We start from the raw sequence: 57,671 nt of genomic DNA on the forward strand, positions 1-57,671 counted from the left end.
GTCATTTACTTCATTACCATTAGGGGCAAAACCTTTAACAGAAGCTTGATTGGTTATTTTTCCATTATCAATATCGGTTTGAGTTACGGTATATGTTGCTTTATAAATCCAGATTTCAGTAATTTCTAATATACTATTATTATTACTGTCGCCGCTTTGTAGAGCAATTGGAGCCAAGCCAATATGAGGGTCTAGAACAGTTACATCATTTAAACTTTCATTACCAAGATTGGTCACGGTAAAGGTATAGGTTACCACATCACCTACTTTTAGGGTGGCGCATCCATTTTCCCCAACTACAATGTCATTGGTTTTTACAATAGCAATTACACATTCTTTTATTGTTAAGGTAACTGGAGTACGAGTTAAACTTATGCAGGAAGTTTCATCGTTAACAGCCTGGGCATAGTAAGTAACACTTCCAACGGTATTAAGTGTAGGGGTTTCTACAATATTACCATTCGTTGCGGCATTATACCAAATAATATGTTGACCAGCTGGGACAGTTGCCGTAGCCGTTAGGGTTTGTGTTGAAAGGTTCTTGCACTCAGTTATATCTCCTCCGGAAATTGGAGCGGCAGGACTTAGATTAACAATTAAAGTTACAGTATCCTCAGTGTTGCAAGTCCCATTTATGATTTCCCATTTCAGTACAGCCGTGCTACCTGCCGGTACGCTTGTAACAACTGATGTTTCTAAATGAATATCCGCAATTGTTGCTATTCCGCTGACTACAGTCCATGTTCCTTCACCTACAGATGCAGCATTAGCTGCAAGAGTAAAGCTCCCGTTGTTACATTTTGTCTGGTCTGTTCCGGCATTAGCAGTTGTTGGAGTTTTGTATCTTGTAATGGTCATTTCATCGGTTGAAGATGTGCATGTTCCATTACTAATTGTCCAACGGAATATATTGGCTTCATAACCAAGAGCCGTTACACCAGATGTTGGAGAAGTTGGTGTTGTGATTGTTCCAGCTCCGCTAACTAATGTCCAAGTCCCTGTCCCTACAGTTGGAGTATTACCCGCAAGAGTTGCAGTTGTTGCCTCACATTGTTCTTGATTTGTTCCTGCATTAGCCACTGTTGGAGTTAGGTATCTTGTAACAGTCACCACATCGGTTGAAGCTGTACATGTTCCATTACTGATAGTCCAACGGAATATATTGGCTCCATAACCAAGTGCTGTTACTTCCGTTGTTGGAGAAGTTGGCGTGGTGATTGTACCTGCACCGCTAACCAATGTCCAGTTTCCTGTCCCCACAGTTGGTGTATTACCCGCAAGAGTTGCAGTTGTTGTCTCACATTTTGTCTGGTCTGTCCCTGCATTAGCGGTTGTTGGAGTTTGGTATCTTGTAATGGTCACTTCATCGGTTGAAGCGGTACATGCTCCATTGCTAATTGTCCAACGAAATACATTGGCTCCATAACCCAGGGCCGATACACCAGATGTTGGAGAAGTTGGTGTTGTGATTGCGCCAGCTCCGCTAACCAATGTCCAAGTTCCAGTACCGACAGTTGGAGTATTCCCAGCAAGAGTTGCAGTTGTTGTTTCACATTTGTTCTGGTCAGGTCCTGCATTAGCCGTTGTTGGAGTTTGGTATCTTGTAATGGTCATTTCATCGGTTGAAGCTGTACATGTTCCATTGCTAATTGTCCAACGGAATACATTGGCTCCATAACCAAGAGCTGTTACTTCTGTTGTTGGAGAAGTTGGTGTGGTGATTGCACCTGCACCGCTAACCAATGTCCAGTTTCCTGTCCCCATAGTTGGAGTATTACCAGAAAGTGTTGCAGTTGTTACCTCACACTGTGACTGATTTGTCCCTGCATTAGCAGTTGTTGGAGTTTGATATCTTGTAATAGTCACCTCATCGGTTGAAGCTGTGCATGGACCATTGCTAATTGTCCAACGGAATACATTGGCTCCATAACCCAAAGCAGTTACTCCTGATGTAGCTAAATGGATATTGGATATTGTTCCAGCTCCGCTAACCAATGTCCAAGTTCCTGTTCCTACAGTTGGAGTATTACCCGCAAGAGTTGCAGTTGTTGTTTCACATTTTGTCTGGTCTGGTCCTGCATTAGCCATTGTTGGAGTTTGGTATCTTGTAATAGTCACAACATCGGTCGAAGCTGTACATGTTCCATTGCTAATTGTCCAACGGAATACATTGGCTCCATAACCCAAAGCGGTTACTCCTGTTGTTGGAGAAGTTGGTGTTGTGATTGCACCTGCACCGCTAACCAATGTCCAGTTTCCTGTTCCCACAGTTGGAGTATTACCCGAAAGTGTTGCAGTTGTTGTCTCACATTGTTCCTGATCTGTTCCTGCATTAGCAGTTGAGGGAGTTTGATATCTTGTAATGGTTATTTCATCAGTTGAAGATGTGCATGTTCCATTACTAATCGTCCAACGGAATATATTGGCTCCATAACCAAGAGCCGTTACTCCAGATGTTGGAGAAGTTGGTGTTGTGATTGCGCCAGCTCCGCTAACCAAGGTCCAGTTTCCTGTCCCTACAGTTGGAGTATTACCCGCAAGAGTTGCGAATGTTGTCTCACATTTTGTCTGGTCAGGTCCTGCATTAGCCGTTGTTGGAGTTCGATGTCTTGTAATAGTCACATTAGCTGTTGAAGCTGTACATGTTCCATTGCTAATTGTCCAACGAAATACATTGGCTCCATAACCAAGGGCTGTTACTTCTGTTGTTGGAGAAGTTGGCGTGGTAATTGCACCTGCGCCGCTAACCAAGGTCCAGTTTCCTGTCCCCACAGTTGGAGTATTACCCGTAATTGTTGCTGTTGCAGTTTCACATTGTTCCTGATTGGTTCCTACATTAGCCGTTGTTGGAGTTTGATACCTAGTAATAGTCACATCCGCGGTTGAAGGGGTACATATTGTCCCATTACTAATTGTCCAACGGAATACATTGGCTCCATAACCAAGAGCTGTTACTTCAGTTGTTGGAGAAGTTGGCGTGGTGATTGCACCTGCACCGCTAGCCAAGGTCCAGTTTCCCGTCCCTACAGTTGGAGTATTTCCCGAAAGATTTGCAGTTGTTGTCTCACATTTTGTCTGGTCTGTTCCAGCGTTAGCTGTTGTTGGCAATGGATTTACCGTTATTGTTGCTGCACTTGTGGGGATTGGATTTATACACAAACCAGTATACATAATTAATGCCCTGAATAGGGTCGTTTCCGTTAAATTGATGGCAGTATGGTAAAGTGTTGTATTAGTAATATCATACCATACAGTCCCCCCGTCTGTACTGTATTGCCATTTGGTAACACTATAACTGCCTGTTAGGCCAGTTATACTTAAATCGGTACTATTGTTTACTTCGCATACAGTTGCATCTGGACCAACTGATCCTTTGAGTGGAATTACAAATGTAAGAGGTATGTCAGTACATCTAGATGAAGTTGGAGAACCACCACTTACCGACGCCAATTTGGTTATAGTAATAACACCAGGTTCATCGGGGTCGCAAATATCAATATTAAGGCTTTTAAAAGGAATATTAAACTCAAGAAACTGTCCATCACCAGCAGAGCATCCATTAGAATCTCCATTGGTTGCACTAGAACCGTTAGGTAATATTACAGTTTTTGTTGTATGATCATTTACATCTGAAAAATACAATGTGAAGGTAGAATTGTTTTGGGCATCAAGCTCCAAAATATAATCTGCTCCTGCTACAATCAAAGGACCACCAAATTGATCTAGAGTTAAGCCTGATGTTGGGTCTTTGTCGGTATCTAAATATAACCTAAAAAGGGATGATCCCGAATTACCAATTTTTAATCCTATTTTTAATACTTTCTCCCCAGTCCCATCGGTATATATTTTTGCCCATATCTTGTAAATTTCGCATGTTGATGATGCGTTGGGGTCTACAAGCTGGCTAAAAACAGTTCCAGTAGCATATTCATCACCATTAGGTCCAGGAGTTCCAGGAGCAGGGCAATAATCTCCATCGATACCTGATTCTTGGGCATACCCATTTGTAAAAGTGACTAATATAATCAAAAAGAAAAATAAAAATGTTTTTGTCGAATGAGTAAAAATTGTTTTCATATTGATTTGTTTTAAATCGTTAGAAAGTATTATGAGTATATCTAATAAAATTCACCTATAATTATGTGTGAATTGTTAAATCAATAATTTTATAAAACTATAAAGCTTTATAAAAAAAAATAAATAATAGTTATAGTGTTGCTCCATATTGGAGCTATAAAAGGCAAATTATAAAATTGGTTTTATGCCTTTAAACTATGCTAGCAAATGGAGGCAAAACATTGCTAACGAGCATTTATGAAGTCAGAAAAAAAAGTATTTTTGTTCCCATTCAATTAAATTTAAGTTCACGATTGGAGCTAACTGATTTTCTTTAATTGCTTACTTTGAATTTTTATTTTTTAATTCAATCGTTTTAAATTCGTTTTAGAATAAACCGAATTAAGATCATAACTTATTTGTAACGTTCTAATTTTGATTTTGGGGGATATCAAAATTATTTTTCTTTCTATTTATAAAAACTATAGACTTTATTAATAGGTTTTTATATTCCATTTTGGATTTTTATTTGGGAATGAAATCAAAATGGATGCTAAAAATTAGAACTTGTTTATAGCTTAAAATTAAGCATAATCTTAAAAATATATTCTCATTATCTTTTAATAACCTAAATACTCGTTGAAAAGTTCAAAATATAGTACAAACCATATAGATGTTTCTTTAATTTATTAAAAAAGAGGTGTTTACTGGGTGTTGTTTGTTAAAAAAAACACAACAGTTTTAATTAGTTTAAGTTTTAGGTGTTTTTGTGTATTTTATAAACAGGGAATGATACTGAATTGGTTGATTTCTAAAATAACCAAAATGAAAAATCAAAATAGACAATTCTAATTTATTTTTTGTAAATTGTTACTCCCTTAAAGAATGTGATTTTATTTCTTAATCATTTATAGTATTGTCGTAGGAGCATATTTATAATCTGAAATCTTATTTTAAAAACTAGCATTCGATATAGTTGTCAATTTTTATAAATTTAATAGTTGTGTTTTATGAAAAATTTAATATTAGTACGGCATGCAAAGTCAAGTTGGGAAGCTCCATTACATGACAAAGATCGACCATTAACAGCACAAGGGATGAAAAGCGCGCATTTGGTCTCTTCCCATATAAATAAATTTCTTCCTAAAACCTATAGTGTTTGGAGTAGCACGGCAGAAAGGGCATTAGAAACTGCCATGATTTTTGCCCAAAATATAGCATTCCCCTTAGAAAGTATTCTATATAAGGAAGAGCTTTATACATTTGATGAAAGAAAATTAGAAAAAGTCATTAAATCCTGCAATAATGATTACGACAATATCATTATTTTCGGGCATAACGAGGCTATTACAAATTTTGTTAATAAATTTGGAAATGTTTTTATAGATAATGTCCCTACGGCAGGATTTGTTCAGATTGAATTCGATTCAGATAATTGGGACACAATCGAGAAAGGACATACAAAGAAAGTACTATTCCCCAGAGATTTAAAATAATAAAGAGTGTTGGAACAAAGATATATAGATAGAGAAAAAAGTTGGTTAGCCTTTAATGCAAGAGTACTTCAAGAAGCAGGGGACGATAGCGTTCCATTATTGGATCGCATGCGTTTTCTAGGAATTTTCTCTAATAATTTAGACGAATTTTTTAGGGTTCGTTTTGCCGCTATACGAAGATTGAGTTTAAGCGGAATCTCAGGCGAGAAATATTTTGGAGGAGTTTCTGCTCAACAATTGATTAAAGATATTACAGAAATCGTAATTCAACAACAGTCAGAAAGCTTGAGAATATTAAGCAATATTGAATCCCAATTAGTGACTGAAAATATTTTTATCATCAATGAAAAGGACATTAATGATGAGCAAGAAATTTTTTTGAAAGATTTTTTTATTCAAACATTAAGCCCGGAATTGGTTACCATTATATTAAATGACTTAGCAGAATTTCCAATATTAAAAGATTCGTCAGGTTACTTAGCGGTAAAGTTAGTGATGAAAAAAGATCTGGAAGTACGATATGCTATAGTTGAGATTCCAAAAATGATCAATCGTTTTGTGGTATTGCCAAGCAATAATGAAAAGCAATATGTCATTTTAACAGATGATGTTATTCGACATAATTTGAGCAGTATTTTTAATATTTTTGATTATGAAAGTGTTTCGGCGCACATGATAAAAATCACAAGAGATGCCCAATTGGATATTGATAGTGACTTGAGTAAAAGTATGTTAGAGAAAATAGCTTCTAGTGTAAAAGACAGAAGAATAGGGGAGCCGGTACGTTTTATTTATGATCAAGAAATAGACAAAGATACGCTTCAATTTTTCTTAGACAAAATGAATATTGATGCCACAGATAGTATCATTCCGGGAGGGAGGTATCATAATCGTAGGGATTATATGGATTTTCCCAATTTAGGCAGGTATGATTTATTGTATAAAAAGAATGATCCATTGCCAATTCCGGGACTCAGTTTGGAAGGAAGTATTTTGGAAAAAATCAGCAAAAGAGATTATTTGTTAAATGCACCCTATCAATCCTTTTCCTATTTAATAAAATTTTTACGCGAAGCAGCTTTAGATCCCAAGGTTGTATCCATAAAAATTACTTTATATCGATTAGCCAAAAATTCGCAAATTATTAGTTCTCTAATCAATGCAGCCAAAAACGGAAAGAAAGTTACGGTTCAAATTGAATTGCAAGCCAGATTTGATGAAGCTTCCAATATTTCCTATTCAGAGCAAATGCAAACCGAAGGTATTGAGCTTATTTTTGGGATAAAAGGATTAAAGGTTCATAGCAAAGTTTGTGTTATTGAAAGATTTGAAAAGGATAAAATAAAAAGATATGGTTTTATTTCAACTGGTAATTTTAACGAATCAACTGCAAAAATATACACCGACGTAACTTTATTTACGTGTCATTCACAAATCTTAAAAGACGTCTCAAAAATATTTGAGTTTTTTGACATTAATTATAAAGTACAACGCTATAAACATCTCATTGTTTCTCCTCAATACACGAGGCATCGTTTTGTAAAATTGATTGACAGAGAAATTATTCATGCCATTGCAGGGAGAAAAACTTATATGAAGTTAAAAATGAATAGTTTGTCGGATTTATTGATGATTGATAAATTATATGAAGCCAGTAAAGCGGGGGTCAAAATTCAGCTGGAGGTCAGAGGGATTTGCTCTTTAATCCCTGGGGTAAAAGGATTAAGCGAAAACATTGAGGCCATTAGTATTGTAGATAATTATCTGGAACATTCCAGAATTTATATTTTTGGGAATGCAGGATTACCTGAGGTTTATATCTCTTCGGCCGATTTTATGACCAGAAATATAGATGCGAGAGTAGAAGTAACCTGTCCTATCTACGACCAAGCGATAAAAAATGAATTGATTGATAATTTTGACTTAGGATGGAAAGGAAATGTAAAAGCAAGATATCATTCTTATAAATTAGACAATAAATACAGAGTTCGAGGAAATAACCCAATATTTAGGGCACAATTAGAAACGTATAAATATTATCAAAATAAAGTAGCTGTATTTGAAGAGTCAATTTAATTTCTGTAATTATTCAGGACTCTAATTTAGATGTTAAGTGATTAATTTGATGGTGTTTAAAGTTTAAGTTTATTCTTTTTTGAAAAAAATATGCTTGAATCTTAAGAACTCAGAATCTTAGTAACTATTGGATAGTTACAAATTTTAAAATACCAAATAGATAACCCAATAGTACAATAAACTATTAATCGTATCCATAGAAAATGATTAAACTAAGAAAATATGCCGCTATAGATATTGGATCGAATGCCATGCGTTTATTAATTACCAACATTGTAGAGGAGGATGGTAAAGAACCTCAATTTAATAAAAGCTCCTTAGTAAGGGTTCCTATTCGTTTAGGGCAAGATGCTTTTACAGTTGGAGAAATATCTCCAGAAAATATAGAACGCATGTGTGACGCCATGAAAGCTTTTAATCTATTGATGAAAGTGCATAAAGTAGAGCGTTATATGGCATTTGCAACATCTGCAATGCGAGAGGCTTACAACGCAAAAGAAGTTGTAATGTTGATCAAAAAGAAAGCAGATATAAAAATTGAAATTATAGATGGCAAAAAAGAAGCTGCCATAATAGCTTCTACAGATTTACATCATTTATTGAAAACAGATGAAACTTATCTTTTTGTAGATGTAGGTGGTGGTAGTACTGAATTTACCTTGTTTTCAAATGGAAAAATGGTTAATTCAAGATCCTTCAAAGCGGGAACAGTTCGATTATTGAACGAAATGGTTTGTGATGTAGTCTGGGATGAAATTGAAAAATGGATTAAAACCAACACCGAAGACTACGAGGAAATTACTTTAATTGGATCAGGTGGGAATATCAATAAATTATTTAAAATGTCTGGTAAACTACAGGAAAAACCATTGTCCTATATTTATGTAAACTCCCAATATGCCTATTTGAATTCATTAACATATGAGCAAAGAATTTCACAATTGGGCTTAAACCCCGATCGTGCGGACGTAATTGTCCCTGCCACTCGAATTTATCTAAATGCCATGAAATGGAGCGGAGCCAGACAAATTTATGTTCCGAAAATAGGTCTTTCAGACGGTATTGTTAAAGCAATGTTTTATGGAAAAATTTAAAGATTTAATATTTTAAAATAACGATTTTTGATTTCGATGTTTACATATATTTGAGATCAAAAATCGTTAATCATCATTCAAAAAAAAACATTAAGCATCCAAATCCAAACCAAATGTACTTCTTAAAAGCTCGATGTTTGGATTTAGCTGTAAAAGTCTATTGTAGCGATCTTGGTCTGTGAAGTTTCTTTTCAGTTCAATTGTTTCGTTCACATTTACCTCTATGGTAATGTCATGATTGTGTAAATGACCTCTTAAGTGGCCTAAGAGCCCGATCATTTCACTTTCGAAATCTAGTTTTGAACCTTCATTTGGCAATTCAAAAGAGATAGTCGTTCCGTTTAATACAGGATCATTTATCAATAACAGGGATTCCATAATTTTATATCCCTTTTCTCCAAGACGTTGTGCATATTTTGTCCATTGCAAAAACATTTCTGTTTCTGTAAAAGGCTCAGTTGGCAAAATCGAGGTTTCTTTTACAAATCCTTTCAAACTTTGTTCTAAAGCTTTCTTGGCTCGAATGCTAGAAAGTGATAAAGCTGAAACTTTAGGTTCGTTGCTTGATGGATTCGGAGTTGCAACAGTAGCTGCTTGTGGCTTTTCCTGAGGAATAGCAATCGGGTTTGAAATTTCAGTTTTTAAATTGAAATTTTCATTGTTATTGATATTGCCATTGTTTTTTGTATTCGGAACATCCGCAATCGAATAATCAGGGGTTTTTCTAAAATAAGTAGGCGGAATTATATATTGCTCAACTTTTTTTTTTCTCCATCAAAAGTGATAGAGGCCAATTGCATCAAGCAAAGTTCAACAAGCAGTCGTTGATTCTGGCTTGCTTTGTATTTTAAATCGCAATCATTGGCAATTTCGATTCCTTTTAGCAGAAAATTTTGACTGCATTTTTGCGCTTGAATGCCGTACATTTTTTGAGCCTGTTCACCCACTTCCAATAAAACAAGGGTAGAAGGTGTTTTGCTTACCAATAAATCTCTAAAATGAGAAGCCAATCCTGAAACAAAATGATGACTGTCAAATCCTTTGGCTAGAATATCATTGAAGGCTATTAACAAATCAGGAATTTTATTTTCAAGAATTAAATCGGTAACTGTAACGTAGGTTTCGTAATCTAAAACGTTTAGGTTTTCTGTAACGGCTTGACGGGTTAAGTTGCTTCCGCAAAAGGAAACGACTCTGTCAAAAATTGATAAAGCATCACGCATAGCGCCATCTGCTTTTTGGGCAATAATATGTAAAGCATCATCTTCAAAAACAACGCCTTGACTTGTAGCCACATCGGCAAGATGTTCTTTGGCATCTTTTACGGTAATTCTTTTGAAATCAAAAATTTGACAACGCGATAAAATCGTTGGAATGATTTTGTGTTTTTCGGTTGTTGCCAAAATAAAAATAGCATGTTTTGGCGGTTCTTCCAATGTTTTCAGGAAAGCATTAAAAGCGGCTGAAGACAACATGTGCACCTCGTCAATAATATAGACTTTGTACTGACCCGTTTGTGGCGGGATACGAACTTGGTCAATCAGATTCCGAATATCATCTACTGAATTGTTGGAAGCAGCATCGAGTTCGAATACATTGAAGGCAAAATCTTCGTTGGGATCATCATAACCTGGCTGATTGATTTTGCGTGCCAATATACGGGCACAAGTAGTTTTTCCTACACCACGGGGTCCTGTAAACAATAGGGCAGAAGCCAAGTGGTTGCTTTCTATGGCATTAAGCAAAGTATTGGTAATGGCTTTTTGTCCCACCACATCTTTAAATGTTTGTGGACGGTATTTACGAGCCGATACTACAAATTGTTCCATAGGTTTTTTTATTCGAAAGCAAATATAGTTTTAAAAAAATCAAATCCAAAATAAACAAAATTCAAATTTTAAAAAACAACCTAAAAACGATTTAGCGACAAATTTTGAGCTGAATTTATAAATTTTAGACCAGATAATGGATAGTCAGATACTCCTTTCCGTTGAATCAAGACTTTGAATTTTGTCCCTAAATCCATCAATAATCTGTAATTTATAATTGATTCTTGTAGAGCCAATTGCACATTTGATTGTTTGTCTTTTACTAATCTATCTTGATATTCCTTAAAGCCAAGACCCAATAGAAAATTGGCTTGATTTACCAAACCACAGTATTTTAATCCATATTTAGCTCCCCAATCTTTTAAGGCCGAAAAATTGGTGTGAGTTGTGATGTCTTGCTCGCCAATGAACTGATAGGGATTGTCATTGATACGATGCTTGTTAAAACATAAAAGTGTCCCTAAATGCCTTTGAATTTCATACAATTCCGAAGATAAAGCGCCATAATCGATAGTGATTACGTATCCCTTTTTTAGCCATTGTGCCACTTCTTTTATCCAAGTGATGGCTTCAAGGTTGACTTCGGTTCGGAATCCTTCTGGCAATGTTACGTTCAAATCTTCAAAATAGGTAATAAGGGCTGCATTTGCAGGTTGTAGAACTTCTTTAAATCCATGCTCGTAATCGACAAAGATTTCCATTAATTGATCTTCCATGACGACTTGATGGACAGCAAAATTATCAACTAATTCATTTGATAAAATACAGGCATTCATTTGGGGGATTTCTTGAATCGAAGAATGCCAGCTTACTTTTTCAGTCAAGTGTGTCTTTTCAATTTCACGCATGCTGGTGCTTTTTTCGATAATGGAATAGGTGAGACTTTTATATAAGTCGGCATTGGTTTTTAAATAATCTAAAATATCATGGCATAATAACCCGGTTCCGGCTCCGTATTCAATGATTTTAAACGTTTTTTTATCTAAAGCTTGCCACATTTCTTCTATTTGGCGACCCAACATGGCTCCGAATGAAGCAGAAAGACTGGAATTGGTGTAAAAATCACCTTCGGCTCCGATTTTGTCTTGTTTAGAGTTGTAATAGCCCAAGTCAGAATAATATAAGGCCATTTCCATAAAATCCTGAAAGGATATAGGTCCTTCATTTTTGATTTTTTCGATTATTATTTCTGGAAGTAACATAGGGTAAAAAAAATCAATTTCAATGGCAATTTCAAGATCAAAAAAAAAAGAATATTTCATCATTTAAATAATGTTCTTGTTTTACGTGGATCTTACGTGAAGGATAGAAGGAAGCTACCGAAGTAGCCCGGATAGCCTGACAGCAGTAGGAAAGGGGCCGAATAAGCGGTTTGTATATTTGGCCTCTTTTCTACTGGTGGCACGCCCTAATGCAATTTCAATAGCAATGGAAATATCAATAGCAATGAGTAAAATGGTTTTATTTACCTTTTGATACTCAATTGAATCAATACTTGTGTAGCTTCATTGACAGAATTTGCGGAGAATCCTGCCACATAAACGCCTTTTTTACCCGAACTTGATTTTATTCCGTAAACAATGGCTTCATCGTCTGAACTTGAATCTCCCTCGTAACGGTAGACATGTACGATCTCGTATTTGTCTGGATTTTTCACAATATCGGCTTCGTGAATATTGAAATCATAGGTAAAACCTTTTTCATTCAAATCATCCAATGCTTCGGAAACAGTGGCATAATGATACATTTTTGTCATGATATAAAGGAGATTAGTTTTAAAGACTAAAGTTAACTATTTTATAATTAAGATGTTGTAAAAGTATGGTTAAAGTAAACATGTTGAAATAGTAAACCACCAATAAATAGTGTAAATTTGCACCGCAGACCGCCTTATCGTCGTTTTGCTCCCGATAGCTATCGGGACAAGAGGGAGGAAAGTCCGGACACCAAAGAGAAGCATAGCGGGTAACACCCGTCGGTTCCGATTTATCGGGATTAGGACAAGTGCAACAGAAAGTATGTACAGGTAATGCTGTAGTGAAACCAGGTAAACTCTATGCGGTGAAATATCAAGTATATCAGCATTTAAGGGCTTCTCGCTCGTTGCTGAAGGGTAGATAGCTTGAGTCTTGCAGTAATGCAAGATCTAGATAAATGATAAGGTATCGTTAGTGATAACGAGAACAGAATCCGGCTTACAGGTCTGCATTTTTTTATTGTCTCTCCAATTTTTTTACTATTTTAGTAAAAAAACATGAAAAATTTTCCTTTTTTATCTTCATCACAAACACTTCTACTTTTTAGAATCATACTTCCATTGTTTTTTGTAGCTCATGCGGTTACAAGAATTGCGAATGAAACAATAGAACGATTTGCTGGATTTTTATCCAATAAAGGCTTTTTTGTAACTACTGTAATGGTATGGGGAATTACTCTTTATGAAATTATAGGAGATATAGCACTGGCCTTTGGTTATTATACTAAATATTTATCTCTCGGATTTATTTTGATGCTAATAATGGGTAATGTCATCATTCATTATGAAAATGGTTGGTGGGTTGGCGAGCATGGTGCTGGAGGAATGGAATACAGTTGTGCTTTAATTTTGGGGTTGGTCGTTATTGCGGCTACTAAAAACGAAAAGAGAATCTTGATAAATAATCAATAATAATGAAAATACGAATAGGAATTTTGGGATTGGGTGGAGTAGGTGGTTATTTCGGAGGGCTATTGGCCAAAGCGTATGTTAAATCTGATAAAATTGAAATTGTATTTATTGCTCGTGGTGAAACTCTAAAAGTTGTTTCGGAATCGGGATTGAAAATTATATCTGATAATGAGGAAAGCATTGTTTTTCCAGATTTGGTTTCAGATAATCCTGAAGCAATTGGTAAACTGGATTATCTTATTTGTGCCACAAAAACGTATGATATAGAAGATAGTTTACTTTCTATAAAAAAAGCGATTACAAAAAACACCGTTATTCTTCCTTTATATAATGGTGTAGATGCTCCGGAACGTATCAGTACCCTTTTTCCGGATAATGAAGTTTTGCAAGGTTGCGTTTATATTGTTTCGATGATTGCTGCTCCCGGCGTGATTAAAAAAGTTGGCCCTTACGAAAAACTATTTTTTGGATCAGAAACGGCTTCTATTTATAAAATGAATGCGTTGCAAACCATTTTTGAAAACGCTTCCATTGAAAGCTATTTGGTTGATGCTATTGAAGAAACGGTTTGGGAAAAGTTTATCTTTATTTCGGCTTTAGCCTCAGCTACTTCGTATTTGAATCAGAATATAGGAGAGTTGTTAAGTACGGAATCGAGCAGAAAGTTTTATGTTTCTTTATTGAATGAAATAACAATGATTGCGGCTGTTAAAGGATTAGATTTACCGAATGACATTGTTCTTCAAACCATTTTGAAACTCGAAAAAACCCCTCATGATGCAACATCATCCATGCATCGGGATTTGATGGCGGGACGAAAAATAGAACTGGCCTCTTTGACTGAGTTCGTGGTAAATGAAGGTTTAAAATATGAAATTGATACGCCGATCTATAAAATGGTGTTTGAGAAACTAAAGTGATAATAAACTAAAACAACTACAAAGACTTGATAAATATAATAATTATATTACATTTGGCGCATTTTAATTTTAGCACAATCCTAAATGAAATTGTTCCATTCGTTTGTTTGCTTTTTGCTTTTTTGTCCTTTAATTAAAACTACTGCTCAAGAAACTACTGTTGTTGAGAAAAATCAATTCAAGATCAATTTAATATTACCCGGTGTTGTTTACGAGCATGGCTTTAGTGCTAAAAACACCCTTTATTCAGAATTGAGTTTTGGAGTTGGTTATCGTAATAGTGATTTTGGAGGCTCAAATTGGTCCTATTATCCAACTATAGATGAACAGTTTCGTCATTATTATAACATAGAAAAAAGAGCAGGCAAAGGAAAGAGAACTTTAGGTAATTCGGGTAATTTTTACGGATTTAATGCGATTTATCGTTTTGAGTCTATTAATTCTAATTCGAATTATTCATCATCAACTCCATCCATTACAGTTGCTCCAGTTTGGGGTTTTCAAAGAACTTATAAACACAATTTAAATTTGAATTTAAACGGAGGTGTTGGGTATAATTTTGACAAATATGGCAGTCAAGTAGTCCCAGTGATAAACTTTACAATAGGTTGGGTAATTGGAAAATAGTTTGTAATGAAAAAAATAATTTTATTTATCCTGCTGATTATCTCCATGAATGCAAACGCTCAAACCGTTAGAGGTTTTGGCGGTTTTTCGAGTTATTTGCAATGGGATTTTTATAAATCATCTTATTTTGGAGTAAATACAGGAACTGAGTTTAAAATTAGTTCTTATTTTATGCCAGAATTAGAATTCAGTTATTTTTATGGCACACTTGAACAAGCATCTCGATATAATAATCAGCTTCTTCAAACTTCATCCTATACTCGGTCTGTTTCTTCTCTAAATTTTAGTTTTTGCCCCAAAATAGCTCTTGGCAACAAAAAGGATGGAGCAGGCTATCTTGTTATTTTACCCAGATATACCTTTTCTCAAATAGAAGCAAAAGGGGATTTTATTGTAGTAAATGAAAGTAAGACGTTAATCGAGAATCGTGATTTTCAAAAAGGCTCGCAACATTCTTTAGGTCTGGGTATTGGATATGATATTGATACATCGGATGATAATTCCAATTCATTGTGCCTTATTTTATACTATAGTGGAGTTAATTTAGGTAAAGTAATCAATGAGATGGAGCACAGTAGTGGCTACAAGATCAATGACAAAGGAGTTTTGGGTGCAGGTCTAAACTATTATTTTAGTTTTAAAAAGGAACCTAGACCAAAACCAAGACCTATTAAAATACCAGAGCCCTTGCAATAACAAGGGCTCTCTTTTTGGGTATGTAATTTTCTATAAATTAATCTTCGTCGTCTTCGGTGCTTTTTCGATTGGACTCATCATCAATTTCTTCCTCTTCGGTTGAATCCAATTCGAAGAAACTGAAAATAGAACCACCATACGTTTTATGAAAAGAGAAATTAATCATGTGATCCAGTTTGGTGTATTTAGAATGCTCAATAACCATCATACCTTCTTCATTGAGTAATTCTTTTTCGAAAATCAATAAAACGATTTTTTCAAAGGTCTTTTGGTCTAAAGCATACGGTGGATCGGCAAAAATAATGTCATAAGAGGTTTTGCATTTTTCTAAAAAAGCAAAAACATCACTTTTTGTAGCCGCAATATTAAAATCATATTCGGCTGCCACTTGTTTGATGAATTTTACGCAACCAAAATCACCGTCAACAGATGTAATAGGCATACTCCCGCGGGAAGCAAACTCATAACTGATGTTTCCAGTTCCAGCAAACAAATCCAATACCTTCAAGTTTTCAAAACTGAAATGGTTATTCAAAACATTAAATAGTGCTTCTTTACTCATGTCTGTCGTTGGGCGAACAGGTAAGCCTTTTGGCGGGGAAATGCGTCTTCCTTTGTATTTTCCGGATATGATTCTCATGAGTTAAAAAGTATAAAATGTTGCTGATTTTGAGCTGTTGAAAAAGGGTTGTTTTTTTGTAAATCAGTTACATCAAAGAAGGATACATTTCGAATGTATTTTAAAGCGATTTTATAAAAATCATCTTCTTCGGAAATGGCTCCTAATAATTCCAATTTAAAACTTTCAGGATTCATATTTAATTGTTCGGCGGTAAAGAGCAAATAATAAATAAAATCTTCGGGAGTTTTATATTCGAATGAATTGAATAAAAGTAATTTTTGGTTTTGAATGACAATAATTTCAAAATGACCTGGATTAAAATGGACCATCATTTTCTTTTCTTCATTGTTTTTGGAAGCATCCAAAAGTTTTGAAACTAGAATACTGTTGGCGTGTCTATAATCAAATGAACCAAATTGGTCTATAAAGAAATTATTGATGTTAACGTACGGAATATAAACTGCATTCATTTGATAATTTGGAATTTCATCAAATGCAAAAAAATCGGTTTCAAAAACCTTTGTATTGTATTGCAAATAACTCCCCAGAAAATGTTCATCAAACAGAGCAGTAGGAACAAATGTTGAAAGGTTATTATTGTGTATTACTTGAATTTCGTCATAAGACTCTTTTAATTCCGGGTAATCCCGAAAAGCATCCGAAAACAATTCTTCTATTTTGGTTGCTTTATGAAAAGTATCAAACTGAATTTCATTCAGTGCCGTTATCTTATTGTTCAAAGTGTCAAAACAACAAAAAGAAAGCCCTGTCAAGGAAACTTGAATAGAAAGTTTTTTGTATTTTTTATCTGTTATAATGGTGTTCATAGATTTGTTTTCAACAATGCAAACTTACAAATTAAAAAGGCAATGGCAATATCAAGGGCAATATCAATTTCAATGCCAATGGCAATAAAAAAAAGCAAGCAAATGCAATAAGTAAACGGAACAATTTGTTGTCGTATGATGTAATTTCGATGGAACGCGGATGACACGGGTTCGCTAAAGCGAAGACACTGATAAAAACAGATTTTAATTTTGCGTTGAAAAGAAACTCGGATTTAACCGCCCTTGGCGGATTATACGGATTTTTATTGACTGTAAAAAACAATCCTCATTTTCAGTAGCGAAAAAACAAAATGCATCATTAAATTATTCGCATTACTTAGAATGATTTTTTCAATTTTAAAATTGGAATTCTAATTGTTATTGATTTTTACAATTGTCTTTGAGTTTTGCCATTAAATATTAAAATTAGTGTTCCAATTGTTTTTGAAATTGCCCTTGAAATTGATTTTTGAAATTGAAATTGATATTGCCATTGATATTGCTTTACTTTGTCATCAAATTACACTTCATGAATTCCTCCCTATTTTATAGTCTTCTACAGAAAAAATTTCCTTTTCAACCGACCTACAAGCAGGACATATTTTTTCAAAAAATAGCCATTTTTTTGACCGAAAAGGAGAATGACACCATTTTTGTACTAAAAGGATATGCGGGAACGGGAAAAACAACTGTTATTTCTACGATTGTAAACAGTTTATTGGAAATTAATAAAAAATATGTTTTGCTGGCTCCAACAGGACGCGCAGCCAAAGTAATTGCCAATTATTCTGAAAAACCAGCTTTTACGATTCATAAAAAAATCTATTTTCCCAAGAAATCTTCCGGTGGCGGTGTTTCATTTACTTTACAGCAAAACAAACACAAAAACACCATTTTTATAGTCGATGAAGCCTCGATGATTTCAGACACGAATTCGGATTCTAAATTGTATGAAAACGGTTCTTTGCTCGATGATTTGATTTCGTATGTATATTCGGGAACCAATTGCAAAATGATTTTATTGGGAGATACGGCTCAATTGCCTCCTGTAAATCTAGATGTCAGCCCCGCATTAGACATTCAAACATTAAGTTTAAATTACAATAAAGAAGTCGATTATATCGAACTTGATGAAGTGATGCGTCAGGAAGAAAGTTCTGGAATTTTACATAATGCCACCGAATTACGGGAATTATTGAAAGATTCTTTTATAACCGAATTCAAATTTGATGTTCGAAAATTCAAGGATATTGTACGTTTGACCGATGGATATGACATTCAGGATGCTATCAATTCGGCTTACAGTAATTACAGTATTGAAGACACGGCTTTTATCGTTCGGTCGAATAAAAGAGCCAACCAATATAATGAGCAAATCCGAACCAAAATTCTCGACAAAGAAAGCGAACTGTCAACAGGCGATTTTTTGATGGTCGTGAAGAACAATTATTTTTGGTTAAAAGATTCGGATGAAGCTGGATTTATTGCCAATGGTGATATTATTGAAGTCTTGGAAATATTCAATATCAAAGAATTATACGGTTTTAAATTTGCCAATGTAAAAATTCGAATGATTGATTATCCCGATCAGAAACCCTTTGAAACCGTACTTTTAATGGATACTATAAAAAGTGAATCGCCATCGCTAACGTATGAGGAATCCAACAGATTGTATCAGGAAGTATTGAAAGATTATGAAGGGGAAACCAAGTTCAAACAATTCCAGAAAGTAAAAGCCAACGAGTATTTTAATGGCTTGCAAGTTAAATTCTCCTATGCAATAACTTGTCATAAATCACAAGGAGGGCAGTGGAATACGGTTTTTATAGAACAACCGTATCTGCCAAATGGAATCGACAGAGATTACATTAGATGGTTATACACTGCTATGACACGTGCCAAAAATAAATTATATTTGATAGGTTTTAAGGATGAAAGTTTTGTGGAATGATTTTTTAGCCATGAATTTAGCACCCTTTTTTTAATTATTTTTTTTTAAAAAATATCCTAAATTAGAAACAAAATTAAATCGACTCACAGCAACAGCGCTGCGAAATTCGAAAATTAATACCTTTAGAAAAATAACAATAAAAAATGAAAATAATAGCAGTCATTCCAGCCCGTTACGCTTCTACACGATTTCCAGCAAAACTCATGCAAGATTTAGGAGGTAAAACCGTTATTTTAAGAACCTATGAAGCCGCCATAAATACGCAATTATTTGATGATGTTTTTGTGGTAACAGATTCCGATTTAATTTATAATGAAATTGTTTCTAATGGAGGAAAAGCCATTCGAAGCATCAAGGAACACGAATCGGGGAGTGACCGTATTGCTGAAGCGGTAGAAAATCTGGATGTGGATATTGTGATCAATGTGCAGGGAGACGAACCCTTTATAGACAAGGAACCTTTGGCAAAAGTTATTGAAGTTTTTAAGAACGACTTGACTCAACAGGTCGATTTGGCTTCTTTGATGCGTGAAATAACAAACGAAGAGGAAATCAATAATCCTAATAATGTAAAAGTGGTGGTCGATCAAAACGGGTTTGCCTTATATTTTTCACGTTCAGTGATTCCGTATCCTAGAGAGAAAAATGTAGGAGTTCGATACATGCAGCATATTGGTATTTACGCCTTTAGAAAACAAGCCTTACTGGATTTTTATAATTTACCCATGAAATCTTTGGAAGCATCCGAAAAACTAGAGCAATTGCGCTACCTGGAATTTGGGAAACGCATCAAAATGGTTGAAACCACTCATGTTGGTATCGGAATTGATACTATTGAGGATCTAGAAAAAGCGAGGAAAATGTTGTAATTAATCTTGATTTTTATGATCAAAATAACCTTTTGATTTTATTTTGGTAGAGAAGAAATTTAAAAACAAGACAATAAAAAATAAGAAAAGTAAAGCTTGGGTGCTAACTAAAAATTTTCCAATTGTGGTAACAGGGAAATAATCGCCGTAACCAATAGAAGAAGAGGTTATTATGCTAAAATACACAGCGTCAAACCAATGGGTAAAAGGTTTGTTTAAATAACTATCACAGGAATAAAAGACCGCATACGTAAAGGAAATTTCTAAATAATTAAAGAAAAGCAAAAGCATAGATCGTTTATATGACCGAGGTTTAGAGAATGAATCAGAAGCAAAAATTAATGTTGGGATATACAAAACAGTTTCTAAAAACACATAAAAAAGAACCCAAACGAGCCAAGTATTGTTTTGCCAATGGTTCATTAAAATAAGTGTTGGAAATGCCACTTTGAGTAAAACATAAAAGTCTAAAGCTAAATCTTCATATTCAACTCCCTTTTTATTAGCTAGAAATTTGAGATAGATTCCCGGAAAAAGCAATTGTGAAGAAGAAAGAAATAAACGAATAATTTTCTCAATACCATTGTCATCTTGGTGATCATTATTCCAAATCGATCTAATATTTTGAATCCTTTTTTGTATAGGATTGTATTTAGGTCTTTCTAGATTAGAAATTTTACCTAACAATAATTTCTTTAGAATTGATTTCATTGATATGCTTTCTTTTTTGATTTAAATTTTTTTATGCTTTTTTTTTAATAACAATCAATTCATTATGCATTTCAATTCGAGGAATTGATTGAATTTGGTATTGATTGTCATTAAATTCTTCAATATATTTTTTGTTCCGGAAATTATGGGCAGCTGTTAAACACATTGTATTAAAAAGTACAATTCCTTTACTTTTTAATAAAAAACAAATACGACTTACAAAAAACTGTTCAAATAGAAAATTGGGCATTGTTGTATCTTGAAAAATATCTATAATTATTAAGTCGTATCGATCTTTTGTTTTCAAAACGAATTCAAAAGCGTCGTCAATTACGATTTCCAAATTTTGAATTTCATTGAGTTTAAAATATTCATTTGCAATTGTTATAATTTCAGAATCAATTTCTACTCCCGTAATTTTACCTTTAAAATTAATCTCCTCAACCAAAGTTTTAATCACGCTTCCTCCAGCAACTCCCAAGACTAAGACATTTTCCATCTTTGCTATTATTTCAAATCCAATATATTTTAATCCTTTTCTTAAAATACGTTGCAAACTGCCGTAGGAATAATTGGTGTTTTCTGAATCTAAAACCAACTCTCCATTTGCCCAAGTTACTTCTATGGTTTTACTTAAGGATGAATTTACTTTAAATATTTTTATAGGGATAAGATAACTAAACAGTTTTTTTAACATTAGTTTGAGTTTTTATCAAAAATAAGATATAAATTATTTATTTTGCGCAAAATTGAAAGTTAATGAAGAAACAAATCTACAAATGGATATTTTTTAACCTTATGGGGTGGAAAATAGAAGGAGATTTTGATGAGAAAATTAAAAAATGTGTTTTAATAGTGATGCCGCACACCAGCTGGCATGATTTTTATATCGCCATAATTTGCAGAGGAGCAACGGGTATTGATATCAATTGGGTTGGAAAAAAAGAATTGTTTGGTTTCCCATTCGGATGGTTTTTCAAATATTTGGGAGGGGCTCCACTGGATCGTACAGGAGGCTTAAATAAAGTAGATTCTATTGCCGCAATTTTTGATTCAAAAGAAACATTCCGTTTGGGATTAGCACCGGAGGGAACCCGTAAAAAAGTAGAAGAACTCAAAACTGGATTTTATTATATAGCTCTTAAAGCTAAAGTGCCTATAATTACGGTTGCCTTAGACTTTGGAAAAAAAACGATTGGTTTTGGAAAGCCGGTAATTCCGTCAGGAAATATAGATTCCGACTTAGCTCTTTTGATGACTCATTTTATTGGAGTAACAGGGAAATTTCCTGAAAAGGGATTCCAAATAAAATAAAATTTTAGTTTGCTATTACCATCCTGAGAATTGGATAAAACAAAAAGAATAACATAAAGTCCCGAATTTTTAAAATTCAAGAAACAAGTACTTCAATATTAATTTGGGGAATAAACCTTAAAAGTTCCATTTTTATATAAAAACACAATTTTTTCTAAATCATCAGAATGAGATGTATTAGAAAGATTTGTGTTTTCTGCTTTTTGAGTTTCAACAGAATTAGTTACTATTGGGTTTTTAATTTCTGAAAATAAATCCAATGGTAAAGTTTCCGAATTGGATGGGGTAGCGGTACTACTTTTCAAATCTTCAGAAATAAAATCTTTTTTTGAAAGGGGGACTTCGTTTATTTTAGGAAACGAACCAACACCTTTTAATATCCAGTATAAATCTACCTCTGGAAAAATGTCAATTATTTTAAGAATAAAATCTAAACTAGGTTTATTTCTACCCGAAAGGAGGTGGGACATGCTAGATCGTTGTACTCCAATTTTATCGGAAAAAGAAGAAGCATTTAGACTAAAATAGTCTAAGATAATCTCAAGTCTTTTTATAAATTCATCCGTGTTTACCATTGTGAATTATGATTTAAATCGGGTTATTTACAAATGTAATCAAAACGAAATACATGACCTAATTTACAATGGTAAAACATTAAAAACATCCTTATTTACATCTACTAACACATTAGGTTGGCTATTGTAATCTATTTATTTAATGATATTTACGATGTGTCTTGACAAGATTATATTTTGTTTTAAATTTTGTTTTTCTTTGTAATTTAAAGGACTAAAGGAGTGTTTACAAACTTAAATAAAAGCAAATTTAAAATATTTACAATTGTAAATATAAAGATGTTTACTTTTGTAAATTAAACATTGTAATATGAATTTGGAACAATTATTTATTCAGAACAAAGAAAATTTAATCAATGGACGCTATCTTACTTTAGATTCAATAAGCCCTTTATTGGAAAGAAATAATATAAAAAAGGATGTCAAAGTTATTGGAGAATCCGTTTTGGGAGCACCTATTTATAGCTATCAAGTTGGAACCGGAAAGACTAAAATTTTTCTTTGGTCTCAAATGCACGGGAATGAAAGTACAACTACGAAAGCGCTTTTTGACTTTATAAATCTATTGAATAGTGAAACGGATCTAGCGAAGCAATTATTAGGTGCTTTTACCTTTTATTGTATTCCTATGTTAAATCCTGATGGGGCAAAATTGTATACACGCGCCAATGCTAACGATGTTGATTTGAATCGTGATTCTCAAAACCTAACTCAACCAGAAAGCAAAGTGTTAAGAGCCACTTTTGAGGAATTTAAGCCTCATTATTGTTTTAATCTGCATGATCAGCGTACTATTTTTGGAGTTTCAGATACTGGAAAACCTGCAACCATATCTTTTTTGGCACCATCCTATAATGAAGAAAGGGAGGTAAATGCATCTAGATTGCAAGCTATTAATTTAATTGCGGGAATAAATGACATTTTGCAACAATACCTACCGGGTCAAGTAGGTCGATTTGACGATTCATTTAATATTAATTGTATTGGAGATACTTTTCAATATCTTGGAGTCCCAACATTATTATTTGAAGCTGGGCATTTTCAAGATGATTATTTGAGAGAGGAAACAAGAAAATTCACATTTATGGCTTTGGTTTCGAGTTTTATGATACTCAGCGAAAACGATGTAGTTAGCAATGGAATTGATAAATATTTAAATATTCCGCAGAATAAAGTCGTTTTTTATGATTTTATATATAAAAATGTCAAAATAAATTATGATGGTATTGAAATAATCACGAATTTTGCTGCTCAATATAGAGAAGAATTAATAGAAGGTCAAATTTGTTTTAATGCTTACATAATTGAAGTAGGTGATTTAGAAAATTATTTTGGTCATTATGAGTACGATGCTAAAGAAGCATTTTATAAAGATGATGCTACCAATTTACCTAAGATAAATCAAAAAGCAAACTTTTATTTAAATGACAATTTGCGTTTTGTTAATGGGTTATTAAAAAAGTAATTTTTTTAGCATTTATTTGATTTTTATGCATAAATTTAGTCTTTCTATTAGAAAATAACCGTATAATTAAAGAATTATGAGTAAGTTCCGTTTAGATGAAGTAGATCACCAGATATTAGATATGTTGATTGACAACACAAGAGTTCCGTTTACCGACATTGCCAAAAAATTATTGATTTCTGCTGGAACTGTCCATGTTAGGGTGAAAAAAATGGAAGATGCTGGTATAATCATGGGATCTTCATTGGTTCTTGATTATGATAAATTGGGCTATTCTTTTATCGCTTATGTAGGAGTTTTTCTTAATAATACCTCTCAAACGAAGTTTGTTTTGGAGCGCATAAATGAAATTCCTTATGTAACTGTAGCTTCAGTAACTACAGGTAAATTTAATATTTTTTGCAAGATTAGAGCAAAAGATACGAAGCACGCTAAAGATGTAATCTTTATGATTGATGACATTGAAGGAGTGTACAGAACGGAAACTATGATTTCGTTAGAAGAAAGCATCAATGATAAAAAGCGTTTGATGCACACAATTTTTAAAGAAATGTAACAAATTCTTGAATGCTATATTATAAATATAACCTCAAGTCTATTCTTGGGGTTTTTTTATGCCAAATTAACCAATTTTAACCGATATTATTTTATGTACACGCTTCCTAAAATCGAACGTTTTAACCAAGACGTTCTCTCAAAATACCACATTTACAACAGTGTATTTATTACTTTACCTTTTGACTCCATTGATAATACTGGTGTATTGTTGCCTATATTTACAGATGTTTGTGATAATGGTTTTAAGAAACAAGAGACTCCGAAAGAAATAGTTGATTTCTTTTCTAAAAAATATATGCACAGCACTTCCGAAAAGGATAAAATCACTTTAATGTTTCATTTTATCCAATATATCGAGCGTCAAATTGTTTTGTTTGATGCTATCGAAGACGCTGCTTTTCCAATTGTGAATAATATGGAGGGAAGAGGTTCTCTTCGTGATATCAAAGAAAAATCAGACGCCAGGGATAATAAAGAAGAGTTAATTGATTTTTTAGAAAACTTTAATGTTCGTACGGTTCTTACGGCACACCCAACACAATTTTATCCTGGAGCTGTTTTGGGTATTATTAATGATTTGACTGAGGCAATTCGAAAAAATAACCTTTTGGATATTAAACAATCCTTAGCACAGTTAGGAAAAACTCCATTTATCCAAAATGAGAAACCGAATCCTTTTGATGAAGCAGTAAGTTTGATATGGTACTTGGAAAATGTGTTTTATAACACTTCTGGAGAAATGGTACATTATCTTCAAAAGAATATTTTTGAGGGAAATTCAATCAAAAACCCTTTAATTAAACTTGGTTTTTGGCCAGGTGGAGATCGTGATGGAAACCCTTTTGTTACAACGGAAATTACTTTAAAAGTAGCAGAACGTCTTCGAACTTCAATTTTAAAGTGTTATTATATTGAAATTAGAAATTTAAAAAGAAAGCTAACATTTTCTGGAGTAGATGTTTTGGTTGCTGAATTGGAACAAAAGCTTTACCGTTCTGTTTTTTATTCTCGAGGTGAAATCTATATTACATTGGAAGAATTTAAATTGCAATTAACTAAAATAAAAACAATTATAATTGAACAACATCAATCTTTGTATTTAGATAAAATTGATGCCTTACTTATTCGATTGAATTTATTTGGTTTTCATTTTGCCTCTCTAGACATTCGTCAAAACAGCAAAATTCATGATGCCGTTTTTAGTGATATTGTAGACTATCATTTAAAATCAGGCTCAAATGCTTTTCCTGCAAACTATTTTCAATTAACAGAAGCAGAAAAATTTGAAGTTCTGTCTAATGTAAAAGGGGATTTAGATTTAAATGATTTTGATAACGAAATGACAAAATCTACTTTAGGATCGATACAAGCCATTAAAACCATACAAGAGAAAAACGGGGAATTTGGAGCCAATCGTTATATCATCAGTAATAATGAAAGTGCCTTGAATGTGATGGAAACTTTTGCATTATTTCGTTTGAGTAATTGGGAGCATGCAACGGTGGATATAATCCCGCTTTTTGAATCTGTAGATGATTTGCAAAATGCCCACATAATCATGGAGAAATTGTACACCAATCCAGAATATGCCAAACATTTGGAAAGCAGAAATAAAAAGCAAACTATTATGCTTGGTTTTTCTGACGGTACAAAAGATGGAGGTTATTTGATGGCGAATTGGAGTATTTACAAAGCAAAAGAAGAATTGACTTCCATGTCAAGAAAATACGGTATTAACGCTATTTTCTTTGACGGACGTGGTGGGCCTCCTGCTCGTGGTGGTGGAAAAACACATAAATTTTACGCATCATTAGGTCCAAATATTGAAAACAATGAAATTCAAATTACCGTTCAAGGGCAAACTATTAGTTCTAATTTCGGGACATTAGATTCTTGTCGTTATAATTTAGAGAATCTTTTGAGCGCAGGTGTGGCGAATCAGGTTTTTAATAAAGGCCAAAATGAATTGTCTACCAATGAAAAAGAAATTCTGGATCAACTGGCAGGTTTAGGGTATGACAAATATTTGAGTTTTAAGAATCATCCTAAATTCATTCCGTACTTAGAGCAAATGAGTACTTTGAAATATTATGCTAAAACGAATATTGGAAGTCGTCCTTCAAAAAGAAGCAAATCTGAAACTTTAGATTTTGCAGATTTGCGTGCGATTCCTTTTGTGGGCTCTTGGAGTCAGCTTAAACAAAATGTACCAGGATTTTTTGGAGTAGGTTCAGCCTTGAAGCATTTTGAAGATACCGATCAATGGGATAAAGTTCAAGATCTATATAATGGATCCTTATTTTTTAAAACGCTTTTAGAAAACAGTATGATGTCATTGGCTAAATCATTTTTCCCTTTGACAGCCTATATGAGTAAGGATCCAGAATTTGGTGCTTTTTGGCAAATTATCTATGATGAATTTTTGGAAACCAAAAGATTATTATTAAAAATTGCGGGACATACTGAATTAATGGAAAACTATCCTGATGGTAAAGCATCTATTCAAATTAGAGAGCGTATTGTATTGCCTTTGTTAACGATACAACAATATGCTTTATTGAAGATTAATGAATTAAACAAGGAGAAAAATCCTGATTTAGAATTAATAAAAGTATATGAAAAAATCGTAACTCGTTCTCTTTTTGGAAATACAAATGCCAGCAGAAATTCGGCATAAAGTAGACATCGAAAATATCAATTCAATTTTATAAACCATTAAGAAATTAAGTTTCATTTAGACTCAATGCTTAAATTCCTTAATATCTTAATGGTTAAATTTTTGAATTTACAATTTGTTCTGTTGGAGGTTTTAAAAATTAAACAATTCAATTTTAAAAAATAAATTTATGAACTCAAACCAATTACCCGTTAATGAATATGCGAGTTTTTATGCTACTTATATAAAAGCTATTGAGAATGTTGAATTGATTGAAGAATTAGAAATTTGTTTGCATGACTTTATAAAATTTGTGCAAAACATTCCAATGGATAAATTTGATTTTCGTTATGCCGAAGGAAAATGGACGATCAAAGATATTATTCAGCATCTTATTGATGCCGAACGTGTTTTTAGTTATCGTGCTTTGCGCATATCAAGAAATGATAAAACGCCATTACCTGGTTTTGAAGAAAATGATTATGTGGATAATACAAATGCTAACGGTAGAAGTATTCAGGATTTATTAACTGAATTTTCTGCGGTAAGACATTCTAGTTTGTTGCTTTTTAAAAGTTTTTCTGATGAACAATTGACAAGAATTGGAATTGCTTCTGGACAAGAAGTTTCTGTTCGTGCCATTGGGTTCATTATTATCGGACACCAAAAGCATCATCAAAAAGTTTTTCAAGAAAGATATTTGTAGATCATTTGAAGCATGTTGACCAAATTTTCAACTTGTTCAAAAGCATTGTATTGGCGAAATTCGTAAAAGGCATCACTTATTAGGTGATGCCTTTTATTATTAAATTGCCACATTCTCTTTTTCTATCAAAGCCAAACCAATTCTTATTTTGTCATAAGGAATCTGCTCCTCAAAGAATTCAAAATAGGGCTTAAGCGCATTTGGAGATTCTAATTTAATTTTGGCTTCTGCAATTTTTGAAATTTCTGCTTCAGTGATATAAACACTCAAATCGATCGGATGTCCATCTAGATATAGTTTTGCCAAATGTGAAGTTATGGTAGTTACTCCCAATTTTCTTTTTAACGAAATTTCTTCAACGGTCAGTCCGCTTTGAAATAATTCCAACGTTTCTTTATAAGTGCTTCCTTCTTTTTTCTTCCGAACTACTTTGTTCTTTTGAAATTCAATGATTGTTTTAATAAAAGAATCGCCATATTTTTCAAGCTTGGCTTTACCAACTCCATCAATTGCTAGGAATTCATCGTCACTCATGGGTCTTTGGATTTCCATTTGTTTCAGAGTGGCATCATTAAAAATGATATAAGCTGGAACTTCTTCTTCTTTAGCGATTTCGGAACGTAGTTTTCTGAGTGTTTCAAAAAGTGAATTGGCACTACTTTTAGTTTTAGCTTGACTGATTTCAGATTTTTCAGCATTAAATTTGAGTACAGTTGTCAATTGAACTTTTTCGCCCTCGAACAACACTTTTTTGGCGAAAGCGGTTAATTTAATTTTATTTTGCTGATGAAAAGCAATTTCGCAATAACCCAAATTAATAAGTTGAATGATATACTGATTCCAATCGTGCCAAGAAATATCCGCTCCAACACTATAGGTTTTTAAATTTTGATAGCCTTTATCATAAATAGAAGCACTTTTTGAACCTCTCAAAAAATCAACAATTACGGGCAAAGCTTCCGATTCTTGCAAACGCATTACAGCTGATAATGCTTTTTGGGCAATGATGGTACCGTCAAAAAAAGCGGGTGGGTTTTTACAAATATCACAATTTCCACAATTCTCGGTAACCAATTCTCCAAAATAGGAGAGTAATATTTTTCTGCGACAGCTTAAGGCATCTGCATACTGTTTCATTCTTTCTAGTTTGGCCAATTGTACCTCGGCATTCAAACCTTCGGATGCGAATTTTTGCAATTGAATTACATCACCATAACTTTCGAACAAAACGGTTTCTGACGGTAAACCATCTCGACCGGCACGACCAATTTCTTGGTAATAGCCTTCTATGTTTTTGGGTAGATTATAGTGAATTACCCAACGCACATTCGATTTGTCGATTCCCATACCAAAAGCAATCGTGGCGCAAACCACCTGACAATCATCATTTATAAATTCATCTTGTGTTTTAGATCTAATTTTATTGTCTAAGCCTGCGTGATAGGCTTTCGCTTTGATTCCAATTTTTTGTAATTTTTCAGCCAGTTCTTCCGTAGTTTTACGACTTAGACAATAGACAATTCCGCATTCATTGGGCTTGTCTTTGATGAAATCTATAATTTGCTTCACTCGATCTAAAGCGGGTCTTACCTCTAAGCTTAAATTTTTTCTATCAAAAGAGGCAACAAATATTTTGGGGTTTATCAAGTTCAACTGATCGCTGATGTCGGTACGCGTTGCTTTATCGGCAGTCGCAGTCAAAGCCAAGATTGGAGTAGAAGGGAAGCGGTTTTTTAGGTATCCCAAATTGGTATAGGCTGGTCTAAAGTCATGTCCCCAAGCCGAAATACAATGGGCTTCATCAATAGCAATGAGACTAACAGTTATTTGACTGAAGGCATTTTCAAGATAGGATAAACTCTCAGGAGCAACATAAACCAATTTAACTTTGTTGTCTTTTAAGTTTTGAATATGCAGTTGCTGTTCTTCACTGGACTGGGAACTGTTGATGTAACAAGCAGCTATTCCATTGGCTTTTAAGCTATCAACCTGATCTTTCATCAGAGCGATAAGCGGTGAAATCACAATGGTTATTCCAGGCAATACTAATGCGGGAAGCTGAAAACATATTGATTTCCCACCACCGGTTGGCATAATTGCCAAGGTATCCTGTCCAGAAAGGATGCAATTGATAATGTCTTCTTGATTGGGTCTGAATTTTTCAAACCCGAAATTTTCTTTGAGTTTGGCGTGTAGAATTTCTGTAGTCATTTTGGCGTATATTTTATTTTATAAATCTAATAAAAAAAGGAACCCAAATTTGAGTTCCTTTAATTTATTTTAAAAAGTATAATTACTCTTCGTCATCGTCATCATCGTCGTCTGCAACGTCATTTTTATCTGAATCTTCATCGTCATCATCTCCATCAACATCTGGTTTGTCAAGATTTTCATCTTCATCTTCATCATCGTCGTCGTCTGCATCGTCAACATCTAGTTCAAGACCGCTTATTGGTTCAACAACATCATCAATTTCATCATCTTCATCGTAATTACCAATTCTATCAGCCAACTTAGTACTTACTTTTACTAAATATATGGTATCTATTGTTTTAACTTCAACAGCCTCGATCAATTCATTTTTGGCATTTCTAAATCGTATGATATCGGAATCATCATAACCATCAGGAAATTTTTCGACCAAAAGATTTAAAATTTCGTTGGTCAGTTTGGCGTAATCAACTATTACTCTTTTCATAAATAATTATTATAAATCTAACAAATAAGCAAAAATTAATGGAGCTACAATCGTAGCGTCAGACTCAATAATGAATTTTGGTGTTTTTATATCCAATTTACCCCAAGTAATTTTTTCATTAGGAACTGCTCCAGAATAAGAACCGTAACTGGTTGTTGAATCTGAAATTTGGCAGAAATAACTCCAAAACGGAATATCATGCATTTCCATATCTTGGTACAACATCGGCACCACGCATATTGGAAAATCTCCAGCAATACCACCACCAATTTGGAAAAAACCAATACCGTTAGCACTATTTTTAGGATACCAATCAGACAAGTAAACCATGTATTCGATACCCGATTTCATTGTTGATGCTTTCAATTCTCCTTTAATAACATAAGATGCAAAAATATTACCCATAGTACTATCTTCCCATCCTGGTACAATAATAGGTAAATTTTTCTCAGCAGCTGCATACATCCAACTGTCTTTTAGGTCAATTTCATAATATTCTTCCAAGACACCCGAAAGTAGCATTTTATACATGAACTCATGAGGAAAATATCTTTCTCCTTTGTCATCAGCATCTTTCCAAATTTTATAAATGTGTTTTTGAAGACGACGAAATGCTTCGTGCTCTGGAATACAAGTATCGGTAACTCTATTTAATCCTCTTTCTAATAAATCCCATTCATCTTGTGGAGTCAAATCACGGTAATTTGGAACTCTTTCGTAATGTGAATGTGCTACTAAATTCATTATGTCTTCTTCAAGATTGGCTCCTGTACAAGAAATAATTTGAACTTTATCTTGGCGAATTATTTCGGCAAAAATCTTTCCAATTTCGGCGGTACTCATTGCACCTGCCATACTTACCATCATTTTTGCACCATTGGCTAATTGCTGTTCATAAGCTTTTGCAGCGTCAACTAAAGATGCAGAATTGAAATGCAAATAATGCTTTTCAATAAACTGACTGATTGGTCCTTTACTCATTTTCTTTTCGTTTTTTATTTAATGTTTAAAAGGTTTTTTTGAGATTTGTGTTTACAAATAAAAGGAATTTATAAACATCAAATTTCTTAAATCACAATTTTTATTGATTCTTATTATAACCTAATATTTTTAGTACATCCTCAGCGGTTTGTTGCTCAGAAAATACTTCGGTGGCAAGAATGCCATTTTCGTCTCTGTCTATTAAAATATGTTTGGGTTGCGGAATCAAACAGTGATGTAAACCACCATATCCTCCTATAGTTTCCTGATAGGCCCCAGTATTGAAAAATCCTAAATATAATGGTTTTTCTTTGTTGTATTTGGGTAAATAAATGGCGTTCATATTTTGCTCGGAGTTGTAGTAATCATCACTATCACAGGTCATTCCGCCCAATAAAACTCTTTCATAAGTTTCATTCCATCTATTGATTGCCAACATGATAAAACGCTTATTTATAGCCCAAGTATCTGGTAATGTCGTTATGAAAGAAGAATCAATCATATTCCATTTTTCCCTGTCATTTTGTTGCTTCTGATACAACACTTGATAAATTGCACCACCGCTTTCTCCAACGGTAAATGAACCAAACTCGGTAAAAATATTAGGGACATCAACTTCCGCTTCGTCACAGGCAATCTTGATTTGATTGATAATTTCATCAATCATGTATTGGTAATCGTATTCAAATGCCAATGAATTTTTGATAGGGAAACCACCACCAATATTCAAACCATCAAGGGTAGGGCATTCCTTTTTCAAAGCTACATATACCTTGATACATTTTACAAGTTCATTCCAGTAGTAAGCATTGTCATTGATACCGGTATTAATAAAAAAGTGTAACATTTTAAGTTCCAACTTCTTATTTTCTTTTATTTCTTTCTTGTAAAAAGGAACGATATTTTTATATCCAATTCCTAATCTAGAAGTATAAAACTCAAATTTTGGTTCCTCTTCAGCTGCAATTCGAATTCCAATTTTGAATTTTCCTTTTATTTGAGATTGCAACAAATCCAATTCCTCGTAATTATCAATAATTGGAATCGTATTCTTATGTCCATTATTGACTAATCGTGCAATATTATCAATGTACTGATCTCTTTTGAAACCATTACATATAATATAAGTGCTTTTATTAATCTTGCCTTTTTCTAATAAATTTTCTACAATATTAATGTCAAAAGCTGATGAAGTTTCAATGTGAATGTTATTCTTGAACGCTTCATTCATTACGTATTCAAAATGAGAACTTTTAGTACAATAACAGTAGTAATATTTAGCCTCATATTTGTTTTTTTCCATCGATTTACGAAACCAAGCTTTGGCTTTGTTGATGTTGTTTGAAATTTGAGGTAAATAGGTGAATTTTAATGGTGTTCCGTAAGTTTCCACCAGTTTCATCAAATCAATATTGTGAAACTGAAGATTATCTTTATTTAATTTGAATTCTTCTTGAGGGAAGTAATAGGTTTGATTTATTAAATCTGAATATTTTGTATTCATCGTAAATGTATGTTTTTATATTAATTTTATTTTTTGAAATAGAATTAACATAAAATCAAACCCTAATGTTTGCGTAAATAATTTGTAGCTTCTCGTAATCGGCTTTGAAATATTGAAAAAGATCAAAACTAAAATTTCCTTTTATGCCATAGAAACGCTTCAATAGCCTTAAAAAGGACCTATTGTTTCCGTTTCTTTTGGTAGAAAAATTAGTGGTATTTTGATTCTTATTCATTAGGGCAAATGTAAAAAATAATATAGACGTAATGCAATGCTTTTTATTAAAAAAAAACTAAGATTTGTAATCTTCAAATGCGCTTAGAATTAATTCGTTTTCAACCGATTGATTGATTTTGATTTTTCCGATGCCTTCAATCAATGCAAATTGAATCGTTCCGTATTCGTTTTTTTTGTCATGAATAAGCAATTCTAGGATTGGCTCAATATCGCTTTCTTCAAAAATAATATCATCGTATATTGACTTTAGAGTCGACTTTATTTGATTGTATTCGGCTTCCGTAATTAAATTTTTATGCAATGAAATATAGCTTTCCAAGATCATTCCAACAGCAATAGCTTCTCCATGCAATAAAGTAGTCTTGTTTTCATTTTCCAAAAAGTAACTTTCAATCGCATGTCCTAAAGTATGCCCAAAATTTAATGATTTTCTAATGTTTTTCTCCGTAGGATCTTGCATTACAATTTCATTCTTAATTTCAACAGAACGATATATCAGCTGATCTAAATCGGCAAAATCAATCGCTTTTAAATCTAAAAATTGCTCCCAATACCCTTTATCAAAGATTAAACCGTGTTTTAGCATTTCGGCAAGACCGGAACGCATTTCATTTTGAGGAACTGTTTCTAAATAATTAGTATCAATCAAAACCATTTTAGGCGTATTGATAACACCAATTTGGTTTTTTAAATTCCCTAAATCTACGCCATTTTTTCCACCTACCGATGCATCGACCATAGATAATAACGTAGTTGGGATGTGAATAAAATCTACTCCTCTTTTGAAAGTAGAGGCGACAAATCCTCCCAAGTCAGTTACAACACCGCCACCTATATTAATAATCAATGTTTTTCTGTCGGCACCTAGTTCCGTTAAAACATTCCATATCTGAATACAAGTCTCTATGTTTTTATTGATTTCACCAGCTTCAAATTCTATGATTTCTATTGTCAAATCCGTTTCTAATATAGGAAGCAATTTAGGTAAACAATGTTCATTAGTATTACTGTCAACTATTATAAATAGGTTTGAATATTTATTTTCTTTTAAATGTTGGTTTAGTTTTTCATACCCAGTTTCATTGAAATGAACAGGGTAATTATTGGCTTGAATAGATTGCATCATTGTTATTTAATTGAAAGCGCAAAATAAGGTATTTTTTGGTAAATAATATTCATAGTCTCTTTATATTTGCATAAAAAAATATAACAAAATATGGATAATATATTTAATAATACTCAAGTTGCGTTTTCATTAAAAAGCGATACAGAATTGGATAGAGCCTATTTTCTTTTCAAGTTAATAAACAATCAACCTTTAGTTCGAATCGGAACAGCGGTTACAAATTTTGCTTTAAAAGCGAACCTTCCAGTTGAAAGCTTGATTCGCGCTACTGTTTTTGACCATTTTTGTGGTGGAGTAAACGAAGATGATTGTCTTTCGGTTGTAGATAAAATGTTTAAGAAAGGAGTTTCTTCTGTTTTGGATTATTCTGTAGAAGGCAAAGAAGAGGAAGATCAATTTGATGCTGCTCTTAAAATGACACTAAAAACTATTGAGTTTGCTAAAGAACGTAAAGCGATTCCGTTTGCTGTTTTTAAACCTACTGGTTTAGGTCGTTTAGATTTATATGAGAAAATAGGCGAAAAACAAGCCTTAACTCCAGAGGAACAATCTGAATGGGATAGGGTGGTGGCTCGTTTTGATTTGGTTTGTAGCGAAGCACACAAAAAAAATGTAGCCTTGTTGATTGACGCCGAAGAAAGCTGGATGCAAGATGCAGCCGATGATTTGGTTACCGAAATGATGCGTAAATACAACAAAGAAAAAGTAATCGTATTTAATACTTTGCAAATGTACCGTTGGGATCGTTTGGATTATTTGAAAAAATTACATGAGCAAGCAAAAACGGAAGGATTCTTTATTGGAATGAAATTGGTTCGTGGTGCTTATATGGAAAAAGAAAATATCCGTGCAGTAGAGAAAGGATATCGAACTCCAATATGTGCTTCGAAAGAAGCTTCTGATGTAAATTATGATGCAGCAGTTCTATATATGGTAGAGCATTTGGACAAGATGTCGATTTTTGCGGGAACTCATAATGAATTGAGTACCTATAAATTGATGGAATTGATGAAAACTAAAGGAATTCCATCGAATGATGATAGAATTTGGTTTGGACAATTATACGGAATGAGTGATAATATCAGTTACAACTTGGCTGAAAAGGGGTATAATATTGCCAAATATTTACCATTTGGGCCTGTAAAAGATGTGATGCCGTACTTGATTCGTCGTGCTGAAGAAAACACTTCTGTGGCAGGACAAACCAGTCGCGAACTTTCTATGATCAAAGCGGAACGCAATAGAAGAAAAGGGAAGTAGAGAGCAGTTTTCAGTTTTCATAAAAAAATCCATTTGTTTTCACAAATGGATTTTTTCTTTCTTAAAAAATAGAACTAAGAATTACTAAACTGTAAATTACTCAAATTCTTATACATCCCATTTTCTAAATTGATTAATTCCTGGTGGGTTCCTTGTTCGCTGATTTTTCCGTTATCAAGTACTAAAATTTGATCGGCAGAACGAATCGTAGAAAGACGGTGGGCGATAATGATACTCGTTCTTCCTTCCATCAAAATTTCTAGGGCTTCTTGAACCAGTTTCTCGCTTTCGCTGTCCAATGAAGAAGTTGCTTCGTCCAGAATTAGTACCGATGGGTTTTTCAACAAGGCACGTGCTATCGCAATTCGTTGTCTTTGTCCTCCAGAAAGTTTAATTCCTCTTTCTCCAACTATCGTCTCAAATTTCTCTGGGAAACCTTGTATAAAGTCGTAGGCATTGGCTTGCTTGGCGGCTATGTTAATTTCTTCCTCCGTGGCGTTGGGCTTACCGTAAGCTATATTTTCTTTTATGGTTCCTCCAAAAAGGATTACATCTTGCGGTACAATACTCATATTCCCACGAAGATTTTCTAAATCATAATCGTAAATATTTTTTCCATCAATTAAAATCTCACCGCTATTAATGTCGTAAAAACGCAATAATAAAGAGGCAATGGTTGATTTTCCCATTCCGCTAGGCCCTACGATAGCTATTTTTTGACCAAAACTGGCTGTGAAATTAATCCCTTTCAAAACCTGAATTTCTTTTCGGGAAGGATAACTAAAAGCAACATTATTAAAGGTTACATCTCCTTTTATTTTATTTATAGTAGGAATGTGTTCGCTTGAGTCGATTTTTTCCGGTACTTCGTCCAATAATTCGAAAACTCTTTCAGTGGCTCCAATTGCTTTTTGCATTTGTGCATATAATTCGGCGATTCCTCCCGATGAAGCTCCTACATAACTTGAATACAAGATAAAAGTAAATAATTCACCAACCGTGATTTCACCTGCAATACTCAATTGTACACCATACCAAACAACAGCAACAATGGTTCCAAACAAACATATAATAATAAAGGATGCAAAATAACCTCTGAATTGCCCTCCTTTTATACCAATTTCAACCACTTCTTTGATTCTGTCTCTGTAACGCGCAATTTCATACCATTCATTGGCAAAAGCCTTGACGATACTGATTCCCTGCATTGTCTCTTCGACTACGACCTGGCTTTCGGCTACCTGATCTTGTACTTTTTTAGAGTATTTTCGAATAAACCTTCCAAAAATGACAGCCGCAACTCCAACTAACGGCACTACCGAAACCATCATAATCGTCAATTTAATATTGATACTGGCCAGCATGATGAAGCTTCCTATAATCAATATAAACTGTCTTAGAAATTCGGATATAGTAGTAGTTAAGGTGTCTTGAATCTGGGTGATGTCATTACTGATTCGGCTATTTAATTCCCCAACGCGTTTATGCGAAAAAAAGGTCATAGGTAATTTGACTAAGTTGGTATACAATGCTAGCCGAACATTTGCCAAGGTGTTTTCTGTAAAATTGACAAACAGCGAAAGTCTAAAAAATGAAAATACGGATTGTAATAATAGTACAAGTCCCAAGCCCAAAGCAATTTCATTAGCTAAACCAGCATCTTTTTTGTTTACGCAATCTACAAGCATTCCCATAAACTTAGGAAAGGCTAGGGCAGTCACGCTGGTAAGCAATAAAAATACTAGCCCAACATAGAATTTCCATTTATGATGTGCTGCATATTTGAAAATTAATAGTGCTTTATTTAGTGAACTTGCCGTAATTTTTGATTTTGGTAAATCGTTTTCTTTGAATCTCCCCATTATTTTTAGTTTATCATACAAATGTAATGCTATAACCAACTTATAACAAAAAAATAATGCTGTTTCCTTTTGTAGTAACCCGCTGTTACTGAGTTTGTAAAGAAATTTATTCGTTTTTTTATGAATATTTTTCATTTTTATGCTTGCAAATACGAGTTCTAGTTGTATATTTGCACACGCAATGACGACAACGAAAGTTGTTTAACTGCAAAAATAGGGCGATTAGCTCAGCTGGTTCAGAGCACCTCGTTTACACCGAGGGGGTCGGGGGTTCGAACCCCTCATCGCCCACAAAACTTCTCAAGAAATTGAGGAGTTTTTTTTTGCTGTAAACTGAAATTTTCCCCGATGGCGCTAATATCGGGAACTGTGGATTATACGTTTTTTTTCTTTAGACACCTTCCTCTCGGCTCATCACCCTCATGAAGTACAATTTCGGAATGTAGGAACTGTGCGGCCTCTGCTGAATCTTTAACTTTAGAAGCAGAGCGTTCTAACATTTCTGATTCAAATTCAGTTAATACACTTTCTCTCACTCCGGCTTTTCTCCATTGAGATGCAGCTCTACATCCTCTTGAGATCCCCCGAGCCAGTGTGAGTGCATCTAGTAGAGCTTGATTCGCCCCCTGTCCTTTGAATGGACTCATTGGGTGAGCCGCATCTCCAATCAGAGTCACTTGCCCTCCTTTCTCCAATAATTCTAACTTGAGTAATTCTCGGTCATACACGGGATAGCCAGAAATCTGAGCTTCCAGGGTCGTCGATAAAATCTGAGGAATAGGATCGTGCCATTGAGTTCTACGACACGCTTCTTCCTTGAGTGCTTGAGGTCCTTGAGCACTTAACGCCTTAGCCTCATTTTCAGGCATTGGGAAGCTAAGTTGCCACATCACCGAGTCTGATGTATAAGGCATTATGTAGATCCGCTCATTACCATTGGCGGTTTGAAATACAGTGGCCGAGTCCAGCAAAGAACTATCAAGACCTTTGAGAGCGCTCAAAGGACAAATACCCAATATCACAATACAACCTAGGTAACGTAAAGGAGTAATATCCTCGCCAATCAGCAACCTTCGTACCGAACTGCGAATACCATCGGCTCCAACTACAAGATCCGCCTTGAAGGGCTGAATCTTACCGTCTACAAGAAAGTTCAGGTCAACACCTTCACCCTCACATGCCGCAAAATCTATTAATTGGTGCCCCCACTGTACTGCATCATGTCCGCCGAGTTGCTCAAGTAGAGCTGAGCGTAAAGACTGCCGTGAGATATGCATATTTGTACGTTTCGAAGACGTTTTTACATCTGACTGCATCCATTTTCTGATTCCCCATTCACCGATCACTTTCCCATCTGTAGTATGAACCACGTGCCTTGTTGAAATCACCCTTTCGTCCAACGAGAAAACACCCAATCCCTCGATCGCTTTACTGGCTTGTTGCAAAGTGAGTCCGTAGCCCTGAGATCGAGCATCGAAGTTGTTATCGCGTTCATAAAGGGTAAAAGGGATCCCGCGATGCAAACAAGCCACAGCCAGAGCCACTCCTCCTATACCACCACCAATAATAGCAATGTGTGGATAATTTTCTTTATCCACTACAGGGTGGCTAGCAGAATGAAGCAATCCAGATCCACTGCAATTCAAGCATGAGTGTAGGTGTCCCTTAGGACGAACTGGAGCTATTCCTTCGCCTTTCGTTTTTTCAAATTGATCCAATGCCATCTGGTAGTGGCGTCGCGCTTTATCGCTAAGTCCTCGGCTTTTTTTGCCGCGTCCCTGACATTCCTGACAAATAGTCCAGCTTCCTTCTTCATTTTTCCCTTTTTTCACTTGCTCTTTATTTATCTTGATCTTGACTCTCCTCTGTAAAAAAAATAGCCTATACAATTGATGATCGGCCTAAAAAGTAAGTAGTGATTATGACTTTTATTACTTCTATATAATTTAACGTGAGAAATTTATATTTTTCTGTGTTTTGCTGCTTTTGGCAGTTGCGCAAATTTAAGACAAAAGATTACCAGTACAAAACTACTTTAGAATTTTCGGATAAAACTCCAAACAAAAGCTGAGCTAGCAATTTACACAAACGTTTGTTATCTACTGGTTTAGGTCTTTAAGTACCACTAAACTTCCAAGTAATTGAGAAGTTTTTTTATCATTCTATTTTAAAGCTATCGAGCACTGAAGGATTGATTTTAAAACCTATGGAGAGGCAAAATTTAGGCATAAATATTAATTAGCCTAAAAAGGAACTAAGAACCGATTCTTTCTTAGAAAAAAATCTATTTCAAATTTTAAAGTTGTATTTTGCTTTATATTTAAATTACTAGGCGTGCATAGTATCTTTTATTACATTTGCCACAACCAAAAACTTTATGTAATGACAAAATCAACGCTAACAGCACTTTTAGAGATTAAACACCCATTGATAATGGCTCCAATGTTTCTGGTCTCCAATACTAAAATGGTTATTGAAGGAATGAAATCTGGAGTAGCAGGTTGTATTCCTGCTTTAAATTACCGCACATTAGACGAGTTACGTGCTTCAATTATTGAACTTAGAGCAGCTAAAGTGGAAGGAGGAAGTTTTGGATATAATTTAATTGTAAATAAATCAAATATCAAATACAGAGATCAATTGGCTGTTTTGTGTGAAGAAAAAGTTGATTTTATAATTACTTCTCTGGGTTCACCTGAGGAAACTATCAAAGAAGCTCATAAAGTTGGAATTAAAGTTTTTTGCGATGTTACAGACTTGACTTTTGCTAAAAAAGTAGAAAGTTTGGGAGCGGATGCTTTAATTGCCGTTAACAATCGAGCAGGTGGGCATAGAGGTGAGTTTGCTGCAGAAGAATTAATTAAAGAGTTAAATCTAAATACGACATTACCAGTTATTTCTGCGGGTGGTGTTGGTACTAAAGAGGAACTGAAAACAATGCTTGGACATGGTGCAGTTGGTGTTTCTGTTGGTAGTCCTTTTATAGCCTCGATTGAATCTGGAGTTTCACAAGAATATAAGCAAGCCTGTGTTGACTATGGTGAGAAAGATATTATTTTAACCGAAAAAATATCGGGGACGCCTTGTACCGTTATTAATACCCCTTATGTTAAAAAAGTAGGAACCCAACAAACTTGGCTAGAAAAGACTTTAAATAAAAATAAAACTTTGAAAAAGTGGGTGAAAATGATTCGGTACATGATGGGGTCAAATGCTGTTACTAAAGCGGCTACTCAAGTTACTTATAAAACCGTTTGGGTCGCTGGACCAACGATTGAAAACACTACTGAAATAAGCCCTATTTCAAAAATAGTTGATAAATTGTGTTTGTAATTTTTTGCTAACGTCATTTAAGTCTATATTCTTTTATTAATGGTTTAATTGAAATTGTAATTTTTTTCATTCCGTATTTTATTATTATATTTGGCCTTTGTAAACTAGCCCTGATAGAAGTGGAAATCCTTTACTTTTTTCTTTAAAAAAGTAAAGATTACTTCACCAAGTTAATAATTGTTTTGGTGTTCAGTGAATTGCATTTACAACGGATAGCAGGAATAGCTCCTAATAAAAAATAAACTAATTTTAGAATATGAAATTACTAGAAGGAAAAGTTGCCATTATTACTGGTGCAAGTCGTGGAATTGGAAAAGGAATTGCAGAAATTTTCGCAAAAAATGGTGCGAATGTTGCCTTTACATACAGTTCATCTGTAGAATCAGCACAGGCTTTAGAAAATGAGTTGAATGCTTTAGGAATAAAAGCCAAAGGTTACCAATCTAATGCTGCTGATTTTAATGAAGCACAAAAATTTGTAGATGCAGTTTTGGCTGATTTTGGAACTGTCGATATTTTGATAAATAACGCTGGAATTACTAAAGATAATTTAATGATGCGTATGTCTGAAGCTGATTTTGACCAAGTTATCGACGTTAATTTGAAGTCAGTTTTCAATATGACCAAAGCGATTCAAAAAACATTCTTGAAACAACGTTCCGGTTCTATTATTAATATGAGTTCTGTAGTTGGAGTAAAAGGAAATGCGGGTCAAACTAATTATGCGGCTTCAAAAGCGGGTGTGATTGGTTTTTCAAAATCAGTGGCTTTAGAATTGGGTTCTCGTAACATTCGTTGTAATGTGATTGCTCCAGGTTTTATCGAAACTGAAATGACTGCGAAATTAAGCGATGATGTTGTAAAAGGTTGGAGAGAAGGAATTCCTTTGAAACGTGGTGGTTCTACAGAAGATGTAGCCAATGCTTGTTTGTTCTTCGCATCTGATATGAGTGCTTATGTTACAGGGCAAGTGTTAAATGTTTGCGGAGGAATGCTGACTTAAAAAGGAGTATTCAGTGTTCAGATTTTTAGTGTTCAGTCTTGTATAATGTGTTATACTATAGATAAATCTATAATGCTGAATAATTACTGCAAGGATAAAAGGATGCTAATAACTGATCACTAAAAAACTGAATACTGAACACTAAATAAAATATGACAACAAACACGATTCTATTACTACTACTTTCTTTATTAATAGCGGGTGGTTTGTCGTTTTTTCAATATTTATACAAAGTCAAAAGCAAATCGAAAGTTGGTTTGTTTTTGACTTTTTTGCGTTTTCTTAGTATTTTTTCAATACTGTTGCTTCTGATAAATCCCATTATCACGACTAGTAAGCTAGAAATTATCAAAACGCCTTTGCCTATAGTGGTTGATAATTCTAGTTCAATTTCTTTTTTGAATGCAAAAGAAAATGCAGTTGAATTAGCCCAAAAAATAACCTCAAATAAGGAAATTCAAGAAAAGTTTGAAGTGCAATCGTATCTTTTTGATACTGATTTTCAACAATCGGATAGTTTAACTTTTACGGGGACTCAAACTAATTTGGATTTGGTTGCCAAAAATTTGAAGAGTATTTATAAAAATGCGTTTTATCCAACGGTAATTATCACTGATGGAAACCAAACTTCGGGGAATGATTACGTTTATAGTTTTGATGAAAGCAATAAAGTTTATCCTTTAGTTTTAGGCGATACTACCAAAGTTTTGGATTTGAAAATCAATCAGCTGAATGTCAATAAATATGCATTTCTAAAGAACAAATTTCCTGTTGAAGTGTTTTTGCAATATTCTGGAGATAAAAGTGTTGCGGCTAATTTCAGTATTACGCAAGGAAATGAAGTGTTGATTAAACAAAGTGTTTCCTTTTCTCCATCAAAGAAAACGGCTGTCGTAAATGTGCTTTTGCCTGCCAATAAAGTTGGATTGCAAGTGTATAAAGCAAAAATAGATTCTAAAGAAAGCGAGAAAAACACCTTCAATAACATCAAGAATTTTGCGGTTGAAGTTATTGATCAAAAGACAACAGTTGCTATTGTTTCAGCTCTAAATCATCCTGATATTGGTGTTTTAAAAAGAGCTATAGAGTCTAATTTACAACATAAAGTGATATTGTTGAAGCCGAATGAAGTAAAGTCGTTACAGGATTACAATGTTCTTATTTTATATCAGCCAACCACAGCGTTCAAATCGGTTTTTGACGCTAATAAAAAAGCAAATCTAAATACGTTTATCATAACTGGAACGAGTACTGATTTTTCGTTTTTGAACCAACAACAAAACAATTTCGTTTTTAAAATGAGTGGTCAGGAAGAAGATTATTTGGCTGGTTTTGATTCGCAGTTTAATCTTTTTGCCGTGGATAATTTAGGATTCGAAAATTTCCCGCCGTTGCAAAACAGTTTCGGATTAATCACTACCAATGGTGAAGTGAATGTGTTGCTTTCAGCCAAAATTAGAAATATAGACACCAAAGCGCCTTTGTTGGCTTTTACGGAAAATCTAGGGAAAAGAGCGGCTTATTTATTTGGGGAAAACAGTTGGAAATGGAGTTTACAAAGCCATATCGACAATCAATCCTTTGAAAAATATGATGTTTTCATCAATAAGATTATTCAATATTTGGCTTCCAATAATGCCAAAAAATCATTGGTTGTCAATCATGAAAGTTTCTATAATTCGGGTGAAGCGATCGAAATTACCGCTCAATATTTCAATAAGAATTATGATTTTGATGAAAAAGCACGTTTGACAATTGCTGTGACTAACATTAAAACGAAACAAACCAAGAATTTTGACCTTTTGAAAGGAAACAATACCTATAAAGTAAATCTTGACGGACTTTTGGCAGGTAGTTATAATTTTTCAATAAAAGAGTTGAATTCGAAAACCTCATATTCCGGACATTTTGAGATTCTGGATTTTGATATTGAGAAGCAGTTTGTAAATCCTGATGTTCAGAAATTGAAACAATTGGCAGTACAAACGAAAGGGACAGCATTTTATCCAAATCAAATTGATGCGCTGATAAAAACACTGTTGGAGAATGAGGAATACAAAGCCGTTCAGAAAGATGTTGTTACCAAATCTCCTTTGATTGATTGGAAATGGCTGTTAATTTTGATTGCTGTTTTTCTTTCTACCGAATGGTTTGTTCGGAAGTATAATGGGATGTTGTAGGTTTTAATTTAGACAAAAATACTAATTATGGATTTTAGACTAAAAGTATTTTTTACTGTCGCTACTCGATTGAGCTTTACTAAAGCTGCTTCCGAATTGTTCATTACGCAACCCGCTATTTCTAAGCATATTCAGGAGTTGGAAGAAGAATACAAAATCAAGCTTTTTGAAAGAAACGGTTCAAAAATAGCATTGACAAACGCTGGTGAAGTGTTGTTGAAGCATACTAAGAACATTTTTGAGATTTACAGGGAAATTGACTTTGAGATGAGCACGTTTATCAATGAACGTAAAGGTTTGTTGCGATTAGGAGCGAGTACCACAATTTCCCAATATATTATTCCGCCACTATTGGCTCGTTTTCATCAAAAACTGGAATCTGTTAAAGTAAATTTGCTAAACGGAAATACAGAGCAAATAGAAAATGCTTTGCTAAACAAAGAAATTGAAATTGGAATTGTGGAAGGACAGTCCAAAAATAAATCGATAAAATACACGCAATTCATTAAAGATGAGTTGGTTTTGGTTTGCAATCCCAATAATCCATTAGTTCGGAAAAAAGAAATCACACCTGCCGATTTTAAATCCTTTCGATTTGTAATGCGAGAACAAGGTTCTGGAACACTTGAAGTTATTGAATATGCCTTAAAACCTTTCAATATCAAAATAGACCAGTTGCAGGTTGAAATGCAATTGGGGAGCACCGAAAGTATAAAATCGTATTTGATGAATTCGAATTGTGTCGCTTTTATTTCGATGCATGCTATTGGTAAAGAATTGAAAAATAAAGAATTACAGATTATAGATGTCGATAATTTGATTATTGAGCGTTATTTTTACATCATTACTTTACAAGGTAAATCAGATTCTCTTTCGGAATTATTTATAAAAAACATTTCGAGTTATTATAACTTAAAGTTATAGCAGATTGTTTTTAACAATTAGTAACGATATGGTTTTATACCGACCTTTGTGGTGTTAAAAATGATCTTTACCAATGGAGAATAATGTTAATGCCCCAAGTTTTATAAAAAACAATAATACTATACAACAAGTTATTTTTGTTTTATTATTAGTTCTTTGTTTATTCCCAATCATTTCTCCCCCTATAGCCTTGTTATTGGGTTTGGTTGTAGCTAACCTTTTTGGACATCCTTTTTTGCATTTAAATAACAAAGCAACTAATATTCTACTTCAAGTTTCGGTGGTAGGATTGGGGTTTGGAATGAATGTGCATAGTGCGGTAGCGGCGGGTAAGGAAGGTTTTCTTTTTACCGTTGGATCTATTATTGTGACTATTATTTTGGGGACTTTATTGGGGAAATGGCTTAAAATTCAAAAAAAAACATCTCATTTGATTTCTTGTGGAACGGCTATTTGTGGCGGAAGTGCTATTGCAGCTATAGCTCCAGTAATCGAATCTAATGAAAAGCAAACTTCGGTGGCTTTGGGGGTAATCTTTATACTTAATTCTATTGCTTTGTTCGTATTCCCTGTTGTTGGACATTGGCTGCATATGTCCCAAAACGATTTTGGTTTGTGGTGTGCAATCGCCATTCACGATACGAGTTCTGTTGTTGGAGCGGCAAATAAATATGGATCCGAAGCCTTGCAGGTAGCCACAACGGTAAAATTGGCAAGAGCTTTATGGATTATACCTGTTGCTTTGATTACTGCAGTAGTTTTTAAAAATAAATCGAATAAAGTGAAAATTCCATATTTTATTGGATTGTTCATTTTGGCAATGGTTTGCAATACCTATTTTTCTCCTGTTGCTAGTGTTGCTCCTTATTTGGTTTCAATTGCCAAAACAGGTCTTACGATTACCTTGTTCTTAATAGGAGCAGGTTTGAATAGTTCAGTTTTGAAATCGGTTGGACTGAAACCTTTATTTCAAGGCGTATTACTTTGGGCATGTATTGCAATAGGAACTTTAATTTCTATTCTTTATTTTAATTAAAATTGATTTTTTTTCGTTTAATCGTAATGAAATTCAAACGGATATAATCATAGTAAAGTGTAATCAATAGAAAAAAAGCTGCAATAAATAGCGTTTTTAGCGCTAGAAAACCGTAGATAAATCCGCCCATAAAACACCCCAGAAAGAAGAAAGAAATAATGGATAGTCTTAAGTAAATACTGGTTTTTAAGGCTTTTCGTTCCTCTGGTTTTTTATAGAAAAATAATTGTGACAATTCAATTCCCAAATCGGTAAAGAGTCCTGTTAAGTGTGTGGTTCTAACTGTAGATTGAGAAATTTTGGTTACCAATGAATTTTGTATACCCATGGCAAAAAGCAGACCAAAGGCCGTCCATTTTCCGTCAAACAAATAAAAATTGGTTTGCATTCCAAAAAGACCCAAAGAGACCAAAATTGCTATTTCAATTGTTATTGGAGCTACATGGAAAAGGTCTGGATTTTTTTTAGAAATTAATTCGGCCAAAAAATTGGAGGCAAAAGATCCCGCCAAAAAGAACAAAGTATATATCAAAAATACAATGGCAGCTTGATAATTGTGTTTGGTTACTTCTTCGGCAAAAAAAGCAAAATGTCCAGTAACATTGGTGGTTAATGTTTTTACGGACAAAACTCCCGTTATATTTACAATTCCTGCTACGAAGGATAATAATGTAGCCAGACGTAAATTGTGTTTAGAAGTTCTGCTTTTGCCTTGATGTCTAAACATTGTAATTTAATTTCGTTGAATTAACATAAATTTAAACCTGATTTGCTTGAATTATCTTTAAAAAAAATACTTTTGTAGTTCAATTAAATAGATATAATGAAAAATTTTAAATTAAAGCAGTCAGTCCTTACTTTTTCAGCAATTGGTATCGCTTTTATTAGTTTGTCTTGGGGTATTTTTGGCCACGAACATATTAATAATGCGGCGGTTATGGCATTGCCAAAACCATTGCAAACTTTCTTTTATAATCATCTTGATTTTATAACACAGGAATCAACGGTTCCAGATTTGCGTAAATATACGTTACGTGACAAGGCAGAAAATCCACGCCATTTTATGGACATGGAGAATTTTGGTGCTGTAGATTCTATTCCGCTTCCATTTGAGGATGTAAAGAAAAAGTACGATGAGAAATTTTTATCCAGTAATGGTATTCTGCCTTGGTACATACAGGAAACAATGACCAAGTTGACTAAGGCTTTCAAAGATAAAAGAAAGACTGAAATTTTGTTTCTGGCGGCTGATTTAGCGCATTATATTGGTGACGCACACATGCCTTTGCATACGTCTGCGAATCATGACGGACAATTGACCAATCAAAAAGGAATTCATTCTTTGTGGGAATCACGTTTACCGGAAATGTTTGGTAAAAATTATAATTTCTATACTGGTGAAGCCAAGTATGTAGATAATGTGGAAAAAGCGACTTGGGATATGATAAAAGATACCCACAGTCTTGTTGAGCCACTTTTGCTGGTTGATAGAAATCTTCGAGCCACTTTTACAGCAGAGACCATGTATGACAAAGATGAGAAAGGAAATATTGCCAAAAACAAATTTGGTGATTTGATTTATTCCAAAGAATATGCTTCAAAATTTCACGAAGCTTTGAATGGGATGGTAGAGAATCAGATGCGTAAAGCAATTGTTGTAACAACCAATTTTTGGTACACGGCTTGGGTAAATGCTGGTAAACCAAATCTGGATGATTTAGATTCAAAAGAATTGACCAATCGCAACAAAAAGAATTTGAAAAATGATTTGAAACTTTGGAAGCAAGGAAAGCTTTTTGGTTTAGAAAGTGAGAATGATTTTAATTAAAAAAGTTCTGCATCAAATAACACGTAAAATGATTTTAACCGCAAGGGACGCAAAGATTTTTGTTTTGTTTTTTTTTTGAAAAATGCAAGGAACGCAAAGCTTTGCGACCTTTGCGGAATACAGATAAAGCGAGGAAAATCATTGCGCTCTTTGCGGTAAATAAAAGAGTTAGATAGAATGACACGATTTAATCACATTTCGGGACAGAAGCTAAAAATAAAAAAGCCTGTAAAATTATTTTTACAGGCTTTTTTGTATTTCTAAAATTGGTGTTTTATTTCAATCGTTGGTATTTCTTTTTCTTCAATATATCCGAAGCTGTTTGATAATATGAGATAGTTTCGTTGACAAGATCCGTTCTTTCGTTGCTCATCGGAACTTGATCGTAATAGATTTGAAATTCAGGTGCTACTTTTTGATCTGGTTTTAAAGTCAATTGAAACTGTTTTGCGGTTTGTTTAGGCGAAATAATCGTTAGAACATTGTCTTTTATTAATCCCAAATCCTGATAAGTCGCTATTAATGCCCTTGGCTTATAATCGGATTTCAAAACATCCTGTCCGTAAAATTTACTTTGGTAATTGAAATTTAATAAACCAAAAAGCGTTGGCATTACGTCTATTTGCGACATTACATTGGTATATTTTTGTGGCTGAATAAAGCCTGGACTATAAATCATGGCTGGAATTCTGTATTTATCTACGGGAAGTTCTGTTTTACCAGCACTTGAAGCACAATGATCGGCAAGAATTACAAATACGGTATTTTTGTACCAAGGTTGTTTACTTGCCATTTCGAAGAATTTTCTCAAAGCATAATCGGTATATTTTACACCACCGTCACGAGATTTGGCGTCGCCAGGAATATCAATTTTATCGTTTGGATATGTAAAAGGACGATGGTTACTCACGGTCATCCAATGATTAAAGAACGGTTTGCCTGTTTTAGCTTCGGCATTCATCACTTTTATCGCTTTATTAACCATGTCTTCGTCACAAACTCCCCAAATATTGGCAAAAGTAATTTCTTCGGGAGTAAATGATTTTTTATCAACAATGTCATAGCCGTTTCCAGCAAAAAAGTCTTCCATATTATCAAAAAAGGCATCTCCACCATAGAGATACTTCACATTGTATCCTTTTTGTTTAAAAATAGATCCTGTAGAAAATTTGTCTTTATTATCTTTTCGTTTTACCACACTTTCTCCAGCAGTAGGAGGAAAACATAATGTTACGGCTTCAAGTCCACGAACAGTCCTATTTCCTACAGCATATAAATTGGTAAACAATAAACTTTTTTGAGCAAGATTATCCAAGAATGGAGTTATGTTTTGCTCATTGCCATACGCTTTCATAAAATCAGCGCTATAACTTTCGATGGTGATTAAAACTACATTTTTAGGAGTTTCGGCAGTATCACTTTTGATTTGTCTCAAAGAGGATACCCCAGAAATGGAAGGAATCTGTTTTCCTAATAAAGCAAATGCTTCTTTTTCGGGTAATGTTTTGTAAAATTTGAAATAATCCAACTCACTGTTCATAAAGGCTAAGTAGAATCGGTACATTCCATTGGCTTGCAGTTCATTGGTAAAAACATTTTGGGAGTTTTCTTTTTTAGCTAAATAAGGAACAGTCAATAAAGAAAGTCCAAATAATGAAAGATAAATTCCGGATAGTTTTAATTTATCAGTAAACGTTGGAATAGTATCAATGTAGTTTCTGGTCTTTTTGACAATAAAATAAGTCACTGTTCCCGCAATTAGAAACAATCCTGAAAATAGCGGAATTACAGGATAGGATTCCATAATATTTCCGATTACCTCATTGGTGTAAACCAAATAATTCACGGCTATGAAATTGTATTTAACGCCAAATTCATTCCAAAAAAAATATTCGCTGATCCCATTTTGAAGAATAAGGACAACATATAGAAACATCACAAAGGTGAACAACCAAAATCTGATTTGGCTTCGGTATTTTGGAAGAAAAAGCAGTAATCCAAATAAAAGTGTTTTAAGACCTACGAAAATTAAACCGATTTTTGGTAAGGCTCCACCGTATTCATTTAGAATACTTTTACCAGATGCAATGTAAAGTAATAACGCTGCTAACAATCCAAAAATGATGTATCCGTAGGGTTTGTAATATTTTGAGTTGGATATAAAAATAAGGTACAGCCACAAGAATCCGGTTGCTATTACAAATACAAAGGCGTCCGAAACTAATCCTATAGTGAATATTTTTAAGCTATCTATAAAAACAAAAGAAGTCTGTGTTATGGGATGAAATACCAAAACGATTCGCAAAAGGAAGCTAACAATAATGTAGAAAAGAGCGAGATTATAAAAAGGGGAAAACTTTTTTAAAAGATTCATAAAAATTAAATTTTTTGCAAAAGTACAATATTGATGCTTCTGCATTAAGTATTCTACTCTTAAAGTTATCTTAAGACCTTTTTACGCATACAATTCGGTGATTGTTTTGAGTTAAATTTGTAAAATAATAATTGTATTTTTATGTGTTAAAAAAACATAAGGTTTTATCTCACTAGGAGCATTTTTATTAGTCAGAATATTTAATTTAAAAATTACTGAACTTATGAAATTATATATTTCAATATTATTTTTGATGACAAGTGTATTTGGATATTCTCAAAATTGGAACACCAACTTTGAGGATGTGAAAGTAAAAGCCGAAAAAGAAAATAAAAATATACTATTGGTTTTCTTTGGTTCAGATTGGTGTGGACCTTGTATTAAATTGGATAATATAGTTTGGAAATCATCCGAATTTCAAGTAGAGGCAGATAAAAGTTGGGTGATTTATAAAGCCGATTTTCCAAAGAAAAAAGCCAATCAGCTTTCATCAGAGTTAACGGAAAACAATAATAAGCTGGCAGAAAAATACAACAAGAATGGCAGTTTTCCATTAGTAGTGCTTTTAGACAAAAAAGGAAAAGTATTGGGAATGACTGGTTTCAAAAATGTTTTGGCCTCAGAATATATTAAACTCATTCATTCATTCGAAAAATAATGAAAAAAACACTATCCATCGTTTTTCTATTTGTTGTCTTCTCATCCTTTGCCCAGATAATCCATAAACGAAAAACATCGATGTTGGGCAGTCCATTTGAGATAAATGTTGTTGCCAAAGATACTACAGAAGGTAATATTTATATTAATATGGCGATTGGAGAAGTAAGAAGAATAGAAAATGAAATATCGGATTGGATTCCAACAACACCTATTTCTGAAGTGAGCAGAAATGCGGGTTTAAAACCTGTAAAAGTGCCGGTTGAAGTTTTTGAATTGGTTGAAAGAGCGATTAAAATTTCGGAAATCACCTATGGTGCTTTTGATATATCATATGCTTCTATGGACAAGATTTGGAAGTTTGATGGTTCCATGAAAGAAATGCCAACACCGGAAGCCATAAAAAAATCAGTGGCTAAAATTGGTTACAAGAACATTATTTTAGATAAAAAAGAGCATACCATTTTCCTAAAAATGGAAGGAATGAAACTAGGTCTTGGCGGAATTGGTCAAGGTTATATAGCCGATAAAATACACACTTTGTTATTGTCAAAAGGATGTGATTCAGGATTGGTAAACGTATCTGGGGATATTTTTGCCTGGGGTAAGCAACCAAGTGGTAAACCCTGGACTGTGGGGATTGTAAATCCGATGAATAAAAATAAAATTTTCGCCACTTTTCCTTTAGAGAATAGTGCAGTGGAAACATCAGGCAGTTATGAGAAGTTTGTGGTTTTTGATGGAAAAAGATATTCGCATATTATAGACCCAAGAACGGGTTATCCTGCAACGGGAGTAGTCAGTGTATCGGTATTTGCAAAGAAAACCGAGATTGCAGATGCTCTGGCAACCGGAATTTTTGTTTTAGGGGTTGATGTAGGTTTGGATTTAGTGAATCAACTCAAGGGAATTGAATGTATTATTGTTGATGACAAAGGCAAAATATTTTCATCCAAGGGAATAGATATAAAGAAATACAGTAAATAAGAGCAGTATGAAAAAAATTGTGTTAGTTGCAAGTATTATCGTTTTGCAATCTTGTAATTCAGTAAAAGAATATCAAAAAATGAACATTAACGATCCAGAAATGAAATTGGGTGCAAAAATGACTGAACGATATGAAACAACTTTTCAGGTGTATCGAGAAGCTGCAGCTGGAGCCAATGGAGGTAAATCGGGTGGTGGTTGTGGTTGTAATTAATTGCCGCTGTTTTCCCATTTATAACAATAAATAAAATACCCAAAATGAAAATTATAAAAGCACTTTTTCTTATTATACAGTTTAGTACTCTTTCTTATGGACAAGAGAAAGATTCTACTGTTGTTTTTAAAAAGAGAGTTTTAGAAAGTGCCGAAGTTGATTTTATGGCCAGTTATTACGATCAAGACGGAACACATTCAGCTGTTTCTGGAGGTATAGGATCTGAAAAACTTTATGATTTTGCCACAAATATAATTGTAGCTATGCCATTGAATGACGATGATGTATTAACCGTAGATTTGGGATTATCAGCATACTCCTCTGCTTCATCCAGTAATATCAATCCGTTTAATTCTTCCTCTGGGGCTTCTGGAGGAGGAGATGATGATGTAGAGGATGATAATGATGGTGGTACTAGCGGTGCGGGGCCAACTCCTTGGCAAGCCTCATCAGGTGCATCTGGAAACGATGAATTATGGTCTGCAGTTGCCACCTATACACATAATAGTGACAACAGAAATTTTATTTGGAATGCCGATGTTTCTTTTTCCAGCGAATACGATTATACTTCGGTCGGTTTTGGAGGTGGAATTACCAAGCTTTTTAATGAGAAAAATACAGAAGTAAGTGTGAAAGCCAATGTCTATTTGGATCAATGGCAACCGATTTATCCAACAGAATTACATGAATATTCCCTTTATGGGAATGATTTTCAAAATCAAGGGTATTTTAACGGAATAACTATTCTGGATCAAAATGGTCTGCCTTCTAAAAATTATTTGCCTTCCAAATTTGCACCTGTAACCTCTGTGAACAGAAACTCTTATTCGGTTTCGTTTGCTTTTTCCCAAGTGATGACTAAAAATTTCCAATTTTCGGTGTTTTTTGATGTTTTGCAACAACAAGGATTATTATCGTCACCTTATCATAGAACGTATTTTGCGGATAAACCTCATTATTACATCGGTCTACCACAATACATAAATGAGTACACGAGTCCTAGTAATGTTGGGGTCTACGAACTAGCTGATGATATTGAAAGACTTCCTGACAATCGTTTTAAGTTACCGATTGGAGCTCGATTAAATTATTATATCAACGAGCATTTTATAGTAAGAACCTATTATCGATATTATACCGATGATTGGGATTTGAAAGCGCATACGTTCAATATTGAACTTCCTGTAAAGATTTCGGATAAATTCACGGTTTATCCCATGTATCGTTATTATTCGCAAACGCAAACGAAGTATTTTGCCCCTTATCAGACGCATTTGTCAACGGATAAATTTTATACTTCTGATTATGATTTGTCAACGTTCTCGGCCAATCAGTATGGTTTTGGAGTTTCTTATACTGATCTTTTTGCAAAAGCCCAGATTTTTTCTTTTGGAATGAAAAATATAGATTTGAGGTTCAATCATTATGTAAGAAGCGATGGTTTGTCAGCAAATATTGGTACTATAGGTTTTAAATTTGTTTTACAGTAAAATATGAAAATTCTAATTGTAGAAGACGAAATAGGAATTGCCAATTTTCTAAAGCAAGGCTTGGAAGAGGAGGGCTATGAGATTTTGGTTGCCTACGATGGTAAATCTGGACTCGAAAAAGCTCAGAGTCAAAAAGTGGATATCATTTTGCTGGATTGGATTTTGCCTCAAATGTTAGGTATCGATGTGTGTAAAGAAATTCGAAAAACAGATTCAAAAACACCAATTTTGTTTTTAACCGCCAAAGATACCATACAGGAAACCATTGAAGGATTGAAAGCGGGTGCCAATGATTATATTAAGAAACCATTCAGTTTTGATGAATTGGTAGAGCGCATTAAAATTCATTTTAGAAATGAAAATCAAAATGAGGTGCTTTCACTGGGTAAAATTAAAATTATTCCCTCAAAACACCAAGTAATCTTAAATAAACAAGAAGTATCACTTACGCAAAGAGAATACGAATTGCTGGTTTATTTGATAAAAAACAAAGGGCAAGTGTGTACCAGAAACCAAATTATCAATGATGTTTGGGATATACATTTCGAATACGATACTGGAGTAATTGATGTTTTTATGAATGCTATCCGAAAAAAACTCAATTTGAATAAAGAAGAAGATTTGATAAAAACCATTCGTGGTGTTGGATATATTGCAAACGATATAAATTAAATTAATGTTTTCATTCTCCTATAAAACTAGAATTGCGTTCAATTATATTCTCAGCACAGGACTATTGATATCGGTAGTGTTTTGTACTATTTATGCAATTACTTTATACAGTATCAACAAACATATAAATGATGATATTTTAGAAGAGTCAAGTGAATATCAGGAAGAGATTGAAATTGACAGTAATAATGCGTATTTGATTCAAGTTGATCAATGGAGAGAACGAGACAATAATAGGGTAAATGTTAATCCTGTTTTTGTTCAGTTTTTAGATAATAACAACAAATTGATAGATAAGTCTCCCAACCTCAAAGGATTTCAACTTCAATTGTACAAAGCAAATAAAGACAATCAATTTGTAGATACTTTTTTGAATAAACAGCCAATCAGGCAAATCCAAATTCCACTTTTTGATAAAAATATAAAAGTAGGTTATCTTTTTGTGGCGATGTCCTTAGATGAATCTACATTGATATTGACCAATCTTAGAAATACACTTTTTATAACTTTTCCATTAATACTGATACTCTTGTTTTTTATTGCCCGATTTATTGCTGGTCGTAGTATAAAACCAGTAACGCTAATTACGGAGACTTCTAGTAGAATTACTACGGACAATCTAAAAGATAGGATAGATTTACCTCAAAATAAGGATGAATTGTACGTGCTTTCCAAAACAATTAATGATTTATTGGATCGCATGGAAAATGCAGTCGAAAGAGAAAAGCAATTTACCTCAGATGCTTCCCATGAATTAAGAACCCCTTTGACAGTATTGAAAGGAACCCTTGAAGTTTTAATTAGAAAACCAAGAAATCAAGCCGAATACGAAGAGAAAATTAATTTCAGTATTTCTGAGGTTAATCGGTTGAATAATTTAGTGGACCAGTTGCTATTATTAGCACGGTTTGAAAACCAGAAACAAAGTTTAAGAATAGAGAAAATCTATTTAAATGCCATAATTCTCGATGTTATTACATTGTATTCTAATAAAATAAGCGATAAGAAAATAGAGGTTTTATATGATTTTTCAAAAGATTATTTTATCAAATCGGATAATTATTTGGTTTCTATAATTATTGGTAATGTGATTTCAAATGCTATAAAGTATTCCAATATAAATGGGAGAATTTCAATTAGCCTTTCCAAAATAGATTCAAAAACGATTTGTTCAATATCCGATAATGGTATTGGTATTGGTAAAGAAGATTTAGAAAAGGTTCTTAATCCTTTTTATCGCTCAGATTCAACCAAGCATCCTGAAATAAAAGGTACCGGTTTAGGGCTTTCTATCGTAGAACGAATCACACAATTACTCAATATTGAATTTAAAATTAAAAGCGAGTTAAATAAAGGAACACAAGTCTTTTTTAAATTTTAAAATTTATAACCGTATCTGAATCAATTGTAAAAAAATGATAAGCCTCTAATAATTAAGCCAATATTAATGATTCTGTTTTTTGAATTGTATAGAATTGTATTACCTTTAAAATTATATAATCTTTAATCATTAAATCAAATTATATTATGAACGACGCTCATTTACACATGGTAGTAAACCATTTTCCAATCATTGGAACCATCTTTGGATTTGGTATTTTAATTACAGGACTAATATTGAAAAATAAAACACTCCAAAACGCTTCTTATGCCTTATTTGTAGTTGCCGCTATTTTTGCTGTAATTAGTATGGGAACAGGAGAAGGAGCAGAGGAGTTGGTGGAAGATATGCCAAATATAGGGAAAGAAATTATCCATGAGCATGAAGAATTAGCCGAAAAATTAGCTGTATTGCTTTATGTTTTGGGTGGTTTATCTCTTGTAGGAATGTATTTGAATTTTAAAAATCATTCAAAAGCCAAACTACTTTCTTTTTTGATACTAGGTATTGCAACCGCTGGATTGTTTTTAATTCAAAAAGTAGGTACTTCCGGAGGAGAAATTCGCCATACAGAGATAAGGGCAAATTTTTCAGCTACGAATAGTGGTGGAGCCGAAAAGCAATCGGAAGAACACGATGACTAGGTATTTGTCATTCCTAGTAACGTAAAGTTATTTGGGAATGGTTTTGTCAAGTTTTTAGAATAGCCCACGGTTTTAACCGTGGGTTTTGTTTGTTTGTTTGTTTGAAATTCAAGAAAAATTATCGATTACTCAACTTCGCCTTTTCCTTTATAATATCACTTATTTTTCGGTTTTCTATTTTGCTTTCTAGCCAAGAAATAATGTCAAGATATAGAAAAGCTCTTTTCTCGTAGGTGTTTTTCTCTAGTTCAATAAAACGTTCTCTCATTTTTACAAATTCTTTTTTGATGTCACTTGGATATAAAGTGCTTAAATTTTTAAGGAAACGAATAATCTCTTTTTGGACTTCATGCAAATCATTCATTTTGAGCAAAAACTTATAGGTGTTTTTGAGTTGGTTCTCTAAGTAATAATCTTTCCCCAATTCATAATGTACAATTAAACATAAAAGCCTTGCAAAACACATCAAATCTTCCCGCATAGAAAGATTTTTATTGTTGATGATTTTTTCTAAATAAAAGATGGATTCATTATATTTTTCATTGCCAAAGTAAATACAAGCTATTTTGTAATAAAACATCATTTCGTGATGTTCATCTAAATGCTCATTGTGAATTTTTATTTTATTTAAAATTTCTGGAATTAGGTATTCGCTTTCCGCAAAAGTCCCTTCGAGTATATGATAATTTAATTTGTTATTGTACAAATAAAGAAAAGACAACGAAGCAATGTTATCGTTTACAGGGAAACGAGGGTCATTGATAGTTTCTTCCAGTAATTCTAAATATTTTTTGAAATTCGATTTGTATTTGAGCATGAATAAAGACTCCAATAAATAATGATTCCCTTTTAAGAAGAACACAGGGTTTAGAAAAATCATATTTTTATTATCATAAAATAAAGTAACCCATTTATAGGCATATTTATAACAGGAAAGAAAGTCTTGAACCAAAAAACTTCTCCAAAGATTGGCATTGTAAAACCAATATTTTTCTCTAAACTCGAATTTGGATTGATCTAAATGAGCGATATGTTTATTGAAATAATCATCAATATATTTATATTCTTCATCACTTTTTACGTAGCCTGTTTTTAGCATAATACCATACAACTGCAAGGATAAATTCGATAATTTACTTGAAATGGTATTGCGATAGTTTAATTCTTTGGCTTGAACAACCAATTCATCTGCCCGCCCTTGAATACTTCTTGTGATATATTGTGATTCGATCAGTTTTTCAAACTCGACAATTTCAAAAGCCATGTATTTTTCATCATTCTCTAAGGCTTGTTGTTTTGTTTTATCCAATATTTTTAAGCTTTGCCTGTACAACCCTTTATTGTATAAAATAGTTGCAAAGTCAATTTGCTCCCTTAGCTGATAACGAATATTCTGGCTTGGAATATTCAACCGAATGCTAACCAGAATTTGTTTGTACAAATATGATTTTAGATTGGATAATTGTACTTTCTTTATGAGTCCATTTTTTAAAATAAGTTTCTCGTCATAGTTTTCAGATTTATCCAAAATATTAAATAACTCGATAAACTTTGTATTCGCACT

General features: G+C 33.6%; 48 protein-coding genes, 1 tRNA gene and 1 other RNA gene (1 of these 50 running past the window's edge). 30 read left to right on the forward strand and 20 right to left on the reverse strand.

Annotation, left to right across the window (positions count from 1 at the left end; all coding sequences use genetic code 11):
- A partial coding sequence (locus DB891_RS09620) for a DUF7507 domain-containing protein (protein ID WP_223256084.1) occupies positions 1-4,077 on the reverse strand: 4,077 nt, incomplete at its 3' end.
- A 989-nt stretch (positions 4,078-5,066) separates the two neighbouring features.
- Here DB891_RS09620 and DB891_RS09625 point away from each other — a divergent pair.
- The 3 genes from DB891_RS09625 to DB891_RS09635 all read left to right on the forward strand — a co-directional run bounded on the left by DB891_RS09625 (position 5,067) and on the right by DB891_RS09635 (position 8,722).
- On the forward strand, positions 5,067-5,552 hold the full coding sequence (locus DB891_RS09625; RefSeq protein WP_116762965.1) for a SixA phosphatase family protein: 486 nt from the start codon (positions 5,067-5,069) through the stop codon (positions 5,550-5,552).
- A 6-nt stretch (positions 5,553-5,558) separates the two neighbouring features.
- Positions 5,559-7,628, forward strand: coding sequence for a polyphosphate kinase 1 (ppk1, locus tag DB891_RS09630; protein WP_116762967.1), 2,070 nt, complete (start codon positions 5,559-5,561; stop codon positions 7,626-7,628).
- 203 nt (positions 7,629-7,831) lie between these two features.
- Complete coding sequence (locus DB891_RS09635; RefSeq protein WP_116762969.1) at positions 7,832-8,722, forward strand: Ppx/GppA phosphatase family protein; 891 nt, start codon at positions 7,832-7,834, stop codon at positions 8,720-8,722.
- 90 nt (positions 8,723-8,812) lie between these two features.
- Here DB891_RS09635 and DB891_RS09640 read toward each other — a convergent pair whose 3' ends face one another.
- From DB891_RS09640 to DB891_RS09655, 4 genes are all read right to left on the reverse strand, one after another.
- Complete coding sequence (locus tag DB891_RS09640) at positions 8,813-9,217, reverse strand: DNA polymerase III subunit gamma/tau (RefSeq protein WP_223256085.1); 405 nt, start codon at positions 9,215-9,217, stop codon at positions 8,813-8,815.
- 248 nt (positions 9,218-9,465) lie between these two features.
- Positions 9,466-10,551, reverse strand: a complete 1,086-nt coding sequence (gene dnaX, locus DB891_RS09645) for a DNA polymerase III subunit gamma/tau (protein WP_116762971.1) — start codon at positions 10,549-10,551, stop codon at positions 9,466-9,468.
- Between the two features lie 80 nt (positions 10,552-10,631).
- Complete coding sequence (locus DB891_RS09650) at positions 10,632-11,816, reverse strand: class I SAM-dependent methyltransferase (protein ID WP_223256086.1); 1,185 nt, start codon at positions 11,814-11,816, stop codon at positions 10,632-10,634.
- A gap of 200 nt (positions 11,817-12,016) precedes the next feature.
- A complete protein-coding gene (locus tag DB891_RS09655) occupies positions 12,017-12,307 on the reverse strand; it encodes an SH3 domain-containing protein (RefSeq protein WP_116762973.1) in 291 nt (96 codons plus the stop codon).
- A 121-nt stretch (positions 12,308-12,428) separates the two neighbouring features.
- Between DB891_RS09655 and rnpB the strand changes: the two genes are divergently transcribed.
- The 5 genes from rnpB to DB891_RS09680 all read left to right on the forward strand — a co-directional run bounded on the left by rnpB (position 12,429) and on the right by DB891_RS09680 (position 15,462).
- Positions 12,429-12,765: RNase P RNA component class A (gene rnpB / locus DB891_RS09660), an RNA gene on the forward strand.
- A gap of 40 nt (positions 12,766-12,805) precedes the next feature.
- A complete protein-coding gene (locus DB891_RS09665; protein ID WP_116762975.1) occupies positions 12,806-13,219 on the forward strand; it encodes a DoxX family protein in 414 nt (137 codons plus the stop codon).
- Between the two features lie 2 nt (positions 13,220-13,221).
- Positions 13,222-14,139, forward strand: coding sequence for a ketopantoate reductase family protein (locus tag DB891_RS09670; RefSeq protein WP_116762977.1), 918 nt, complete (start codon positions 13,222-13,224; stop codon positions 14,137-14,139).
- 84 nt (positions 14,140-14,223) lie between these two features.
- Entirely contained in the window at positions 14,224-14,766 is a 543-nt protein-coding gene (locus DB891_RS09675) for a hypothetical protein (protein WP_116762979.1), read from the forward strand.
- A gap of 6 nt (positions 14,767-14,772) precedes the next feature.
- Positions 14,773-15,462 carry a hypothetical protein gene (locus tag DB891_RS09680; RefSeq protein WP_116762981.1) on the forward strand — a complete coding sequence of 230 codons (690 nt, stop codon included), beginning with the start codon at positions 14,773-14,775 and terminating at the stop codon, positions 15,460-15,462.
- A 37-nt stretch (positions 15,463-15,499) separates the two neighbouring features.
- Here the strand turns inward: DB891_RS09680 and DB891_RS09685 are convergent, their stop codons facing one another.
- Both DB891_RS09685 and DB891_RS09690 read right to left on the reverse strand, forming a co-directional pair.
- Positions 15,500-16,102, reverse strand: a complete 603-nt coding sequence (locus DB891_RS09685) for an RsmD family RNA methyltransferase (RefSeq protein WP_116762983.1) — start codon at positions 16,100-16,102, stop codon at positions 15,500-15,502.
- A complete protein-coding gene (locus tag DB891_RS09690) occupies positions 16,099-16,911 on the reverse strand; it encodes a DUF3822 family protein (RefSeq protein WP_116762985.1) in 813 nt (270 codons plus the stop codon). The genes DB891_RS09685 and DB891_RS09690 overlap by 4 nt, the downstream gene beginning before the upstream one ends.
- A gap of 529 nt (positions 16,912-17,440) precedes the next feature.
- Here DB891_RS09690 and DB891_RS09695 point away from each other — a divergent pair.
- Both DB891_RS09695 and kdsB read left to right on the forward strand, forming a co-directional pair.
- Positions 17,441-18,862, forward strand: coding sequence for an ATP-dependent DNA helicase (locus tag DB891_RS09695; protein WP_116762987.1), 1,422 nt, complete (start codon positions 17,441-17,443; stop codon positions 18,860-18,862).
- A 143-nt stretch (positions 18,863-19,005) separates the two neighbouring features.
- The gene (gene kdsB, locus DB891_RS09700; protein ID WP_116762989.1) at positions 19,006-19,731 is read left to right on the forward strand and encodes a 3-deoxy-manno-octulosonate cytidylyltransferase; all 726 of its coding nucleotides are present in this window, start codon (positions 19,006-19,008) and stop codon (positions 19,729-19,731) included.
- On the opposite strand, the gene DB891_RS09705 is transcribed toward kdsB, so the two are convergent.
- A complete protein-coding gene (locus tag DB891_RS09705; RefSeq protein WP_116762991.1) occupies positions 19,732-20,442 on the reverse strand; it encodes a potassium channel family protein in 711 nt (236 codons plus the stop codon).
- 31 nt (positions 20,443-20,473) lie between these two features.
- The gene (locus DB891_RS09710; protein WP_116762993.1) at positions 20,474-21,139 is read right to left on the reverse strand and encodes a spermidine synthase; all 666 of its coding nucleotides are present in this window, start codon (positions 21,137-21,139) and stop codon (positions 20,474-20,476) included.
- A gap of 62 nt (positions 21,140-21,201) precedes the next feature.
- Here DB891_RS09710 and DB891_RS09715 point away from each other — a divergent pair, with 62 nt between their 5' ends.
- On the forward strand, positions 21,202-21,756 hold the full coding sequence (locus DB891_RS09715; protein ID WP_116762995.1) for a 1-acyl-sn-glycerol-3-phosphate acyltransferase: 555 nt from the start codon (positions 21,202-21,204) through the stop codon (positions 21,754-21,756).
- A gap of 98 nt (positions 21,757-21,854) precedes the next feature.
- Here DB891_RS09715 and DB891_RS09720 read toward each other — a convergent pair whose 3' ends face one another.
- Positions 21,855-22,331: a helix-turn-helix transcriptional regulator gene (locus tag DB891_RS09720; protein WP_116762997.1), complete on the reverse strand. Its 477-nt coding sequence runs from the start codon at positions 22,329-22,331 to the stop codon at positions 21,855-21,857.
- Positions 22,332-22,641: 310 nt separating this feature from the next.
- Between DB891_RS09720 and DB891_RS09725 the strand changes: the two genes are divergently transcribed.
- The 4 genes from DB891_RS09725 to DB891_RS09740 all read left to right on the forward strand — a co-directional run bounded on the left by DB891_RS09725 (position 22,642) and on the right by DB891_RS09740 (position 27,716).
- Positions 22,642-23,796 (forward strand): M14 family metallopeptidase, encoded by a 1,155-nt coding sequence (locus tag DB891_RS09725; protein ID WP_116762999.1) that lies wholly within the window; start codon positions 22,642-22,644, stop codon positions 23,794-23,796.
- Between the two features lie 76 nt (positions 23,797-23,872).
- Positions 23,873-24,352 (forward strand): Lrp/AsnC family transcriptional regulator, encoded by a 480-nt coding sequence (locus tag DB891_RS09730; RefSeq protein WP_116763001.1) that lies wholly within the window; start codon positions 23,873-23,875, stop codon positions 24,350-24,352.
- A gap of 93 nt (positions 24,353-24,445) precedes the next feature.
- Positions 24,446-27,031, forward strand: a complete 2,586-nt coding sequence (locus tag DB891_RS09735) for a phosphoenolpyruvate carboxylase (RefSeq protein ID WP_116763003.1) — start codon at positions 24,446-24,448, stop codon at positions 27,029-27,031.
- 169 nt (positions 27,032-27,200) lie between these two features.
- Positions 27,201-27,716, forward strand: a complete 516-nt coding sequence (locus DB891_RS09740; protein ID WP_116763005.1) for a DinB family protein — start codon at positions 27,201-27,203, stop codon at positions 27,714-27,716.
- A 99-nt stretch (positions 27,717-27,815) separates the two neighbouring features.
- Here DB891_RS09740 and recQ read toward each other — a convergent pair whose 3' ends face one another.
- From recQ to aroB, 5 genes are all read right to left on the reverse strand, one after another.
- Positions 27,816-29,927 (reverse strand): DNA helicase RecQ, encoded by a 2,112-nt coding sequence (gene recQ / locus DB891_RS09745; protein ID WP_116763007.1) that lies wholly within the window; start codon positions 29,925-29,927, stop codon positions 27,816-27,818.
- A gap of 82 nt (positions 29,928-30,009) precedes the next feature.
- A complete protein-coding gene (locus DB891_RS17605; RefSeq protein WP_189337131.1) occupies positions 30,010-30,414 on the reverse strand; it encodes a DNA primase in 405 nt (134 codons plus the stop codon).
- Positions 30,415-30,423: 9 nt separating this feature from the next.
- Positions 30,424-31,395 (reverse strand): deoxyhypusine synthase family protein, encoded by a 972-nt coding sequence (locus DB891_RS09755; RefSeq protein WP_116763009.1) that lies wholly within the window; start codon positions 31,393-31,395, stop codon positions 30,424-30,426.
- A 100-nt stretch (positions 31,396-31,495) separates the two neighbouring features.
- Positions 31,496-32,899, reverse strand: a complete 1,404-nt coding sequence (locus DB891_RS09760; RefSeq protein WP_116763011.1) for a type III PLP-dependent enzyme domain-containing protein — start codon at positions 32,897-32,899, stop codon at positions 31,496-31,498.
- 292 nt (positions 32,900-33,191) lie between these two features.
- A complete protein-coding gene (gene aroB, locus DB891_RS09770) occupies positions 33,192-34,259 on the reverse strand; it encodes a 3-dehydroquinate synthase (protein WP_116763162.1) in 1,068 nt (355 codons plus the stop codon).
- Between the two features lie 93 nt (positions 34,260-34,352).
- Between aroB and DB891_RS09775 the strand changes: the two genes are divergently transcribed.
- The gene (locus tag DB891_RS09775; RefSeq protein ID WP_116763015.1) at positions 34,353-35,522 is read left to right on the forward strand and encodes a proline dehydrogenase family protein; all 1,170 of its coding nucleotides are present in this window, start codon (positions 34,353-34,355) and stop codon (positions 35,520-35,522) included.
- A 74-nt stretch (positions 35,523-35,596) separates the two neighbouring features.
- Here DB891_RS09775 and DB891_RS09780 read toward each other — a convergent pair whose 3' ends face one another.
- A complete protein-coding gene (locus tag DB891_RS09780) occupies positions 35,597-37,384 on the reverse strand; it encodes an ABC transporter ATP-binding protein (RefSeq protein ID WP_116763164.1) in 1,788 nt (595 codons plus the stop codon).
- A 216-nt stretch (positions 37,385-37,600) separates the two neighbouring features.
- Between DB891_RS09780 and DB891_RS09785 the strand changes: the two genes are divergently transcribed.
- Positions 37,601-37,675 (forward strand) — tRNA-Val (locus tag DB891_RS09785).
- An 83-nt stretch (positions 37,676-37,758) separates the two neighbouring features.
- On the opposite strand, the gene DB891_RS09790 is transcribed toward DB891_RS09785, so the two are convergent.
- Entirely contained in the window at positions 37,759-39,216 is a 1,458-nt protein-coding gene (locus tag DB891_RS09790; RefSeq protein WP_116763166.1) for an FAD-dependent oxidoreductase, read from the reverse strand.
- Between the two features lie 550 nt (positions 39,217-39,766).
- Here DB891_RS09790 and DB891_RS09795 point away from each other — a divergent pair.
- From DB891_RS09795 to DB891_RS09815, 5 genes are all read left to right on the forward strand, one after another.
- The gene (locus DB891_RS09795) at positions 39,767-40,717 is read left to right on the forward strand and encodes an NAD(P)H-dependent flavin oxidoreductase (protein ID WP_116763017.1); all 951 of its coding nucleotides are present in this window, start codon (positions 39,767-39,769) and stop codon (positions 40,715-40,717) included.
- Positions 40,718-40,973: 256 nt separating this feature from the next.
- Complete coding sequence (gene fabG, locus DB891_RS09800) at positions 40,974-41,720, forward strand: 3-oxoacyl-[acyl-carrier-protein] reductase (RefSeq protein ID WP_116763019.1); 747 nt, start codon at positions 40,974-40,976, stop codon at positions 41,718-41,720.
- A 152-nt stretch (positions 41,721-41,872) separates the two neighbouring features.
- Positions 41,873-43,900, forward strand: coding sequence for a hypothetical protein (locus DB891_RS09805; protein ID WP_116763021.1), 2,028 nt, complete (start codon positions 41,873-41,875; stop codon positions 43,898-43,900).
- 27 nt (positions 43,901-43,927) lie between these two features.
- Positions 43,928-44,824 (forward strand): LysR family transcriptional regulator, encoded by an 897-nt coding sequence (locus DB891_RS09810; RefSeq protein WP_116763023.1) that lies wholly within the window; start codon positions 43,928-43,930, stop codon positions 44,822-44,824.
- Between the two features lie 73 nt (positions 44,825-44,897).
- A complete protein-coding gene (locus DB891_RS09815; protein ID WP_116763025.1) occupies positions 44,898-45,860 on the forward strand; it encodes a YeiH family protein in 963 nt (320 codons plus the stop codon).
- On the opposite strand, the gene DB891_RS09820 is transcribed toward DB891_RS09815, so the two are convergent.
- Positions 45,853-46,587: a YoaK family protein gene (locus tag DB891_RS09820; protein ID WP_116763027.1), complete on the reverse strand. Its 735-nt coding sequence runs from the start codon at positions 46,585-46,587 to the stop codon at positions 45,853-45,855. The two genes, DB891_RS09815 and DB891_RS09820, sit on opposite strands and share 8 nt — an antisense overlap.
- 96 nt (positions 46,588-46,683) lie before the next feature.
- On the opposite strand from DB891_RS09820, the gene DB891_RS09825 reads away from it, so the two are divergent.
- Positions 46,684-47,688: a zinc dependent phospholipase C family protein gene (locus tag DB891_RS09825; protein ID WP_116763029.1), complete on the forward strand. Its 1,005-nt coding sequence runs from the start codon at positions 46,684-46,686 to the stop codon at positions 47,686-47,688.
- A 274-nt stretch (positions 47,689-47,962) separates the two neighbouring features.
- Here DB891_RS09825 and DB891_RS09830 read toward each other — a convergent pair whose 3' ends face one another.
- Entirely contained in the window at positions 47,963-50,062 is a 2,100-nt protein-coding gene (locus DB891_RS09830; RefSeq protein ID WP_116763031.1) for an LTA synthase family protein, read from the reverse strand.
- 223 nt (positions 50,063-50,285) lie between these two features.
- On the opposite strand from DB891_RS09830, the gene DB891_RS09835 reads away from it, so the two are divergent.
- The 7 genes from DB891_RS09835 (at position 50,286) to DB891_RS09865 (ending at position 56,107) form a co-directional block, all read left to right on the forward strand.
- Positions 50,286-50,720 carry a thioredoxin family protein gene (locus DB891_RS09835; RefSeq protein ID WP_116763033.1) on the forward strand — a complete coding sequence of 145 codons (435 nt, stop codon included), beginning with the start codon at positions 50,286-50,288 and terminating at the stop codon, positions 50,718-50,720.
- Entirely contained in the window at positions 50,720-51,706 is a 987-nt protein-coding gene (locus tag DB891_RS09840) for an FAD:protein FMN transferase (protein WP_116763035.1), read from the forward strand. The genes DB891_RS09835 and DB891_RS09840 overlap by 1 nt, the downstream gene beginning before the upstream one ends.
- A gap of 7 nt (positions 51,707-51,713) precedes the next feature.
- Positions 51,714-51,920 carry a DUF4266 domain-containing protein gene (locus DB891_RS09845; protein WP_116763037.1) on the forward strand — a complete coding sequence of 69 codons (207 nt, stop codon included), beginning with the start codon at positions 51,714-51,716 and terminating at the stop codon, positions 51,918-51,920.
- A 44-nt stretch (positions 51,921-51,964) separates the two neighbouring features.
- Complete coding sequence (locus DB891_RS09850) at positions 51,965-53,410, forward strand: DUF3570 domain-containing protein (RefSeq protein WP_116763039.1); 1,446 nt, start codon at positions 51,965-51,967, stop codon at positions 53,408-53,410.
- Positions 53,411-53,413: 3 nt separating this feature from the next.
- Positions 53,414-54,082 (forward strand): response regulator transcription factor, encoded by a 669-nt coding sequence (locus DB891_RS09855; protein WP_116763041.1) that lies wholly within the window; start codon positions 53,414-53,416, stop codon positions 54,080-54,082.
- Between the two features lie 4 nt (positions 54,083-54,086).
- Positions 54,087-55,463: a sensor histidine kinase gene (locus DB891_RS09860; protein ID WP_116763043.1), complete on the forward strand. Its 1,377-nt coding sequence runs from the start codon at positions 54,087-54,089 to the stop codon at positions 55,461-55,463.
- Positions 55,464-55,609: 146 nt separating this feature from the next.
- Complete coding sequence (locus DB891_RS09865; RefSeq protein WP_116763045.1) at positions 55,610-56,107, forward strand: hypothetical protein; 498 nt, start codon at positions 55,610-55,612, stop codon at positions 56,105-56,107.
- A gap of 118 nt (positions 56,108-56,225) precedes the next feature.
- Here DB891_RS09865 and DB891_RS09870 read toward each other — a convergent pair whose 3' ends face one another.
- Positions 56,226-57,671, reverse strand: the 3' portion of a protein-coding gene (locus DB891_RS09870) for a hypothetical protein (RefSeq protein WP_116763047.1). Its footprint extends 99 nt past the window's final position; 1,446 of the gene's 1,545 nt are visible here — the last part of the coding sequence; its start codon lies off the right edge, out of view; it ends in the stop codon at positions 56,226-56,228.

The sequence above is a fragment of the Flavobacterium laiguense genome, from assembly GCF_003097655.1.
In the GTDB taxonomy this organism is placed as follows: Bacteria; Bacteroidota; Bacteroidia; order Flavobacteriales; family Flavobacteriaceae; genus Flavobacterium; species Flavobacterium laiguense.

What these genes read in the sequence shown, in the direction of transcription:
- DB891_RS09720 (WP_116762997.1), bottom strand. Translation starts at nt 22,331, where the DNA reads ATGGTAAACACGGATGAATTTATAAAAAGACTTGAGATTATCTTAGAC.
- DB891_RS09795 (WP_116763017.1), top strand. Translation starts at nt 39,767, where the DNA reads ATGACAAAATCAACGCTAACAGCACTTTTAGAGATTAAACACCCATTG.
- DB891_RS09810 (WP_116763023.1), top strand. Translation starts at nt 43,928, where the DNA reads ATGGATTTTAGACTAAAAGTATTTTTTACTGTCGCTACTCGATTGAGC.
- DB891_RS09845 (WP_116763037.1), top strand. Translation starts at nt 51,714, where the DNA reads ATGAAAAAAATTGTGTTAGTTGCAAGTATTATCGTTTTGCAATCTTGT.
- DB891_RS09670 (WP_116762977.1), top strand. Translation starts at nt 13,222, where the DNA reads ATGAAAATACGAATAGGAATTTTGGGATTGGGTGGAGTAGGTGGTTAT.
- DB891_RS09730 (WP_116763001.1), top strand. Translation starts at nt 23,873, where the DNA reads ATGAGTAAGTTCCGTTTAGATGAAGTAGATCACCAGATATTAGATATG.
- recQ (WP_116763007.1), bottom strand. Translation starts at nt 29,927, where the DNA reads ATGACTACAGAAATTCTACACGCCAAACTCAAAGAAAATTTCGGGTTT.
- DB891_RS09780 (WP_116763164.1), bottom strand. Translation starts at nt 37,384, where the DNA reads ATGGGGAGATTCAAAGAAAACGATTTACCAAAATCAAAAATTACGGCA.
- DB891_RS17605 (WP_189337131.1), bottom strand. Translation starts at nt 30,414, where the DNA reads ATGAAAAGAGTAATAGTTGATTACGCCAAACTGACCAACGAAATTTTA.
- DB891_RS09675 (WP_116762979.1), top strand. Translation starts at nt 14,224, where the DNA reads ATGAAATTGTTCCATTCGTTTGTTTGCTTTTTGCTTTTTTGTCCTTTA.
- DB891_RS09725 (WP_116762999.1), top strand. Translation starts at nt 22,642, where the DNA reads ATGAATTTGGAACAATTATTTATTCAGAACAAAGAAAATTTAATCAAT.
- DB891_RS09805 (WP_116763021.1), top strand. Translation starts at nt 41,873, where the DNA reads ATGACAACAAACACGATTCTATTACTACTACTTTCTTTATTAATAGCG.
- DB891_RS09655 (WP_116762973.1), bottom strand. Translation starts at nt 12,307, where the DNA reads ATGACAAAAATGTATCATTATGCCACTGTTTCCGAAGCATTGGATGAT.
- DB891_RS09650 (WP_223256086.1), bottom strand. Translation starts at nt 11,816, where the DNA reads ATGATGAAATATTCTTTTTTTTTTGATCTTGAAATTGCCATTGAAATT.
- DB891_RS09755 (WP_116763009.1), bottom strand. Translation starts at nt 31,395, where the DNA reads ATGAGTAAAGGACCAATCAGTCAGTTTATTGAAAAGCATTATTTGCAT.
- DB891_RS09835 (WP_116763033.1), top strand. Translation starts at nt 50,286, where the DNA reads ATGAAATTATATATTTCAATATTATTTTTGATGACAAGTGTATTTGGA.
- DB891_RS09775 (WP_116763015.1), top strand. Translation starts at nt 34,353, where the DNA reads ATGGATAATATATTTAATAATACTCAAGTTGCGTTTTCATTAAAAAGC.
- DB891_RS09825 (WP_116763029.1), top strand. Translation starts at nt 46,684, where the DNA reads ATGAAAAATTTTAAATTAAAGCAGTCAGTCCTTACTTTTTCAGCAATT.
- dnaX (WP_116762971.1), bottom strand. Translation starts at nt 10,551, where the DNA reads ATGGAACAATTTGTAGTATCGGCTCGTAAATACCGTCCACAAACATTT.
- DB891_RS09860 (WP_116763043.1), top strand. Translation starts at nt 54,087, where the DNA reads ATGTTTTCATTCTCCTATAAAACTAGAATTGCGTTCAATTATATTCTC.
- DB891_RS09830 (WP_116763031.1), bottom strand. Translation starts at nt 50,062, where the DNA reads ATGAATCTTTTAAAAAAGTTTTCCCCTTTTTATAATCTCGCTCTTTTC.
- DB891_RS09850 (WP_116763039.1), top strand. Translation starts at nt 51,965, where the DNA reads ATGAAAATTATAAAAGCACTTTTTCTTATTATACAGTTTAGTACTCTT.
- DB891_RS09705 (WP_116762991.1), bottom strand. Translation starts at nt 20,442, where the DNA reads ATGAAATCAATTCTAAAGAAATTATTGTTAGGTAAAATTTCTAATCTA.
- DB891_RS09865 (WP_116763045.1), top strand. Translation starts at nt 55,610, where the DNA reads ATGAACGACGCTCATTTACACATGGTAGTAAACCATTTTCCAATCATT.
- DB891_RS09680 (WP_116762981.1), top strand. Translation starts at nt 14,773, where the DNA reads ATGAAAAAAATAATTTTATTTATCCTGCTGATTATCTCCATGAATGCA.
- DB891_RS09690 (WP_116762985.1), bottom strand. Translation starts at nt 16,911, where the DNA reads ATGAACACCATTATAACAGATAAAAAATACAAAAAACTTTCTATTCAA.
- DB891_RS09710 (WP_116762993.1), bottom strand. Translation starts at nt 21,139, where the DNA reads ATGTTAAAAAAACTGTTTAGTTATCTTATCCCTATAAAAATATTTAAA.
- DB891_RS09735 (WP_116763003.1), top strand. Translation starts at nt 24,446, where the DNA reads ATGTACACGCTTCCTAAAATCGAACGTTTTAACCAAGACGTTCTCTCA.
- DB891_RS09840 (WP_116763035.1), top strand. Translation starts at nt 50,720, where the DNA reads ATGAAAAAAACACTATCCATCGTTTTTCTATTTGTTGTCTTCTCATCC.
- DB891_RS09740 (WP_116763005.1), top strand. Translation starts at nt 27,201, where the DNA reads ATGAACTCAAACCAATTACCCGTTAATGAATATGCGAGTTTTTATGCT.
- DB891_RS09635 (WP_116762969.1), top strand. Translation starts at nt 7,832, where the DNA reads ATGATTAAACTAAGAAAATATGCCGCTATAGATATTGGATCGAATGCC.
- aroB (WP_116763162.1), bottom strand. Translation starts at nt 34,259, where the DNA reads ATGCAATCTATTCAAGCCAATAATTACCCTGTTCATTTCAATGAAACT.
- kdsB (WP_116762989.1), top strand. Translation starts at nt 19,006, where the DNA reads ATGAAAATAATAGCAGTCATTCCAGCCCGTTACGCTTCTACACGATTT.
- DB891_RS09625 (WP_116762965.1), top strand. Translation starts at nt 5,067, where the DNA reads ATGAAAAATTTAATATTAGTACGGCATGCAAAGTCAAGTTGGGAAGCT.
- DB891_RS09760 (WP_116763011.1), bottom strand. Translation starts at nt 32,899, where the DNA reads ATGAATACAAAATATTCAGATTTAATAAATCAAACCTATTACTTCCCT.
- DB891_RS09715 (WP_116762995.1), top strand. Translation starts at nt 21,202, where the DNA reads ATGAAGAAACAAATCTACAAATGGATATTTTTTAACCTTATGGGGTGG.
- DB891_RS09815 (WP_116763025.1), top strand. Translation starts at nt 44,898, where the DNA reads ATGGAGAATAATGTTAATGCCCCAAGTTTTATAAAAAACAATAATACT.
- DB891_RS09665 (WP_116762975.1), top strand. Translation starts at nt 12,806, where the DNA reads ATGAAAAATTTTCCTTTTTTATCTTCATCACAAACACTTCTACTTTTT.
- fabG (WP_116763019.1), top strand. Translation starts at nt 40,974, where the DNA reads ATGAAATTACTAGAAGGAAAAGTTGCCATTATTACTGGTGCAAGTCGT.
- DB891_RS09855 (WP_116763041.1), top strand. Translation starts at nt 53,414, where the DNA reads ATGAAAATTCTAATTGTAGAAGACGAAATAGGAATTGCCAATTTTCTA.
- DB891_RS09695 (WP_116762987.1), top strand. Translation starts at nt 17,441, where the DNA reads ATGAATTCCTCCCTATTTTATAGTCTTCTACAGAAAAAATTTCCTTTT.
- DB891_RS09685 (WP_116762983.1), bottom strand. Translation starts at nt 16,102, where the DNA reads ATGAGAATCATATCCGGAAAATACAAAGGAAGACGCATTTCCCCGCCA.
- DB891_RS09820 (WP_116763027.1), bottom strand. Translation starts at nt 46,587, where the DNA reads ATGTTTAGACATCAAGGCAAAAGCAGAACTTCTAAACACAATTTACGT.